General features: G+C 35.0%; 42 protein-coding genes, 2 rRNA genes and 1 pseudogene (1 of these 45 only partly in view). 14 read left to right on the forward strand and 31 right to left on the reverse strand.

Translation table 11 applies throughout. The features are described from left to right. Both bglB and A9G08_RS11245 read right to left on the reverse strand, forming a co-directional pair. On the reverse strand, window positions 1–840 hold the 5' portion of the coding sequence (bglB, locus tag A9G08_RS11240; protein ID WP_065563806.1) for a beta-galactosidase BglB. Its footprint begins 300 nt before the window's first position; the window shows 840 of its 1,140 coding nt (coding positions 1–840); its start codon is at window positions 838–840; its stop codon lies beyond the left edge, outside the window. A gap of 38 nt (window positions 841–878) precedes the next feature. Next, window positions 879–2,399: an MFS transporter gene (locus A9G08_RS11245; RefSeq protein WP_065563847.1), complete on the reverse strand. Its 1,521-nt coding sequence runs from the start codon at window positions 2,397–2,399 to the stop codon at window positions 879–881. 242 nt (window positions 2,400–2,641) lie between these two features. Between A9G08_RS11245 and A9G08_RS11250 the strand changes: the two genes are divergently transcribed. Together A9G08_RS11250 and grcA are read left to right on the forward strand one after the other, a co-directional pair. Further along, window positions 2,642–3,208, forward strand: coding sequence for a DJ-1/PfpI family protein (locus A9G08_RS11250; protein ID WP_065563807.1), 567 nt, complete (start codon window positions 2,642–2,644; stop codon window positions 3,206–3,208). Window positions 3,209–3,375: 167 nt separating this feature from the next. After that, the gene (gene grcA, locus A9G08_RS11255) at window positions 3,376–3,759 is read left to right on the forward strand and encodes an autonomous glycyl radical cofactor GrcA (RefSeq protein ID WP_065563808.1); all 384 of its coding nucleotides are present in this window, start codon (window positions 3,376–3,378) and stop codon (window positions 3,757–3,759) included. Between the two features lie 198 nt (window positions 3,760–3,957). Here grcA and dnaJ read toward each other — a convergent pair whose 3' ends face one another. Both dnaJ and dnaK read right to left on the reverse strand, forming a co-directional pair. Next, complete coding sequence (dnaJ, locus tag A9G08_RS11260; protein ID WP_065563809.1) at window positions 3,958–5,094, reverse strand: molecular chaperone DnaJ; 1,137 nt, start codon at window positions 5,092–5,094, stop codon at window positions 3,958–3,960. 126 nt (window positions 5,095–5,220) lie between these two features. Continuing rightward, complete coding sequence (dnaK, locus tag A9G08_RS11265; protein WP_065563810.1) at window positions 5,221–7,122, reverse strand: molecular chaperone DnaK; 1,902 nt, start codon at window positions 7,120–7,122, stop codon at window positions 5,221–5,223. A gap of 228 nt (window positions 7,123–7,350) precedes the next feature. Between dnaK and satP the strand changes: the two genes are divergently transcribed. After that, a complete protein-coding gene (satP, locus tag A9G08_RS11270) occupies window positions 7,351–7,923 on the forward strand; it encodes an acetate uptake transporter (RefSeq protein ID WP_065563811.1) in 573 nt (190 codons plus the stop codon). Window positions 7,924–7,995: 72 nt separating this feature from the next. Here the strand turns inward: satP and A9G08_RS11275 are convergent, their stop codons facing one another. The 12 genes from A9G08_RS11275 to polA all read right to left on the reverse strand — a co-directional run bounded on the left by A9G08_RS11275 (window position 7,996) and on the right by polA (window position 21,662). Then, window positions 7,996–8,937, reverse strand: a complete 942-nt coding sequence (locus A9G08_RS11275; protein WP_141673982.1) for a hypothetical protein — start codon at window positions 8,935–8,937, stop codon at window positions 7,996–7,998. A 126-nt stretch (window positions 8,938–9,063) separates the two neighbouring features. After that, entirely contained in the window at window positions 9,064–9,507 is a 444-nt protein-coding gene (locus tag A9G08_RS11280) for a PTS sugar transporter subunit IIA (RefSeq protein WP_065563813.1), read from the reverse strand. 16 nt (window positions 9,508–9,523) lie between these two features. After that, on the reverse strand, window positions 9,524–10,021 hold the full coding sequence (locus tag A9G08_RS11285; RefSeq protein WP_065563814.1) for a PTS system mannose/fructose/N-acetylgalactosamine-transporter subunit IIB: 498 nt from the start codon (window positions 10,019–10,021) through the stop codon (window positions 9,524–9,526). A gap of 26 nt (window positions 10,022–10,047) precedes the next feature. Then, window positions 10,048–10,908, reverse strand: coding sequence for a PTS system mannose/fructose/sorbose family transporter subunit IID (locus tag A9G08_RS11290; RefSeq protein ID WP_065563815.1), 861 nt, complete (start codon window positions 10,906–10,908; stop codon window positions 10,048–10,050). Window positions 10,909–10,946: 38 nt separating this feature from the next. Beyond that, window positions 10,947–11,765 carry a PTS sugar transporter subunit IIC gene (locus A9G08_RS11295; protein WP_081299586.1) on the reverse strand — a complete coding sequence of 273 codons (819 nt, stop codon included), beginning with the start codon at window positions 11,763–11,765 and terminating at the stop codon, window positions 10,947–10,949. 48 nt (window positions 11,766–11,813) lie between these two features. Further along, window positions 11,814–12,794 carry a D-isomer specific 2-hydroxyacid dehydrogenase family protein gene (locus A9G08_RS11300; protein WP_065563817.1) on the reverse strand — a complete coding sequence of 327 codons (981 nt, stop codon included), beginning with the start codon at window positions 12,792–12,794 and terminating at the stop codon, window positions 11,814–11,816. A gap of 321 nt (window positions 12,795–13,115) precedes the next feature. Then, complete coding sequence (gene asnB, locus A9G08_RS11305; RefSeq protein ID WP_065563818.1) at window positions 13,116–14,789, reverse strand: asparagine synthase B; 1,674 nt, start codon at window positions 14,787–14,789, stop codon at window positions 13,116–13,118. Between the two features lie 158 nt (window positions 14,790–14,947). Next, the gene (locus A9G08_RS11310) at window positions 14,948–15,292 is read right to left on the reverse strand and encodes a YdbL family protein (RefSeq protein WP_065563819.1); all 345 of its coding nucleotides are present in this window, start codon (window positions 15,290–15,292) and stop codon (window positions 14,948–14,950) included. Between the two features lie 106 nt (window positions 15,293–15,398). Then, the gene (locus A9G08_RS11315) at window positions 15,399–15,584 is read right to left on the reverse strand and encodes a YnbE family lipoprotein (protein ID WP_065563820.1); all 186 of its coding nucleotides are present in this window, start codon (window positions 15,582–15,584) and stop codon (window positions 15,399–15,401) included. An 18-nt stretch (window positions 15,585–15,602) separates the two neighbouring features. Further along, on the reverse strand, window positions 15,603–17,189 hold the full coding sequence (locus tag A9G08_RS11320) for an intermembrane phospholipid transport protein YdbH family protein (RefSeq protein ID WP_065563821.1): 1,587 nt from the start codon (window positions 17,187–17,189) through the stop codon (window positions 15,603–15,605). 44 nt (window positions 17,190–17,233) lie between these two features. Then, entirely contained in the window at window positions 17,234–18,658 is a 1,425-nt protein-coding gene (gene gltX / locus A9G08_RS11325) for a glutamate--tRNA ligase (RefSeq protein ID WP_065563822.1), read from the reverse strand. Between the two features lie 229 nt (window positions 18,659–18,887). Continuing rightward, a complete protein-coding gene (gene polA / locus A9G08_RS11330) occupies window positions 18,888–21,662 on the reverse strand; it encodes a DNA polymerase I (RefSeq protein ID WP_065563823.1) in 2,775 nt (924 codons plus the stop codon). A gap of 205 nt (window positions 21,663–21,867) precedes the next feature. On the opposite strand from polA, the gene folE reads away from it, so the two are divergent. From folE to ispH, 6 genes are all read left to right on the forward strand, one after another. Beyond that, entirely contained in the window at window positions 21,868–22,524 is a 657-nt protein-coding gene (folE, locus tag A9G08_RS11335; protein ID WP_065563824.1) for a GTP cyclohydrolase I FolE, read from the forward strand. 17 nt (window positions 22,525–22,541) lie between these two features. Next, window positions 22,542–23,039 (forward strand): hypothetical protein, encoded by a 498-nt coding sequence (locus A9G08_RS11340; RefSeq protein WP_065563825.1) that lies wholly within the window; start codon window positions 22,542–22,544, stop codon window positions 23,037–23,039. Window positions 23,040–23,226: 187 nt separating this feature from the next. After that, complete coding sequence (gene ribF, locus A9G08_RS11345) at window positions 23,227–24,165, forward strand: bifunctional riboflavin kinase/FAD synthetase (RefSeq protein ID WP_065563826.1); 939 nt, start codon at window positions 23,227–23,229, stop codon at window positions 24,163–24,165. A 38-nt stretch (window positions 24,166–24,203) separates the two neighbouring features. Further along, on the forward strand, window positions 24,204–27,011 hold the full coding sequence (gene ileS / locus A9G08_RS11350) for an isoleucine--tRNA ligase (RefSeq protein ID WP_065563827.1): 2,808 nt from the start codon (window positions 24,204–24,206) through the stop codon (window positions 27,009–27,011). 102 nt (window positions 27,012–27,113) lie between these two features. Then, the gene (gene lspA / locus A9G08_RS11355) at window positions 27,114–27,578 is read left to right on the forward strand and encodes a signal peptidase II (protein WP_065563828.1); all 465 of its coding nucleotides are present in this window, start codon (window positions 27,114–27,116) and stop codon (window positions 27,576–27,578) included. A 1-nt stretch (window position 27,579) separates the two neighbouring features. Beyond that, complete coding sequence (gene ispH, locus A9G08_RS11360) at window positions 27,580–28,530, forward strand: 4-hydroxy-3-methylbut-2-enyl diphosphate reductase (RefSeq protein WP_065563829.1); 951 nt, start codon at window positions 27,580–27,582, stop codon at window positions 28,528–28,530. Here the strand turns inward: ispH and A9G08_RS11365 are convergent. After that, complete coding sequence (locus A9G08_RS11365; protein ID WP_065563848.1) at window positions 28,527–28,781, reverse strand: YfhL family 4Fe-4S dicluster ferredoxin; 255 nt, start codon at window positions 28,779–28,781, stop codon at window positions 28,527–28,529. The genes ispH and A9G08_RS11365 overlap by 4 nt on opposite strands. Before the next feature lie 580 nt (window positions 28,782–29,361). Here A9G08_RS11365 and A9G08_RS11370 point away from each other — a divergent pair. Both A9G08_RS11370 and A9G08_RS11375 read left to right on the forward strand, forming a co-directional pair. Continuing rightward, on the forward strand, window positions 29,362–30,552 hold the full coding sequence (locus A9G08_RS11370) for an efflux RND transporter periplasmic adaptor subunit (RefSeq protein ID WP_081299584.1): 1,191 nt from the start codon (window positions 29,362–29,364) through the stop codon (window positions 30,550–30,552). Window position 30,553: 1 nt separating this feature from the next. Beyond that, the gene (locus A9G08_RS11375) at window positions 30,554–32,521 is read left to right on the forward strand and encodes a MacB family efflux pump subunit (RefSeq protein ID WP_065563830.1); all 1,968 of its coding nucleotides are present in this window, start codon (window positions 30,554–30,556) and stop codon (window positions 32,519–32,521) included. 76 nt (window positions 32,522–32,597) lie between these two features. Here the strand turns inward: A9G08_RS11375 and A9G08_RS11380 are convergent, their stop codons facing one another. Beyond that, window positions 32,598–33,341, reverse strand: a complete 744-nt coding sequence (locus A9G08_RS11380; protein ID WP_065563831.1) for a DsbA family protein — start codon at window positions 33,339–33,341, stop codon at window positions 32,598–32,600. Between the two features lie 14 nt (window positions 33,342–33,355). Then, on the reverse strand, window positions 33,356–33,625 hold the full coding sequence (locus A9G08_RS11385) for a YihD family protein (protein WP_065563832.1): 270 nt from the start codon (window positions 33,623–33,625) through the stop codon (window positions 33,356–33,358). Between the two features lie 229 nt (window positions 33,626–33,854). Here A9G08_RS11385 and mobA point away from each other — a divergent pair, with 229 nt between their 5' ends. After that, window positions 33,855–34,448: a molybdenum cofactor guanylyltransferase MobA gene (gene mobA / locus A9G08_RS11390; RefSeq protein ID WP_065563833.1), complete on the forward strand. Its 594-nt coding sequence runs from the start codon at window positions 33,855–33,857 to the stop codon at window positions 34,446–34,448. A gap of 116 nt (window positions 34,449–34,564) precedes the next feature. Here the strand turns inward: mobA and A9G08_RS11395 are convergent, their stop codons facing one another. Next, window positions 34,565–35,596 (reverse strand): threonine aldolase family protein, encoded by a 1,032-nt coding sequence (locus tag A9G08_RS11395; protein ID WP_065563834.1) that lies wholly within the window; start codon window positions 35,594–35,596, stop codon window positions 34,565–34,567. A gap of 62 nt (window positions 35,597–35,658) precedes the next feature. On the opposite strand from A9G08_RS11395, the gene mobB reads away from it, so the two are divergent. Then, entirely contained in the window at window positions 35,659–36,153 is a 495-nt protein-coding gene (mobB, locus tag A9G08_RS11400; RefSeq protein WP_065563835.1) for a molybdopterin-guanine dinucleotide biosynthesis protein B, read from the forward strand. A 45-nt stretch (window positions 36,154–36,198) separates the two neighbouring features. Then, complete coding sequence (gene mtgA / locus A9G08_RS11405) at window positions 36,199–36,891, forward strand: monofunctional biosynthetic peptidoglycan transglycosylase (RefSeq protein WP_065563836.1); 693 nt, start codon at window positions 36,199–36,201, stop codon at window positions 36,889–36,891. On the opposite strand, the gene cobB is transcribed toward mtgA, so the two are convergent. From cobB to A9G08_RS11460, 11 genes and pseudogenes are all read right to left on the reverse strand, one after another. Then, window positions 36,888–37,580: a Sir2 family NAD+-dependent deacetylase gene (cobB, locus tag A9G08_RS11410; RefSeq protein ID WP_065563837.1), complete on the reverse strand. Its 693-nt coding sequence runs from the start codon at window positions 37,578–37,580 to the stop codon at window positions 36,888–36,890. The genes mtgA and cobB overlap by 4 nt on opposite strands. 45 nt (window positions 37,581–37,625) lie before the next feature. Beyond that, window positions 37,626–38,438, reverse strand: a complete 813-nt coding sequence (locus tag A9G08_RS11415) for a hypothetical protein (protein ID WP_065563838.1) — start codon at window positions 38,436–38,438, stop codon at window positions 37,626–37,628. A gap of 238 nt (window positions 38,439–38,676) precedes the next feature. Beyond that, window positions 38,677–38,886: a helix-turn-helix domain-containing protein gene (locus A9G08_RS11420; RefSeq protein ID WP_065563839.1), complete on the reverse strand. Its 210-nt coding sequence runs from the start codon at window positions 38,884–38,886 to the stop codon at window positions 38,677–38,679. A 71-nt stretch (window positions 38,887–38,957) separates the two neighbouring features. Beyond that, window positions 38,958–39,539, reverse strand: a complete 582-nt coding sequence (locus A9G08_RS11425; RefSeq protein ID WP_065563840.1) for a DUF2975 domain-containing protein — start codon at window positions 39,537–39,539, stop codon at window positions 38,958–38,960. A gap of 167 nt (window positions 39,540–39,706) precedes the next feature. Then, window positions 39,707–40,567 carry an RNA polymerase sigma factor RpoH gene (gene rpoH, locus A9G08_RS11430; protein ID WP_065563841.1) on the reverse strand — a complete coding sequence of 287 codons (861 nt, stop codon included), beginning with the start codon at window positions 40,565–40,567 and terminating at the stop codon, window positions 39,707–39,709. A gap of 163 nt (window positions 40,568–40,730) precedes the next feature. Beyond that, the gene (ftsX, locus tag A9G08_RS11435) at window positions 40,731–41,699 is read right to left on the reverse strand and encodes a permease-like cell division protein FtsX (RefSeq protein ID WP_065563842.1); all 969 of its coding nucleotides are present in this window, start codon (window positions 41,697–41,699) and stop codon (window positions 40,731–40,733) included. Beyond that, window positions 41,699–42,358 (reverse strand): cell division ATP-binding protein FtsE, encoded by a 660-nt coding sequence (ftsE, locus tag A9G08_RS11440; RefSeq protein WP_065563843.1) that lies wholly within the window; start codon window positions 42,356–42,358, stop codon window positions 41,699–41,701. Before ftsE ends, ftsX begins: the two co-directional genes overlap by 1 nt. A 9-nt stretch (window positions 42,359–42,367) precedes the next feature. Continuing rightward, window positions 42,368–43,291 (reverse strand): annotated as a pseudogene (ftsY, locus tag A9G08_RS11445) (signal recognition particle-docking protein FtsY); the annotation flags it as partial. A 153-nt stretch (window positions 43,292–43,444) separates the two neighbouring features. Then, window positions 43,445–44,011, reverse strand: coding sequence for a pseudouridine synthase (locus A9G08_RS11450; protein ID WP_065563844.1), 567 nt, complete (start codon window positions 44,009–44,011; stop codon window positions 43,445–43,447). A 79-nt stretch (window positions 44,012–44,090) separates the two neighbouring features. After that, window positions 44,091–44,206, reverse strand: a 5S ribosomal RNA gene (gene rrf, locus A9G08_RS11455). 151 nt (window positions 44,207–44,357) lie between these two features. Further along, window positions 44,358–44,840, reverse strand: a 23S ribosomal RNA gene (locus tag A9G08_RS11460); the annotation flags it as partial.

The raw sequence follows: 44,840 nt of genomic DNA on the forward strand, positions 1-44,840 counted from the left end.
GTGCCATAACCCATTTTCATTTTGGTATTTAGCCAATGCCTGAATTTGGGCATTTAGTACTTCAATTAGTAGTTTTCGAAATGGATCATTTTGATCAAGATCAAGTAGTTCAATAAATTCCGGAATGACGATGGTTAACCAGCTGTTTCCCCTTGCCCATCTGGCTTTGGCAAAGTTATGGTTGCCGTCAAAAGTCCATCCATGAAACCAAAGCCCAGTTTGGCGATCCATTAGATATTGGATGTGAATCAGTATTTGGTAAATGGCTTCTTGTATATATTCTGGTCTATTGAGTAATTTACCGATTTTGGCGATAGGTAATACACTCATCATGAGCGTGTCATCCCAAAGTTGTTGGTGATTTTCATTGTTGTAGACAATATGTTGTAAACCGCCAAATTTCGTTCTTGGCATTTCATACATTACCCAGTCAGCCCAACGTTCTAAATATGGTAGAAAAACAGGGTTTTTGGTTTCTTCATATCGATAGGCTAACGTTAGAAATGGACAAACCGTATTCACATTTTTGGTTGGTGTTCCTTCTGATAAGCGCTGTGTAAACCAGTCGTCAATAATGTCGAGCGTCGGTTTGTCGCCTGTTTGTTGATAAAATTGATACATACCATAAAGTCCAATGCCATGAGTCCATTCCCAGCCATTCCAACCTTTAGTGTCTATTACACGTCCATCATCTAAGCGTAATAGAAATTCACCGGTTTCATCTTTGATATTAATTAGATTATTAATAATTTTATGTATCAGTTGTTTTAATTCAGAACGTGAAATTATATATTCAGGTTTACAAAGTAATTTGCTATGTTTTACAGGAAATATCTGCATTTTGTACCTCTACTAATCATTAAATTTGAATTCTTTTTTTATTTATTTTTATAACCTATATTGTTATTTCCCCAGAGCTGGGAAACCGGCATACCAGTTAACATTTCTACAACCGGTTTGCCTTCATCACTAATTCGTCTTTCAGAACTTGTTCCAATACCTTTTATGTTATTAATTTCATTGATTAAAATATTGTGAGTGGTTAGATTTAATTTGAATTTTAACGAAATGAAAAATCCTAATGAGAGAACGAATATTGTTCCAATCACTAATAAGAATAAGATAGTTAGCGAGACTTGTTCTGGTTGCTGATTTTGGCCACTCACAAAGCCCGACCATTGTAAACATACACCAATCAACATTACTGCTCCCGCTTGTGAAGCTTTTCGGGTAAATGTCATTACGCCGGCAAAAATACCTTCTCGGCGTTTGCCGGTAATAATTTCATCAACATCTGAAATATAAGTGTAGATATTCCAAGGTACGTAGTTGATACCACCTCGACCTAATCCAGCTATTGCGGAGATGGTAACAAGTAAAGTGTGAATGTGGCTTAAGTTGTAATACCAAATGATGCCATAAGAGAGGCAACTTAAGCCAAAGATAGTTACGACAGCTCGGTATGCCGGCGCTGGACCATATTTTATGCATAATGGCATCATACAAAGTACAGCAACAAATTGGGTGATAGACATGGTTCCAATTAGCATTGAAGCAACGGTTGGCTCTTGTAATAGAACGAAAATTACATAATAGGTAAAGACGGCGTTAAATACATCCTGAGCAATATATCCACCAAGATACATGCCTAAATGCTGTCTGAAGATTTTTATTTTGAAGGTGGATAATAATTCGATAACCAAATGACGGATACTTTCTTTAAATGATAATGAAGCAGCTCGTTGTTCTGCTTGTAAAGCCTCTTTCGATTTTAGTTCATTTGGTCTTTCCCATGTAAATAGGTATACCATGCAAAGGGCAAAAGAACATAGTATTGAGAAGACTAAACTTGCATAGAAGAATGATATTGCATTATCTTTACCAAAATAGTTGAGTAAAATCCCCGGTAAGAACCCGGCTAATATTGCCGATAATTGTGCCATTGAAATTCGTGCACCGGAAAATTTGGTTTTTTGTTTAAAATCATCGGTCATTTCAGGAACTAATGTTTCGTATGGAACAAGCACCATGGTGTAGACCATGTCAAAGAAGAGGTAGGTAATTAAGTAGTAGAGATAATTCATACCAGGTGCCCACATTACGCTATAGCTAAATATGAGTGGAATACCAAGTAAGATAAAAAATTTACGACGACCAAAACGTTTACCTAATCGAGTTCGGCCAAAGTTATCCGTTAAATAACCCATCAATGGGCTAATCACTGCATCAAGAACCCTTGCTGCCGCAAAAATAAATGTGGCTTCGATAGGCGTTAGTCCACAAAAATTTGTATAAAAATATAATAACCACACAGCAGTCAATGCTGTTGTTCCCGCACCTAAAAAATCACCAGCGCCATAAGCTAAGTAATTTTTTAAACCTATCACTCTCTTTTTCATATTTGCCCCACTCATTTTTCCTTATTTCAAAAAATAAATATCCTTTTCACATTCTTTAGCTAGTCTATGGTGGGTGCTTTTCTTAAACTTTAATATATATGCCAACTTTTTATAAAAATGGCAAAATTTTGAAAGTCGATGTGATTTTGTTCACATATATCTTATTTTTATAAAATAATTTTTATTTGATAAAAAAATTTATGAAACAATGATTCAAATTTCAATCATTATTATGAGTATTTATGATGAAGATCCCAAAAGTAGCCATTTTATTAGCTGAAGGTTTTGAAGAAGCTGAAGCCATTATTATCTATAACGCACTTTGCCGAGTAAAAATAGCCGTTCATCTATTAGCCTGCCAAGATGATATTGAGGTGAAAAGTTATCATGGTGTTGAAATAAGAGCTCATGCATTGCTTAAGGATAAACAAACAACGCTATACGAAGCAGTGATTTTACCGGGTGGGCCAGATGGCACAGTTAATTTAGGCAATAATCCCAATGTGATTGATTTTATTAAACGCCACGATAAGGAAAATAAGTGGATTTGCCCGATTTGCTCGGCAGCAGCAAAAGTTTTGAGTAAGAATAAGCTATTAAATGGTCGGAAATATGTCTGTTCTGGTGATTTATATAAAAATGTTCAAGATGGGAGCTTTGTTGATCAAGATGTTGTCTGTGACGGAAATCTTTTGAGTGGTAAAGGGCTGGGTATGGCATTTAAATTCGCTTTTACACTAGCAGAATCGTTAAAAATAGATAAAGATGAAGTTCACTTTCAAGCCGAACATATTTATATCAATTATTAACCTCCCAATATAATTGAAGTTTATACCTTATTAATTGCTAAAAAGCTAATCAACGGTAAAACTTATCAGATTAATAGCTTTTTTTGATTTTAATCAAATTTTGAAAGTGCTATATTAGTCTCAATAGTTTAGGACAATAACGTCCAGATCCATTAGGAGGATTTAAAATGATTACAGGTATCCAAATTACTAAAGCTGATAATAAAGCACTACTTAACTCATTCTGGTTATTAGATGATTCAACAAAAGAAGCTCGTTGTGTTGCTGCAAAATCAGTTTATAAAGAAGATCAAGTTGTCCCAACTGCTGAACTTGGTCAAATCGAATATCGTGAAATTCCATTAGATGTAGCACCAACAATTAAAGTTGAAGGTGGTCAACACTTAAATGTGAACGTTCTTCGTCGTGAGACTTTAGAAGACGCTGTTCAACATCCAGAAAAATATCCACAATTAACTATTCGTGTTTCTGGTTATGCTGTTCGTTTTAACTCGTTAACAGCTGAACAACAACGCGATGTTATTGCTCGTACTTTTACAACTAAAATCTAAGTTTCTTATTTGACAATAAGTTTCGCCCAGCTTTATGCTGGGTTTTTTTTACTTTTAATTTAGGTTTTATTCACCCAAGTTAACTACTGCGCCGGGTCAAATTTACATTTAATATTTACAGATACATTTAGTCTTGTTTGAGTGTCAAAAAAATAGCGAAGTAGGAAACCCTGCTTCGCTATTAAGTGATAATTGATTTTATCCAAAAAACTTTTTCACTTTATCAAAAAAGCTTTTTTCTTTTGGGCTGTGTTTTGAGTTTTTGTCCGCTTTGAAACTTTCACCCAATTCTTTTAGTAACTCTTTTTGTTTGCCAGTTAAGTTTACTGGGGTTTCAACCACTACGTGGCAGTATAGATCACCTACTGCGCTACCGCGTAATGATTTAATTCCTTTTCCACGCAATCTGAACATTTTACCTGTTTGAGTTTCAGCTGGTATGGTTAAGCTGACTTTACCATTTAGTGTTGGTACTTCAACTTCACCACCAAGTGATGCTAAAACAATGTTAATTGGAATTTCACAATGTAAGTTTGTACCATCACGTTCAAAGATTGCATGTGGTTTTACTTGTACCTGAACGTATAAATCTCCAGCTGGGGCGCCATTAAGTCCCGCTTCACCCTCGCCTGAAAGTCGAATACGGTTTCCGGTATCCACGCCAGCAGGGATGGTAACAGATAGTGTTTTCGTTTTCTGAATACGTCCTTCACCATGACATTTTTTACATGGATTTTTAACGATTTTTCCACGACCGTGACAGGTTGGACACTCTTGCTGTACAGCAAAGAAGCCTTGTCGCATTTGTACAACACCAGCGCCATGACATGTATCACACGTTACGACATCAGATGATTTTTCTGTTCCTTGTCCATGACATACATCACAAGTTACCCATGTTGGTACTTTTATCTCTTTACTTACGCCACTTGCTGCTTCTTCTAGCGTTAATGAGATGTTGTATTGTAAATCATCGCCTCGTGACGCGGTTTGACCTCGTCCTCGTCCACCACCGAAGAAATCACTGAAGATATCATCAAATGCAGAACCTCCACCAAAACCACCAAATCCGCCGAAGCCACCGCCTCCAGCACCACCTTGACCTTGTTCAAAAGCAGCATGTCCATACTGATCATAAGCGGCTTTCTTTTGTGGATCGGTTAAGATTTCATAAGCTTCTTTGACTTCTTTGAATTTCGCTTCAGCTTCTGCTTTATTATCCTGATTTTTATCCGGATGATATTTCATGGCTAGGCGTTTGTAGGCTTTTTTTATCTCAGCTTCAGTAGCACTTTTACTTACGCCTAATGTTTCATAATAATCTTTCTTCGCCATAATTAACCTTTAACTTTAATCATTATATAAACAACTAAACGGGCTTGAGTTACCTCGCGCCCGTTTAATGTTTTACATGTTTAAAACTCGTTGAAATAACTCATTAAAAAACATATTAGTTAATGCTTATTTTTTCTCATCATCAACTTCTTTGAAGTCCGCATCAACGACATCATCAGCAGAGTTTGCGCTATTTGCTTGGCTTGCAGATTGATCAGCTTGAGCTAACTCAAGTAATTTTTTTGAAGCTTCCATTAATGCATTAATTTTAGCTTCGATTTCTGCTTTATCTTCACCGCGTGCAGCATTTTCTAAATCACTCACGGCGCTTTCGATAGCGGTTTTGTCATCAGCTGATAATTGATCGCCAGCTTCAGTCACTTGTTTACGAGTTGAGTGAACAAGATGATCAGCTTGGTTACGAATTTGAGCTAATTCTTCAAATTTACGGTCAGCATCAGCATTTGCTTCTGCATCATTTACCATTTTTTGGATCTCTTCTTCACTTAATCCTGAAGAAGCTTTAATGGTAATGTTTTGTTCACGACCAGTATTTTTATCTTTTGCTGATACATGCAATATACCATCAGCATCGATATCAAATGTTACTTCAATTTGTGGCATACCGCGTGGTGCAGCTTGAATTCCATCAAGGTTAAATTGACCTAATGATTTGTTATCACTTGCACGTTTACGTTCACCTTGTAACACATGAATGGTTACCGCAGATTGATTATCTTCAGCAGTTGAGAACACTTGACTATGTTTAGTTGGAATAGTTGTGTTTTTCTCAATCAAGGTAGTCATTACACCACCCATTGTTTCAATACCTAATGATAATGGTGTTACGTCAAGTAATAATACATCTTTAACATCACCACCTAATACACCACCTTGTACCGCAGCACCTACTGCTACTGCTTCGTCAGGGTTAACGTCTTTACGTGGTTCTTTGCCAAAGAAGTCTGCAACGGCTTTTTGTACCATTGGCATACGTGTTTGACCACCAACTAAAATCACATCTTTAATATCAGAAACAGTAAGACCTGCATCTTTTAATGCTGTTTTAACTGGTTCCATTGAGCGTTTAACTAAATCTTCAACTAATGATTCAAGTTTAGCGCGAGTCACTTTGATATTTAAGTGTTTTGGTCCAGTTGCATCAGCAGTGATATATGGTAAGTTAATATCAGTTTGTTGTGCTGATGATAATTCAATTTTCGCTTTTTCAGCTGCTTCTTTTAAACGTTGCATTGCAAGTGGATCATTTTTAAGATCGAATCCTTGTTCACGTTTAAATTCATCAACTAAATAGTTAATTAAACGAGAGTCAAAGTCTTCACCACCTAAGTGAGTATCACCATTAGTTGCTAATACTTCGAATGTTTTTTCACCATCAACATCATCAATTTCGATAATTGAGATATCAAATGTACCACCACCAAGGTCATAAACTGCAATGGTGCGGTTACCGACATCTTTATCTAAACCATACGCTAATGCTGCTGCTGTTGGTTCGTTGATAATACGTTTAACATCTAAACCAGCAATACGACCAGCATCTTTAGTTGCTTGACGTTGTGCGTCATTAAAATAAGCAGGAACAGTAATTACTGCTTCAGTTACTGGCTCACCAAGATAATCTTCTGCTGTTTTTTTCATTTTCTTCAATACTTCAGCAGAAATTTGTGGTGGAGCAATTTTTTGGCCTTTAACATCAACCCATGCATCGCCATTGTCTGCTTTAACAATTTTATATGGCATGATGCCAACATCACGTTGTACTTCAGCGTCTTCATAACGACGACCGATTAAACGTTTAATCGCAAATAATGTATTTTGTGGATTGGTTACTGCTTGGCGTTTAGCTGGTTGACCAACTAGAATTTCGCCATCTTGTGTGTAAGCAATAATCGATGGGGTTGTGCGATCACCCTCGGCATTTTCTAATACTTTTGCTTGGCCGTTATCCATTACTGCAACACATGAATTTGTTGTACCTAAGTCGATACCAATAATTTTACCCATAATCGTTTCTCCTCAAACCTGTATTTTATTCTTTGTATATAAGTCTTAAATATTTAATTTCAAGTCCTTATTTTGACAAAGATATGTAATTGTTTTCACATAAATGGGAACAATATTTTTAATATCAAGGGGCAAAATAAATTATTTTTTCTTAAATCTTGATTATAGACCTCTCTACACTTATTATTGCCGCCTTTTTTATTATGAGAATTAATTTATAGGATCTTTATGGAACAAACTAAATTAGCCAACCCTAGTCCTCTCGGCTTAATGGGTTTTGGTATGACGACAATTTTATTAAATATTCATAACGCAGGTTTTTTTCCTGTCATGACGGCCATTGTGTCAATGGGTATTTTTTATGGAGGACTGGCACAGGTGATCGCTGGAATTTTAGAATTTTGTAAAGGTAATACTTTTGGTACTACAGCGTTTACTTCATATGGTTTCTTTTGGATCGCTCTTGTTGGTATTTGGTATTTACCGACATCACCAGCAACAGCACCAACTGATGCAACTTTTGTGGGTATCTTCCTGGCATTATGGGGAATTTTTACCGCATTTATGTTTATCGGTACTTTAAAAGGTAATCGAGTATTACAATTTGTTTTTGCAAGTTTAACTGTTTTATTTGCTTTATTAGCAATTGGTAACATTTGTGGTAACCATGACATCATTCATATTGCCGGTTTTGAGGGTATTATTTGCGGTGCCAGTGCTATTTATTTAGCGATGGCTGAAGTGCTTAATGAACAATATGGACGTACAATTTTACCAGTTGGTGCAAAATCTCAGCATTGATAAGAACATCACATCTACTAACAAAATTGGTAGATGTGATTTTTTTGAAAAGGAAAATAAAAAATCTAGCTTTTAATTTTTATTTGAATTTATCAATGACTTACATACATTTAAAAGAGACTGGGTATGTTTATTTATTGTTTCTTCAGATAAATGATTATCTTTTGAGCTAAAAGCGTTATTTATCATAATTTTACCACTGTTATCCATTGTTCCCGATGTCATCATAATGTAATTTGGAAATTGGATATCCATTGTTCCTTGTTTAAAAACAATATTTTCTAAATGAATGTTTGACTCTTCAGGTTTTAAATAAATCAATTCATCACCATTTCCAATGCTATCAATAAATATGAATTTTTTATTTTTCAATTGTTTTGCATAGCTTTCCAGCATCTTTAGGCCATATTGTCCATTATTACCATCATCATATAAAACAAAAGCAATTTTCTTCTTTTCTTTTTTATCTAATTTATTAATTAAATTGATAATTGTAATAATACTTGAAGAGTTACAAACAAAATTCTTTTGATTCGGAATGCCACTTTTGTATTTCAAAATAATAAAAAATAATAAAATAGTCGAAACAATAGATGATATGCCGGGAAGACTAAAAAAACCCTGCGACTGAATTTTTGGTATGAACACCCAGTAATTTAATACCAATGAGGTGATGAATAAGAAAATAATTGGCGAAATACTTATAAAATAGCCTAATTTACTAAAGTGAGGCGTGAATGCATATTTTTTATTAAAATTAAAATTTTTAATACCAGTATCATAATAGGTACAAATGATTAATTCAGCTTGATCTAAATTACCAATATAAGCGTTGTAATAATTTTCATACCGTCTTGTTGCTAACTTTAATTTTGCTAATTTAGCATCAACTATATAGCCCAATTGAGTAAGTTCTTTAGATATCACTCTTAAAAAAGTGATTTTTTCTTTAGACGTAAATCTTTTGCCAAAAATGACACAGTATCTTAGTACAAGGTCTTTAAATTTATCCATTTTTAATAATTATTTTAATTTAGAAAAACTGTTAGTGCGATATTAGTCACACTAACAGCGAAACAAATAGATAATATTAAAATAATGATTATCAAATAATATTATCTATAGAAGATGTTAGTTTAATCAATAATCATCTTCATTTTGAGATTGGGAGAAATTAGCCATATTGCTAATCGCTTCTTGGATATTCTCATGTCCAGTTTCAACACACTCTTTTGCCAAATTAAGTAGTGATAATGAATCTCTATTACATACAGCATTAATTACCATTGGCAAGTTCATACCGGTAATGACGCGGACATTCATACCTAATTTTTCCCATTCTGGCAAACATCGCATTGATGCGTTATAAGGCGAGGCACCCAATAAATCAACAAAAATTAAGACACCTTGCCCTGAGTCTAGAGATTTTGAACAATCAAATAAATTATCTTTTAATTGTTCAATATCTTGTCCTGGATTGAGTGATAGTGATTCAAATTTATCTTGTTCTCCAACAATCATTGATACACTATCTTTAATCCCTTCAGCCATTTTGCCATGACTAACTAATAAAACACCTATCATATTTTCGATACCTATATTATTCAAACATCTTAATCGCTTCGTTTAATGTGACTTTTTTCAACGAAGGCGTCGCTTGAAAATAGATATCCATGTTAGGGAAGCTGTTTTGTAAATCGATTAGTAAATCAAGTTGTTCTTTATTAATCGATACTTCTTTAATTATTGAAGTTGCTCCTGGTACTAGCGGTAAACCTCCAATATTAAGATTAGTTATTGGCACACCCGCTTTAATGATTTTATACATAACTTCTATATTTTTTGTTATCAAAATAACATTAAAATCATCATACTGGCGATCATTCCAATATCTTACCGCGCCATCTTCTTTTAATACTCTTATTTTGTGTCCTGTACTTGCCCCAGCACCTAATATAATATTTTTAGTAAATTCATCATTTGCTGAGTAATCATCGGCTACAAATAACGCATTTGCTCCAGCTGCTTTAGAGACATTAGTTGCAACTTGACCATGAATAAGGCGGCTATCTACACGCGCTAACACTACTTTTCCCATAATTTAACCTCTATATTTTTTTAATTTTATAAAATTCCAATGGCTGCTAATACACCAAGTATTATTGTTAATCCAACTAATGCTTGAGTTACTTTTAACCCTTTCTTAGAAAAATAGAAATATAGTCCCATCACGACCATAAGAGGCAATACACCCGGTAGGATTTTATCCAACGTATCTTGGATGACAAATTCTTTACCGGATAAATTGAATTTCAAACTTGATGATACTTTTATGTAGTTAGCAGCTAAAATACCCATCATGAATAGGCCTAGAATGGACAAGCCTTCAATGACCATTTGCATTTTATTACCAACCACTTCGGTAGCCGCATTTCTTCCCAATTTGAATCCTAACTGAGCAAAATAGTACCCAACAAAAAGTTGATAGATAACAAATGCAATGAAAGGAAATAAAGCACCAATTGCTAGGCCTTCTTGAGCCCAAGGAAGCGCAATTGCAATAAAGATATATTGCACTGTTCCAGAGTCGATTGCGTCACCTATTCCGGCTAAAGCCCCCATTAAACCAGCTTTTGTATTATAGAGAACGTCGTTATCAATGCTGATCGGTTTCTTTTGATAAACTTCATCTGCTCTTACAGCTTCTAGTGACGCCATAATTCCTGAAATTGTTCCCCCACCCCAGGTTAATTGAGTGTTAAAGAACAATAAGTGCCTTTGATAAGCGGCAGAAAGCTCACTTTTTGATTTATATAATTTTTTGAGAATTGGCATCAATCCCCACATTAAAGAAGCGGCTAGATAGCGGTCAAATGAGTGTGGGATTTCATTTGCATAATACCAACGTAACCATGCAATAGTGATATCTTTTTTAGTTATTGCTTCTGGTTTGAGATCAATACTTTCTTGTACGATTTCAGTCATTATAAATTCCTCTTTTTAATTTATTAATCAATTAAAGATTAATAATCGTCATCATCTACTTGATTATTTGAATTACTTCTAGGTTGCTCAGCCGCAGAATTAACCGCTTCATTCTTTGCAAGGACAAAGATAAACGCAACAATAGCGCCGACAATTGCGTAGGTAACCATTGTGATATTCAGTGGTTTTGCAATTACGGCCATGAAGTAAGCTAATAAGAAGAAAATGATGTAATTTTTCTTACCGATAACATAAATAGTCAGAGCAATACCTACTGCTGCAAGACCACCACCAATTACATTAAGAATATGGAAAACAAGTCCACCAGCATTAGATTTAATGATATCTGCAATTATTGGCGCACCAAAATAGAGTGCGACAAACATAAATGGTAAAAAGAGTGCGACACTACAAATGATTGGTAAGATAATAATTGATAAAGTTAATCCCGAACTGTTAGCTTCGTCAGCATATCGTTCAGTTAATTTCATAATCATTGTATTGAGGAAAAATCTTAATTGGTATAAATACGATCCTAACAAACCAACAGGTACGGCTACCGCCACCGCTGCTGCTGGTTGCATATCGCCGAGTAATGCGACAGGTACAGCGATAGCTGTTGCAATTGCGGGTTCTGATGGCATTTGTCCGCCAGGAGAAAACACACCCATATAAATTAACTGTATTGCTGCGGTTATTATCATCGCGTTTGAAATATCATTAAAGACTATTCCAACAATTAACCCCGTCATCATCGGTGAGAATCTGAGTGTTAATGTTGCTCCACCCAGCCCCCGAGACATTACCATTGCAACCCATATTGAAATAATGGTTGCTTGAAGAAACGTTACATGCATTTCTTGCATATATAAACTCCTCGATTTTTTTATAATGTTTAAAAAATTTTAAGAAACAATTGATTGTAATTCTTGCTTATTGACAAATTTCTCTACATCTTCGACACATTTCTCCCCCATACCTTGCAAACACTCAATGGCATAAGCGGATGTATGTGGAGTAACAAGAACTTTTGGGTGTTGAACTAAAGGATTATCGTTATATGAAGGCTCGACATACATTACGTCAGTTGCATGACCAGCGACAATACCTTCATTTAATGCGTGTAATAGTGCATTTTCATCAATCAATTCAGCTCGAGCAGTATTGGTGATGTAAACGCCTTTTTTCATTAAAGAAAATTGGTGATCTTTTAAGATATGATAACTAGTTTCATTTAATGAAGCATTTAGAGAAATGATATCCGCATGTTTTAGTAAATACTCTAAATCAACAATTTCAATATTATGTTGATTAGCCCATTGTTTATTTACGTTTGGATCTACAACAAGTAAGCGCGCGTTAAATCCGTGTTTAAAAATTTCTGCCACACGGCTTCCAATATTCCCACAGCCAATAACGCCAACAACTTTACCCGTAACATTAATTCCCAAAAAAGAGGCTCTTTTTTTCCAATCATTTGATTTCACTGCAGCTTGTGACTGAACTGTTTGCCTAATTAATGCAAGTAGATTAGTCACTGCATTTTCGGCTACAGCATCTCGCTCCACTAGAGGGGGGACAATGGTGACAATCGTTCCATGTTCCCTCGCAGCAGCAACATCAACATTATTAAAACCTATTCCATGACGAGAAATTAAAAACAAAGGGTCTTTTTTATTATCAAAAAAATCTCTTTTAAAAAAAGGTCTAACACTAGCAATAAAAATATTAAAACCTTCTAAAGCCTTTGCTAATTCCTTCCCTGATATATCATTATCAAAAGTAAAATGTTTTACTTCGCCAATTTTTTCTAGTCGTTTTAAATGATCTGGAAAATTTTTTCCAAAACTACTTGAGTTAATTATCGCAATTTTATAATTATCCACTCCATACTCCTAATTTATAAAAAGATAAACGTTATTACTTTTTTATAAAAATTAACGCTCATAAACCTCTTTTTAACTTAAATGTGACAGGTAACATTGATTATAATTAAAATGTTTTTTAAAAAAGTGAATATAGATCACATATTTAACAAATATTATAAAAATCAGCTTTGATAAGGAGATAATTATTTTCTATCAGAAAATATACTCATAATGCAGGAGGACTTTACGAATATAGCTTTAAGAATGTAGCATTAGCTGATTCAATACATAATAAAAAAGGGCAATCATGCCCTTTTTAAAATTTAAGAATTTAATTTGCTATTTTTTATAAGCATCATTATGTACACCAACTGCTGCACGACCTGACGGATCATTTAGATTTTTAAATGATTCATCCCATTCAATTGCTTTTGCAGTTGAACAAGCAACGGTTGGGCCACCTGGTACACAATGTGCAGCACTTTCAACAGGGAATAATTCGTCAAAAATCTCACGATACATATACGCTTCTTTTGATGTTGGCGTATTGTAAGGGAAACGGAATTTTGCATTTTCTAGCTGTTGATCCGTAATTTTGCTTTCAGCAATTTCTTTTAAGGTATCGATCCAACTGTAGCCTACACCGTCAGAGAATTGTTCTTTTTGACGCCATACCACTGATGCTGGTAAGTAAGATTCAAATGCTTCACGAACAATGTGTTTTTCCATTTTACCGTTACTACCACACATTTTATCTTTCGGATTAATACGCATTGCCACATCTAAGAATTTTTTATCCAAGAAAGGTACACGCGCTTCAACGCCCCATGCAGCCATTGCTTTATTAGCACGTGCACAGTCATACATATGTAACGCGGCTAATTTTCGGACAGTTTCTTCATGGAACTCTTTGGCATTTGGCGCTTTGTGGAAATAGAGGTAACCACCAAATACTTCATCAGCACCTTCACCTGATAAGACCATTTTGATACCCATTGCTTTAATTTTTCTTGCCATTAAATACATTGGGGTTGAGGCACGAATCGTTGTTACATCATACGTTTCGATAAAATAAATAACATCACGGATTGCATCAATACCTTCTTGAATAGTGAAGTTAATTTCGTGGTGAACAGTACCTAGATGATCAGCAACTGCTTGTGCAGCCTTAAGATCTGGGGCACCTTTTAAGCCAACCGCGAATGAGTGCAATTGTGGCCACCATGCTTCAGATTTTTCATGATCTTCAACGCGACGAGCAGAAAACTTTTTAGTAATTGCTGAAATAACAGAAGAATCAAGTCCACCAGACAATAAAACGCCATAAGGAACATCTGACATAAGATGACTTTTCACAGACTCTTCTAGTGCAACACGAAGTTCATTGATATCTGTCTTATTATCTTTGACGTTATCATATTCCATCCAATCACGTTTGTAATAGGTTTTAATTTCACCTTCTGTACTTGATAAGTAACTTCCAGGAGGAAAAGCCTCAATAGTTTTACAAACCGGAACCAATGCTTTCATTTCTGATGCAACGTAAAACGTGCCGTTTTCATCATGTCCCATGTACATCGGAATGATACCGATATGATCACGACCAATAAAATAGGTGCCTTTATTAATATCATAAAGAATAAACGCAAACATGCCTTGTAAGTCATCAAGACAGTGAATACCTTTTTCTTGATATAGAGCTAAGATCACTTCACAGTCAGATCCTGTTTGGAATTCATAACGATCTTTGTACTGATTTCGGAGTTCTTGATGATTATAAATTTCGCCATTAACCGCTAAAACTAATGTTTTATCTTTATTATAAAGCGGTTGAGATCCAGTATTAACATCTACAATTGATAGACGTTCATGAGCTAAAATCGCTTTATCAGAAGCAAAAATACCAGACCAATCAGGGCCACGATGACGTTGCAGGCTTGATAGCTCTAATGCTTTTGTTCGTAGCTGTTCCGGATCTGATTTAATATCAAGAATACCTAAAATCGAACACATTGAATTTCTCCATTTAAAATCGCTATAGCGATACTATTTACTAATAAAATTTATTTTAAATATTATTGCAAGCAAATCACAAAAATAACAGGATACACATTATTGATTAACATTTAAAGTACAATATCGTTATACTTTTCCTATAATAAAGATTGCTTTTATTTTTTTATCCACTGCCCTTGCTGTTTGATGTATTGACCAGCAGGCGTTTTTTCTTGAGCTTTACTTCCTGCTTTGTTTTGAACTTCAACTAGTGGCACGTTACTTTCAGCTGATACTTTTTGGTACTCTTGTTTACGAGCCTGATTAATTAATTGGGCAATTTCGCTTACATTACCTTCATTTTTTACAACGCCTAAATAACCATCGGTTTGTTCTCCCACTAGACCATTAGCTTTTGCTTGAGGTAGTGAATTAATCGCTTGATCTAAATTTAAAGCAAAAACAGGCAAAGCTAATAGGATTGATAATAATGCTACTGTTGCTTTTTTATAGATATTCATAACAGACTCCTTATTAAATACATCATATTAAGATGAATTAAATATGTAAAAACGGTTGAAATTTAAATGTTTTGCTATAAAAGTCGTGTTTATGCACTCATTAATATTAATATAAACCTGATTTATTAATAATATTATCTAGCGCTTTGTCCACTTTGATATTAATTTCGTGATCAATCTTAACGTTCAAATTGATATTAATTGGTTCATTTGGTGCTTGCACTTTAACCGTTGGCGTACAACCCATTAGTACAGCACTACACACTATAATTGTAATAATAGTTTTAATCATAGAATAACCTCTTATCTATCAAGATTTCCTTTTTAAATACGCTTCAATACGTTTGCGAATAGGTTCGTTAATTTGATCGGAAAGTTGTAAACTTATTAATAGTTTTGCAATATTCTCTTCAAGATTTATATTCAAATTCACCGCTTTACCATTTTCAACATCACGGTTATTACCTTGAATATTTAGTCCTAATTTAGCAATTTCATTTTGATAACTCACCATACCCGACAACTTAATATAATGAAAATTTTTGATTATATCAGTGAGAATTTTCATATTCGGGTTAGCTTGGGCATAATTTTTCAGTGCCGTATTTTCAAACTGTAAATATCCTTCATTAACCGTAACTAACTGGCCGTTTTTTATGACGACTTCATTAAAAGCTGTCCCTTTTTTACTGGACGGTAATAATGTTATTGGCAAAGTGCCATCAATTGCCCCATCTCCAGCTAAACCATCGGCAGGATATTTAGCCAAGATATCTTTCAATTGTATCTTTTTTAGCCTTAAATTAAATTGTTGGGGTAATTTAGCTAAATTCAATTGTCCCTGATCAAGAAAAACTGAGCCAGAAAAAATAGCGGCTTGCGCTTTCGTCCATTTCACTAACCCTTTACTCGGAGCATTTAGCGATGCTGAATAACTACCTGCTAATCTAATCTTCTCGAAATTAACACCAATATTAACTTGTTGAATAGTTAATGCGGGCGTTGAAATAGTAAATTGATTGTTATTAAATGAAATATCGATGTTGCCAACTGCGGATTTAAATTCACTCGCTTTAAATATGCCATCAAATTTATTAATTGTTAATGTTGATTTTGCATTAATTTGTTTCGATTCAAGCGAAATAGGTATTGTTACTTCAAAGGTCAGTTTTCCTACTAATGGTTTAACAATTAAGTCATCTGAAAATTTCGCTTTTTCAATATTAAAAAAAGCGTTGTCTGAACTCTTTAAAATAACTTTATCGCTAGTTAAAACCCCAGTAAATGGTAAAGTCAGATTACCTTTTTCTATTCCAAATTGATTCAAGGAAGTCGTCAAGACCCCCTCTTTGATTTCGAAACAAGAATTTAACTGATCAAACGAAAGGTTAGCAGTTAATGTATGTTGATTATTACTTGATAGATTAAGTTGTATTGTATTTTGCTCTTTAGTGGCCTGAACCTTCAGGTTAACTAACTCTTTTTTCTGTTGATAAAATGTTAAAGAGTCGACATTGATATTATTTGGAAGCCAATAAATGATAGTCGATACAGTGGAAGAATTAGGAGAAGATTGATTAAGCTCTTGTGTATCTGTCACCTTTGGCAAGCCTGATTTATCAGTTGAATCGGACCAGTAAATATCAATACTTTTTGCCGTAAAGGTTGACAACGATAGTTTGACATTGCTCGCTTTTAACGATAATTGTGTCTGTTGTGAAATAGTTAGCTCATCAAAAGATAATCCGCCGAGGCCGATATCAATACCTTGCCAATCTATAGAAAGATTATGTTCATCCTTGAATGATAACCAATATCGCCAACCATATAAGCTTAATATCACTATTATGAGTAATATAAGAGATGGAATCCAATAACGTTTTTTTAAGCGAGCCATAATAAACTCTCAACAAGTGGATCGCCGAATAGTATCGGCGATTATTATGCTTGTTCTCTGTTAGCAATATAAGCCAATGCCTTGTCAATTCTTGCTAATGTACGTTTTTTACCAACAGCATAAACCGTTGCATCTACAGAAGGCGATTGCCCAATTCCCGTTACTGCAACACGAAGTGGCATACCTACTTTACCCATCCCGACTTCAAGCTCGGTGGCTGTTGCCTCAATAGCATGATGAATTTTATCAATTTGCCAATCAAAATCTGAAATTGCTGCAATTTTAGCTTTGATTAGCTCTAAAGGTTCTTTTGCAACAGGTCGTAAATGTTTTTTAGCTGCATCAGCATCAAACTCATCAAAATCTTGATAGCAATAAGTACATGACTCTGCCATTTCTTTCAATGTTTTACAACGTTCACCAAATAGTTTCACTATAGTAATTAAATCAGGACCTTGTGTTAAATCATAACCTTGCTGATTCATATGCCAAACTAAATGCTGTGCAACATAATCAGCATCTAAATGATTAATATAATGATGATTTAACCAAAGTAATTTTTCAGTATTAAATGCACTGGCAGATTTACTTACTGCATCTAATGAAAAGAAATCAATCATTTCTGGTACGGAAAATATCTCTTGATCGCCATGAGACCAGCCTAGACGAACTAAATAGTTAAGCAAGGCTTCTGGCAGATAACCATCATCACGGTATTGCATCACACTCACTGCGCCATGACGTTTAGAGAGTTTTTGTCCATCGTCACCTAAAATCATTGATACATGACCATATTCAGGTAATGGTGCGCCTAGTGCTTTTAAAATATTAATTTGACGAGGCGTATTATTAATATGATCTTCACCACGAATAACATGGGTGATTTCCATATCCCAATCATCAACAACGACGCAAAAGTTATAAGTTGGAGAACCATCAGTGCGACGAATGATTAAATCATCCAGCTCTTTATTGGCAATTTCAATAGGACCACGAATTAAATCGTTAAAAATAACAACGCCATCGACCGGATTAGCAAAGCGAACAACATGTGGTTCGGTATGTGAATGCTGTTTTTGTACTTCATCACAACGACAATGACCATCATAACGCGCTTTTTCGCCTTTTGCCATTTGCTCTTCGCGCAATTTCTCTAAGCGTTCTTTTGAGCAATAGCAACGATAAGCCGTTCCATTGGCTAACATTTCGTCAATAACTTGATTATAACGATCAAAACGTTTGGTTTGGAAATATGGGCCTTCATCCCATGATAATTTTAACCAATTCATACCTTCCATAATCGCATCAATCGCCTCTGGTGTTGAACGTTCAAGGTCGGTATCTTCAATACGCAATACAAAGGCGCCATGCGCATGGCGGGTATAAAGCCACGAATAAAGCGCAGTACGTGCACCACCAACATGTAAGTAACCAGTTGGGCTTGGTGCAAAACGGGTTTTAATTTTCATGAAATAATCCTATTAATAAAGAGCCCTAAATGTCAATTTATCACTTATGCTCTTTTTATTTAACCGCTTTCCATCAATAGGAAAGGCAATTGCAATAAGTTCAATTTAGTTGCTTATTTTAACACGTCAAAAGGTTTGAGCAAGCCGTCAGTAATAGACAAAATTAGCAACTAATTTAAGTAGTTACTCAATATAAAATCGAGTATAAAAATATAAATTATCAAAGTTATTAATGAGCTTCATCCCAATTATTACCAATACCAACATCCACTTTTAATGGTACTGAGAGTTGATAACAATTTTCCATGATAGATTTAATAGATTTACTATATTCACTAACAAGCTCTTCTTTAACCTCAAATACAAGTTCATCGTGTACTTGCATTAACATTCTGATATTACCGTTAGGCTGGGCTTTAATCCATTCACTCATCTTGATCATAGCTGTTTTAATAATATCAGCTGCTGTACCTTGCATTGGTGCATTAATTGCTGCACGCTCAGCCCCACGTTTTTCATTAACTCTAGATGAAGTGATTTTTGGTAAATATAATCGTCGTCCTGATAAGGTTTCAACATAGCCCTGCTCTGATGCCTGATGACGAATTTTGTCCATATACATTTGTACGCCAGGATAACGTTCAAAATAACGATCAATATAGAATTTTGCTTCTTTACGAGGAATATTAATTTGTTTAGATAACCCAAAAGCACTCATGCCATAAATTAATCCGAAATTTACGGCTTTAGCTCTTCTTCGCTCTTCGGCGGTAACTTCTGGCTCTGGTTTACTTAGAATTTCACTCGCTGTCACTCGATGAATGTCTTTATCATGGGCAAAAGCATTTAGCAAACTTTTATCCTGCGATAAATGCGCCATAATACGTAGCTCAATTTGCGAATAATCAGCTGAAATAATTTTATAACCTTTTGGAGCGATAAATGCTTGGCGAATACGGCGACCTTCCTCGGTTCGAACAGGAATATTTTGTAAATTAGGGTCGTTTGATGATAATCGTCCAGTTACAGTACCAATTTGGTTATAATTGGTATGAATTCGGTGATCAATTGGACTAATCATCAACGGTAGTTTATCTGTATAAGTATTTTTTAATTTGGCTAATCCTCGGTAATATAAAATTTTACGAGGTAATACATATGTATTTGCTAATTCACTTAATACTTCTTCACTAGTTGAAGGATCGCCTTTAGGCGTTTTTTTGAATACGGGTAATCTGTGTTTATCAAATAAAATTGCTTGAATTTGTTTTGGTGAACCCGGATTAAATTTTTCACCCGCAAGGAATTGTAACTCTTCTTCAGTATCCTTTAATATTTTGCTAAGTTCTTTTGAATACGCTTTTAATTGTTCAGCATCAACAAGAACCCCTGTTCTTTCCATGTCAGCTAAAATAATTGCTAGCGGCATTTCAATATCTGAAAATAACTTAGTCAGTTTTTCATTTTTTTCTAGCTGTGGCCATAATTTTTGATGTAATTGAAGAGTAATATCCGCATCTTCTGCTGCATATTGGGTTGTTTTTTCAACATCAATAGTATCAATACTTGATTGCTTTCTACCAACTTTAGTTAATTCATCATAAGTAATTGTTTTATATTTCAAATAGCGTTTTGCCATACTATCCATGTCATGTCGTTGAGTGCTATTTAATACATAGGACTCTAACATGGTGTCATAAGCAATACCCTGCACTTGAATGCCATAGTTCGCCAATACACTGTAATCAAATTTGGCATTTTGGACGATTTTTTTGATTTGAGGATTCTCTAATATTGGTTTTAATTTTGCCAATACATCATTAAGCGGTAACTGCTCTGGAACACCTAGGTATTGATGAGCTAGAGGAATATAAGCAGCTTGATGTGGAGTAACACTTAGCGATATCCCAACAAGCCTAGCATGGAAATGATCGACATTATCCGTTTCCGTATCAAATGCAAAGGCTTCACAACTAGTTAATTTTGCAATCCATTCATCTAATTGTGTATTGGTTAAAATACATTGATAATCCTTTTCGTGTACTTCAGTCTCTAGCTCCTCTTGGTCAATCGAGGACAATTCCCCTTCAATTTCGACAGGAATTTGACTTTGCTGATTTAAAAAGTTACCCGTGATTAATTCTTTTTGCCAACGGTGGAAATCATAATAAGCAAACAATTCAACTAATTTAGTTGTATCGATATCACCTATAAGCAATTGTTCCGTCGTAAAATCTAATGGAACATCCGTTTTAATTGTCGCCAATAAATAACAAAGGTCAGCTTCTTTTTTATGATCAGCCAATTTACTTTTTAATGATTTAGCACCACGAATAGGCAATTTTTGAATTTCATCCAAATGGCTATAAATATCATTTAAACTTTCAAAATGCGTTAATAAATTTAGTGCCGTTTTTTCACCAATTCCCGGAACACCAGGAATATTATCAGACGTATCACCTCTTAGTGCTAAATAATCAATCATTTTTTCTGGCGGGACACCAAATTTTTTCATAACACCTTCTGGGTCAAGAATTGTGTTATTCATGGTATTTATTAGTGTGATTTTATCACTGACTAATTGTGCCATATCTTTGTCACCAGTACTGATTAGTACCTCAAGATTTTCTTTTTCCGCTTGTCTAGCCAATGTGCCTATCACATCATCAGCCTCAACTCCATCTACGCAAAGCAGTGGTAATCCCATCGCTTTTAAAATAGTATGAATTGGTTCGATTTGAGGTCGTAAATTTTCAGGCATTTCTTCACGAGTCGCTTTATATTCGCTATAAAGTTCATTACGGAAAGATCCGCCACTTGCATCAAAAACGACAGCAATATGAGTTGGATCATATTGATTTATTAGACTGCGTATCATATTGACCACCCCAAAAATAGCCCCAGTCGGTTCACCTTTGGAATTAGTTAATGGAGGGCATGCAAAAAAAGCACGATAAAGATAAGAAGAGCCATCAATCAAAATAATTGGCGTATTATTTGGCATTAATAGTTACCCAAATGTTATTTAATACAGTTGTTATTAGTATAACCTAATTAGTAACAATATTCTTGTGAGTACCGATAATATAGTGTAAAAATATTCGAGATCGAATCGATCTTTAAGTCAAATTGATTAATTAAAAATACTGTATATCCCTATATCACTATTATATAATACTGATATCTATTTTCGTCTGAGTATCAAATAAATGACAGAACTAAGTCCTGCAGCACAAGAGGTCAAAAAAGCACTAGCAGCTAAAAATCTTGAAACCCCATCATGTCGTTTACCTATGGACAATAGCGAAAGGAAAGCAAAAATAGAAGCACATTTCCGAGAAATCATGAAACTTATGGAACTCGATTTAAGTGATGATAGCCTTGTTGAAACTCCGCACCGCGTTGCAAAAATGTATGTTGATGAGATCTTTTCTGGACTTAACTATCATAACTTTCCCAAAATCACCCTGATTGAAAACAAAATGCAGGTTGATGAAATGATTACCGTCCGTGATATTACTTTAACTAGTGTTTGTGAGCACCATTTTGTGACCATTGACGGTAAAGCCACTGTTTCTTATATCCCAAAAGATAAAGTGATTGGTTTATCGAAAATCAATCGGATTGTTGAATTCTTTTCCCAGCGCCCGCAAGTGCAAGAAAGATTAACCCAACAAATTTTGGTGGCACTACAGACCCTATTAGGAACAGTTAATGTTGCTGTTTCAATTGACGCTACACACTATTGCGTTAAAGCTCGAGGTATTAAAGATTCCAATAGTTTAACGACCACGACCGCATTAGGTGGAGGATTTAAAACGAATCCAAGCACCCGACAAGAGTTTTTGCGCGCATTAAATCATTAATAATATAAGGATATTGAATGAAATATTTATCACTCATGTTTATGATACTGTTTATTACAGCATGTTCTGAACAGGAATCTAATCATAATGATAAATTTATTGGTTTTTGGGTTGAAGGTGGTCCGGATTATAAACATACGGCGTCGATCGCCAATCTTGTTGAAATAAGTAAACAAGGAGACAATTACTTTATCAATGAAAACTACGTTTATGGTAATGGTCAAACCATTGCGATGCGAAAACTCACAAAATCACAAGACTATTTCGACGGACTGGCTTATCCATCAGAAAGAAATTTTGGTTTAGAAAACAAAGTGACTATGGATGATGATACAAAAATCGGTATATTTAATACCCATTTCTTTCGAATTTCAAAAGAAGAAGCAGAGCACATTAAACGCGATGTAAAAGAGTGCGAAGAGATAGAAAAAAACCGTTTTTTTATTCCTAATGAGCAACAAGCTGAATATAAAAAACGGGCAAAAGAACTGGCTTATTGTCGGATTTTTTGGTAACGATCCAAATTCACGCCAATCTAAATTCAGTGGATTTTTGTGACAGTCGTATGGGAATTGATTATTCATCAAAATCCCAAAATCAAATACAACCGAAAATCAACTTTATATTACGTGCATCTTTAAGAAAGATTGGTATAATTCACAGCTATTTTAGTTAAAACATCACAATTAATAGCACGCTTTCATGAAGATCATTCGCGGTATTGATAATTTAAACAATCAATTTACTCAATGTGTACTTACATTGGGCAACTTTGATGGCGTGCATTTAGGACACCAACAATTAATTAACCATTTAATAAAACAAAGTAAGAAATTAAACTTACCAACAGTGGTTATGTTATTTGAGCCTCAACCTTTAGAGTTTTTTTGCAAACAAAATGCCCCGGCAAGATTAACCTCATTTAAAGAAAAGGTCGGACTAATTGAAAAATTGGGTATCGACTATATTATTGCGGTGCCATTTACCCAAACCTTTGCCAATATGTCAGCCCCAGATTTTATTCAAGATTGGTTGATAAACAAATTACAAGCTAAATATATTGTTATTGGTGATGATTTCCGATTTGGTCGTGAGCGTAAAGGTGATATTAATCTTTTACAACAATATACTCATAACAATCAATTTGTAGTTGAGAGTATGCCCACGTTTGTTTGGAATGATTTAAGGATCAGCAGTACGGCTGTTCGTGAGGCGTTATTTAATAGTGATTTTAAATTGGCTCATTGCCTTTTAGGCCGTAATTATGCCATTGAAGGGAAAGTGGTTCATGGCAATGCGTTAGCTAGACAATTAGGATTTCCGACAGCCAATATCCATTTAAATCGAAAAAAAACCGCTTTACAAGGCGTCTATTTTGTAAAAGTCAAAAACTGTTGTAGTAATCAGCATTATCATGGCATTGCCAATATCGGTATAAGACCAACCATTGAAGGCAAAAAGGCTATTTTAGAGGTTAATCTATTTGACTTTTCAGGTGATATTTATGGACAATATTTAGACGTTATATTCGTTCATAAGTTACGCGACGAGAAAAAATTTGATTCGCTAACCGATTTAAAACAACAAATTGCACAAGATGTTTGCACTGCGAAACAGATCAGTGCAAAATTAACCAATTAAAAAGTAGTTTCAACAAAAATTAACTGGAATAAATCAGCATGACAGACTATAAAAACACATTGAATTTACCGGAAACCGGATTCCCTATGCGAGGTGATCTTGCTAAACGTGAACCGGCGATGTTGCAAAATTGGTACGATAAAGAACTTTATCGCAAAATCCGTCAAGGGAAAAAAGGCAAAAAAGCTTTTATTCTGCATGATGGCCCTCCTTATGCAAACGGAAAACTTCATATTGGTCATGCCGTTAATAAAATAATTAAAGACATTATTATCAAATCAAAAGGCTTAAGTGGTTATGACTCCCCATATATTCCAGGATGGGATTGTCATGGTTTGCCGATTGAACAAAAAGTCGAGGAGCAAGTCGGTAAACCAGGTGTAAAAGTAACACCAGCTGAGTTTCGCCAAATTTGTCGCGATTATGCTGCTTCACAAGTTGAACTACAAAAAGCTGATTTTATTCGCATGGGTGTGCTTGGGGATTGGCAAAATCCATACCGTACAATGGACTATGATACTGAAGCGAATATTATTCGTGCTTTAGGTAGAGTGATTCAAAATGGGCATTTAGTCAAAGGTGCTAAACCAGTTTATTGGTGTACAGATTGTATGTCAGCTTTAGCGGAAGCTGAAGTCGAATATTATGATAAATCATCGCCCGCAATAGATGTAAAATTCAAAGCCGTAGATAACCAAGCTGTTGCAAGTAAATTTGGTGTTAATACCGACCTAACTATTTATGCCGTGATTTGGACGACAACACCTTGGACATTACCTGCCAGCCGAGGTATTGCCTTAAATGCTGAATTTGAGTATCAACTAGTACAAATAAACGATAAAGAATGCTTAATTTTAGCCGCTGATCTGGTCGAATCAGTCATGAAACGTGCCGAAATTTCAGAATGGAAAGTACTTGGCAGCTGTAAAGGTGATGCGCTTGAGCTATTACGCTTTAAACATCCTTTCCTTGAGTTTGATGAACCAATTGTACTTGGTGAACATGTGACAGTTGACGCAGGTACAGGTGCAGTGCACACGGCACCTGGTCACGGTGTTGAAGACTTTTTAGTTGGTCAAAAATATGGGCTTGAAGTTGCTAACCCAGTTGGTGGCAATGGCTGTTATTTACCTGGAACAGGTGTTGGTTTAGATGGTTTATTTGTTTTCAAAGCCAATAAAGTGGTAGTTGAACTATTAAAAGAACGCAATGCTTTACTACACTTTGAAAATATTGAACATAGCTATCCTTGTTGCTGGCGACATAAAACGCCTGTTATCTACCGTGCAACACCACAATGGTTTATCAGTATGGATAAACAAGGTTTACGTGCTCAATCACTAAAAGAGATCAAACAAGTTCGTTGGATTCCAGATTGGGGACAAGCTCGAATTGAAACTATGGTAGCGAACCGTCCTGATTGGTGTATTTCACGTCAACGCACATGGGGCGTGCCTATGACGCTATTTGTGCATAAAGAAACTGAAGAGTTACATCCAGACACACTACAACTAGTTGAGAAAGTGGCTAAATTGGTTGAACAAAACGGTATTCAAGCATGGTGGGATGCCGATATTAAAGATTTATTAGGTCCTGATGCTGATGATTATCGTAAAGTACCCGATACACTAGATGTATGGTTTGATTCAGGCTCAACATTCTACTCAGTGGTTGGCGTGCGTCCTGAATTTGCAGGGCACGAAGCCGATATGTACTTAGAAGGTTCAGATCAGCATCGTGGTTGGTTTATGTCTTCATTAATGCTATCAACGGCAATTGATAACAAAGCACCGTATAAACAAGTATTAACTCACGGTTTTGTGGTCGATGGACAAGGACGTAAGATGTCTAAATCACTCGGTAACATTGTGACACCACAAGAAGTGATGAATAAACTTGGGGCAGATATTTTACGTTTGTGGATTGCATCGACTGATTATTCAGGCGAAATGAGTTATTCAGATGAAATCATTAAACGTGCAGCCGATAGCTACCGTCGTATTCGTAATACCGCACGCTTCTTACTGGCTAACTTAAATGGTTTTGATCCAGCTAAAGATATGGTTAAACCAGAAGATATGGTAGTACTTGATCGTTGGGCTGTCAGTATAGCTAAAGAAGCTCAAGAGCAAATCATTCAAGCTTATGAAAACTACGATTTCCATAGAGTCGTACAACGTATTATGCAATTTTGCTCAATCGAAATGGGCTCATTCTATTTAGATATTATCAAAGATCGTCAATATACAGCAAAAAGCGATAGTGTTGCGCGCCATAGTTGTCAAACTGCGTTATATCATATCGCTCAAGCGATGGTTCGTTGGATTGCACCAGTTTTATCATTCACTGCTGATGAAATTTGGCAATATCTACCTGCTTCTGAAAAATCTGAATTTGTATTTGAAGATGAATGGTATACCTTGCTATTTACCTTATCAGATAGTGAAACATTAAACAGTGCTTATTGGGCTCAAATCTTAGCTATTCGAAGTGAAGTTAATAAAGTTTTAGAACAAGGCCGTAATGATAAAGTTATCGGGGGATCACTTGAAGCAGCGGTAACCCTTTATGCTAATAGCGAAATAGCAACGGCACTCGCTAAATTAGAAAACGAATTACGCTTTGTATTACTGACTTCACAAGCGACGGTGAAACCTTTAGAAAATGCACCACAACATACGGTACAAAGTGATATTCAAGGTCTTAAAATTGAACTTGCTAAAGCACAAGGCGATAAATGTCCTCGTTGCTGGCATTTTACAGTTGATAACAACCCAACCACTCACTTATGTAAACGTTGTGAACAAAACATTCATGGTAATGGTGAAGTTAGACATTTTGCCTAAGTGATATAAAAATAAATAGGGCTATAAAAATAATTTTATAGCAATTAAGAACACTTACCGCCGACGATTGTCGGCGGTATTATAATAAAGAGCATAAACTATATGAAAAAAGATAACGGACTGCACTGGTTATTATTTGCGGTTGTAGTTTTTATTATCGATATCGCAAGTAAATTCTGGATTATAAATAATTTTTACTTATTTGAATCTGTAAATCTTTTACCCTTCTTCTCTATCACCTATGTACATAATATTGGCGCAGCTTTCAGTATTTTTGAAGGTCAACGATGGATACTTGCTGCCGTAGCTTTTGCTGTTAGTGTCGTAATTGTTTATATGTTATATCGTAGTAACCATAAGCAAAAATTAGAAAATTTTTCATTAGCATTAATTTTAGGTGGTGCATTAGGAAACCTATTTGACCGTCTTTACCATGGATTTGTTGTCGACTTTCTAGATGTCAATTTTGGTGATTGGCACTACCCAACTTTTAATATTGCTGATTGTGCGATTTGTTTAGGTATTGGATTTTACATCCTAAGCAATTATACTAAAAAGACTGACTAATATGCAGATTATACTCGCTAATCCTCGTGGCTTTTGTGCTGGAGTAGATCGAGCTATTACTATCGTTGAACGCGCGCTTGAGCTATTTGGTGCTCCTGTTTATGTTCGCCATGAAGTTGTACATAATCGCTACGTAGTTAACCGTCTTAAAGAACTTGGCGCAATATTTATCGAAGATCTCAATGATGTCCCAGATGACAGTATCCTTATTTTTTCTGCCCATGGGGTATCTAAAACAGTTCGTGATGAAGCCAAACGTCGCCAGCTACGAATATTCGATGCAACATGCCCTTTAGTAACTAAAGTTCATATGGAAGTCGCCAGAGCAAGCTATCGAGGTGAAGAGGTTATTCTTATTGGTCATGCTGGCCATATTGAAGTAGATGGCACGATGGGACAATATAGTAATCCAGCAGGTGGAATCTATTTAGTCGAGTCAATTAAAGATGTACAAAACTTGCAAGTAAAAAATGACAATCATCTCTGTTTTACAACACAAACAACCTTATCGGTTGATGATACCGCAGAAATCATTGAAGCGTTAAAAAATCGATTTCCCAATATTCGTAGCCCTCGTAAAAACGATATTTGTTATGCCACCACTAACCGCCAACAAGCAGTTAAGCAGTTATCATCTCAAGCCGATATTGTCTTAGTGGTTGGATCTAAAAATTCATCAAACTCCAGTCGATTAGCAGAGCTTGCAAGACGAAACAGCAAAAATGCCTACTTAATCGACTACGCCTCAGACATCAATCTTAAATGGCTAGAAAATGCTCAAACTATTGGTGTCACCGCTGGCGCTTCTGCCCCAGAAATTTTAGTTAAACAAGTTATTGAGCATCTAAAAAGTTTAGGTTGTACATCAATGATTGAAACCGAAGGTATTTCAGAAAATATTACTTTTGAAATTCCCAAAGAGTTACGTATAGAAGTTAAAACAACTGATTAAGAAGAGTGTGTTAGTTGCTTAAATTTTTGCAATAATTCGTCTTGAGTTTCAACATGCTCTGGATCAGCAATAATCGCATTTTGAATTGGACAGACGCGTTGACAGGTAGAATGATCATAATAACCGACACACTCAGTGCATTTATTTGGATCAATTTCATAAGTATCGAACCCCATTGAAATGGCCTCATTTGGACATTCAGGTTCACACATATCACAATTAATACACTTATCAGTTATTTTTAACGCCATTGCTACAATATCTTTAACGAATAAAAAATTTGCGCCATTATAACGCAATCCTAAATAAATCCTAATACGGATCTACATTTACATTGAGTATTGACAAAACTTTTGCAAAAAATTTTGAGGAACGGGGTTTTTGAAGGTCTAAAATTGCATAAATTTGGAAATTAACGCCTAATGCATATCAAAATAAGTGTTCCTAATCAGATTATCCACCTAAATAGTTATTGGAATTTTAGAATTATTTTAGAAACTTATCAGCTTGACGCGAAAATAGTTTTATTAGTAAATTGAACAAAGGAACGGCTCAAAGCTTCACTAATTTTTATTAGTAAGTTAATTAGGAATTGCCTACTTTTTTTGTGCAATAAACAGGTATTCCTATGTATGATTATCTAATGATATTTATAATTAAATTTTTAAGTACATATTGAAAGAAAGGTGATTTTTTCTATCAATTCAGAAATATCTTTAATACAGTTAAAAATTTTCATAAAAATTACAATTTATTATCTTTAGTTATCATTGCAAATGAAATTAATACGATACAATGCTCAAAAAATAACAAAAACGAAAGGATGAAAAATTGGCAAAATTCTTTAGATTCAAATATATCGTTATCTTTATTGCCACTTTAGTTGTGCTTTATTTAGGAAAATTAATTTTTTTTCCTTCAGAGCAGGCCGTTAATTATATTACGTCGCCCGTAACGAAAGGAAATGTTGAGAAAACGGTTCTTGCTGATGGCACTATAAGCGCTTTTAAACAAGTTAGTGTTGGTGCACAAGTTTCTGGACAAATCAAAAAATTGTATGTTGAACTTGGCGATGAAGTTAAGCAGGGAGATATGATTGCTGAGATTGATGATCTTAAACAAAGTAACGATCTCAAACAATCTGAAGCAAAATTAAACAGCTTGGAAGCTCAGCGTACATCTAAGCAAGCAAAATTAGTTAACTATCAACTAACTTATGAACGCCAATTAAAACTGGTTAAAAAAGGGGTTGGTGTCCAATCAGATTTAGATTCAGCAAAAGCCGATCTTGATGCAATCAAAGCTGATATTGCAGCGCTTGATGCAGATATTGTTAGCGCTCAAGTGGCGGTTGATACTGCAAAAGTTAATTTAGGTTATACCAAAATACGCTCACCAATTGATGGTGTTATTGTTGCCATTCCAGTCGACCAAGGGCAAACGGTAAACTCGGTACAAAGTGCTCCGACTATCGTTAAAGTCGCTCAATTGGATAAAATGACCATTGAAGCACAAATTTCGGAAGCCGATGTTATTGGTGTTAAAAAAGGTATGCCCGTTTATTTCACTATATTAGGACAACCAAACAAGCGGTTTGAGGGATTAACATTAAGATCGATTGAGCCTGCACCTGACTCAATTAATAGCGAAAACTCTACGTTAAGCTCATCATCTACCTCCAAAAGCGCAATTTATTACAATGGATTATTTGATGTTGATAATCCTGATCATCTTTTACGTATTTCAATGACAGCTCAAGTATATATTGTGTTAGCTGAAGCGAAAAATGTACTGACTATTCCATCCCAAGCTGTTCAAAAAAATTTAGCAGATAATAAAGCGATTATTTATCTACTTGATCAACATAATAATGTTGAAGAACGAGAAGTCAGTCTAGGTATCAATAATAATGTCAATGTGGAAATCAAATCGGGACTTAAAGAAGGTGAAGTCGTCATTATTGGTAGTAACAATGGCGCATTATTTAATCCTAATGGACGCACGCCGAGGATAAGATTTTGATATGACAAATAATCCACTTATCAAACTTGAAAATATTGTTCGTGAATTTCCAGCCGGTGATTCAACCATACAAGTGCTTAAAAATATCAATTTAACGATTAATGCCGGTGAAATGGTTGCCATTATTGGTGCATCTGGCTCAGGCAAATCGACGTTAATGAATATTTTAGGTTGTTTAGATAAACCAAGCTCGGGAGTCTATACAATTGGAGGTCGAACCACCAATAAATTATCACCCGATGAATTAGCTGAATTACGTCGAGAACATTTTGGATTTATCTTTCAACGCTATCATTTATTAAGCGCCTTAACTGCACAAGGTAACGTTGAAATTCCCGCCATTTATGCAGGAATCACTAATGAACAACGAAAAAAACGAGCTATTGAAATATTAACGCGTTTAGGGCTTGAAGATAAAATTAATAATAAACCCAGCCAATTATCGGGAGGTCAACAACAGCGTGTCAGTATTGCTCGAGCCTTAATAAATGGCGGACAAGTTATTTTAGCAGATGAACCAACAGGCGCACTTGACCGTAAAAGCGGATTAGAAGTTATGGCTATCTTGCGAGAACTTCATAAACAAGGGCATACTGTGATTATTGTAACGCATGATAGCAATATTGCCCAAAGTGCAGAGCGAATTATTGAAATCAGTGACGGAAATATTATCTCAGATTCAATCAATCCTAACTATCAGGTAGAAGAAAAAAAAGATAATCGCCAAGTTAAACAGATCGAAACCACTAAAACCCAAGACAACTTTCAAGCTAAATACAATCGCTTTCGAGACGCCTTTAATATGGCGATATTGTCGATGCGTTCTCAACGATTACGCACTTTTCTAACCATGCTTGGTATCATCATTGGCATAGCCTCTGTCGTTTCCATGGTTGCATTAGGAGAAGGCACAAAACAAAAAATACTCTCGAATATAAACTCATTAGGAACAAGCACGCTAGAGATTTATCCCGGTAGCGGATTTGGGGATCGTAATGCAGATAAAATTACCACCCTACGCTCATCCGATGCTGACTTTTTAGCGAAACAGAATTTTGTTCATAGCACGACCCCAAATCTGGCAACATCAGTCTATTTTCGAGTCAAAAATTTGGCAATGACTGGTACAGTAAATGGTGTGGGAGAGCAATTTTTTGCCGTTCGTGGTTATAACATCACCCAAGGCATAGCTTTTGACCAAGCTAGTGTTGCATCATCAGCACAAGATGCCGTTATCGATGAAAATACCGTTAAACAGTTATTTAAGAATGAAAATCCAATTGGAAAAATTCTTATGGTGGGTCAATTGCCGGTAAGAGTAATTGGTGTTGCCACCAAACAACAACAGGGATTTGGTAATAATGAGAGTCTTAATATCTGGTTACCTTATACCACTGTCATTAATCGCATGGTTGGACAAACATCGTTAAGAAGTATTACGGTTCGGATTAATGATAATGTTGATTTATCAGTTGCTGAACAAGCGATTAATAAAATCATGATACAACGGCATGGTGTTAAAGACTTTTTTATCTTTAATTCAGATAGTATCCGTGAAACGGTTAATTCCTCGGCTTGGGTGTTAACATTATTAATCTCAACCATTGCATTTATATCACTGTTAGTCGGTGGTATTGGGGTAATGAATATCATGCTAGTATCGGTTACCGAAAGAACTCGAGAAATTGGTGTGCGCATGGCTGTTGGAGCACGCTCAAGTGATATATTGCAACAGTTTTTAATCGAAGCGGTATTAGTGTGTTTGATCGGCGGAACATTAGGTATTTTATTATCATTTGTGGTCGGTGGGATTTTTAATTATTTTGTCACATCATTTGCAATGCGTTTTTCAATCATTTCAATTATCGCTGCCTTTAGCTGTTCAAGTATAATTGGCATAATTTTTGGGTATTTTCCAGCAAAACGCGCCGCAAAACTTGATCCAATTTATGCATTAGAAAGAGAATAAAAAGCGCTATTAAAATAAAATCCCTTTGCACGATAAACTGCAAAGGGATGACAATTTGTTAATAACCGTTTAAAAATTAATTATTTTGTTCTTCACTTTCAGTTTTTTTATCAATTTCTACCTTAACATGCGGATCCAAATCCACTAAGTAGGCAGTAACTCTCGCATAATCTTTGACATAATCAGTGGTATTTTTAGTATTAAGACCACGCGAGTTCACAAAAAACTTACGATTAACCACAACAGTTGGAATTGACTCAGGTCTTAATTGGTTATAGGCCTCAGTTTGTTGTGTCATAAACGCTTTAACTAAAAAACTTTGTTTGGTTTTATCAAACTGTTCAGCATCAACACCTAAGTCTGCAAAGACAGCTTTAATATCATCAGCAGTTTTTAATTTACGCTCGGTTTGTACAGCTTTATAAAGTGCATCTGACACTTTATCTTCAATACCTAATACATTAGCCACGGCCCATGCTTCAGCTAGCTCTTTAGCTAACGGACCAAAATTGTCTAAATGATAACGTTTAAATTTAGTACCATTTGGTAAAGCTTTAGCAATCGCGTCTGTTGCATGATATTCGCTTTCAAATTTAAAACAGCTAGGGCAGTTGAATGAGAAAAACTCTACAACCTCTTTATCTGGAGAGGGTTCAAATGGTAAAACACCATATTGTTCACCTTGTTCAATCGGTTTTAACTGCTCAGCAACATTTGCTGTAGCTGGTTGAGTATCATTTTTATTATCTGCTGGCGCTTCTTGCGCAAAACAGGTTATAGAAGTTAATAATACTCCAATAGCAATAAGCGTTTTTTTCATTTAATTTATTCTCCTTATTCTTTAATAATTCCGCGAGCTTTTAATATTGCTGATTTAAAATCATCTTCATAATCTTTTTTTAATCCAGGTATCGCTTCGTTTTTATCTGAATTACGCATTTTTAAATGATAAATTAAAACTTCATCACTAAGATCTTTTAAATTACCATCAAAACCAGCTTCTTTACCCAATTTATCTAAAAGCTGTAATAAATTGAGATCTGAATCATTTTCCCAAGCTGGTTGTAATAACTCAATTAACTCATCAATACGATGACATTTCATAATAACTACCTTTTAATTATTCAACTAAGTTGATAGATGATGACATAAACCTTTATGTTAATCTTTACTTTACAATCTATATATTAATAAGCTTCTAGTATATACTCGGCTTTAAATTTAAATTGTCCATTTAAAAGATTCATAAACAAATATATTTTATGTCTAAAAAATAACTTTGCTATATAGTAATGTTATTTTGCTTTTTGGCAATGTAAAAGAGAAAGAATTTATGGAAAAACTGCCTATTACTGCTATTATTTTAGCTGGTGGTCAGAGTAACCGCATGAATGGTGTGGATAAAGGCTTGATGTTATTAGCTGGGAAACCACTTTTTCAACATGTAATTGATCGCATCAAACCTCAAGTCGATTTTATAATGATTAATTGTAATCGGCATGATGATCAGTATGGCTCGCTAAACTACCCTATTTTTGGTGATGATTTAACAGGATTTTTAGGGCCGCTTGCCGGAATCTATAGTGGCTTATTACGAAGCAATACAGATTGGAACTTATTTGTTAGTTGTGATACCCCTTTTTTACCACATGATTTGCTCGCTCGTTTAGCAAAATTTTCAGCTACTCATCAAGCTATTTTCCCTTTTGATGGTAAGGATAATCACCCAACCATTTTATTAATCAATAAATCTGTCATTACTCAACTAAAAAAATATTTGGAAAACGGTGATCGCAAACTGATGTTGTTTTTAAATAAGATTCATGCAACTGCTGTTGATTTTAGCGATACGCCTACAAGTTTTATCAATATTAATACAGTTGATATGCTAGAAAGTGCCAATTTGGTAATTGAGGCGAATAAATAAATCACAAATCGAGCTTTTTTATGCGTTAGCTTATTGATTTTTTTTGTTTAAAAACCCCGTTCCTCAACTTTTTTTATATTTTAATTATTAACAGTTTGATAGATAAAAACTTACTGTCATTTTTTAAGCAATTTTTTTAATTCTTGAGCAAAATTTTCTATTTCAACTTCTTGTGTTGACCACGAAGTGCAAAAACGTAAACAAATATGGTTTGGATCACTTTGCCCTAAATTATCCACAGCATAACGTGAAGTAATTTTTTTGGCTAATTGATTCGGTAAATTGACAAACAGCTGGTTGGTTTGTGGTTTGGCTGCAAAGGTGAATCCCTCATTTTCAAATAAGTTTGTAAGTTTTTCAGCCATCATATTGCTATGTTTGCCTAATGAAAGATAAAGGTTATTTTGCATTAACGCTTTAAATTGTACAGCTATAATCCAACTTTTAGCTAATATTGCTCCTTTTTGTTTCATATTAAAACGGAAGTCGCGATTAATAGTATGATTGTTAAATACCAACGCTTCACCAGCAAAACCACCAACTTTAGTGCCACCAATATAAAATACATCGGTATATTTGGCTAAATCAGGGAAAGTAATGTCATTATCTTTAGCGCCTAATGCCATAGCTAAACGCGCACCATCTAAATAAAGATATAAATGATTTTTTTGACAAAATTGATACAGTTTTTTTAGCTCTTGTTTGGTATATAGGGTACCTAATTCGGTAGTGTTGGAAATGTATATGAGCTTTGGTTGGACCATATGCTCATCACAATGATAATCTAAAACAGGTTGTATTGATTCTGGTGTTAATTTTCCATCTTCAGTTTTCACCGTTACAACCTTATGCCCTGTGGCTTCAATTGCACCCGTTTCATGCACATTGATGTGTCCGGTTTCCGCTGCAATCACAGCCTGATATGGTTTTAGTATATGTGAAATGGTTGTTAAATTGGTAATTGTCCCACCAGCCATAAAATGTATGTCTGCATTCGGGGATTTTAATCTTTTCCTAATCTGATCGATTGCATCATTACAACAATCATCTAAGCCATATCCAATCAACTTTTTATTATTGATATTGATAAATTCTTCTAACAATTTAGGGTGTACTGTTTGATTATAATCATTTAAAAAATCGTACATATCATTAATCTTGTATAAAATAATATTTACGTTTAAATATAGCACGTTATTGTTGAGAATCTATGAATAATAAAAAAATTATTGGTATTACTGGATATAGTGGATGTGGTAAAACCACTTTGCTAAAAAAGATTATTCAGTTAATGGTTTTGCAAAATATTAAAGTAGGTTCATTAAAACATGCCCATCATGATATTGAGTTAGATATCCCTGGCAAAGATAGTTATGAGCTACGCAAATCGGGGGCATTACAAACTATTGTTGCCTGCGATAAACGTTACGCATTGATTGAAGAAACACCCGATACCCCAGCAGATCTAAAAACGCTTATTAATCGGTTTACCGATGTTGATGTGATATTAATTGAGGGATTTAAAGATGAACAAATTCCTAAAATTATGTGTCATCTAAAACAATGTCAAAAACCATTATTTATTGATGATTTTACCATTGCTGTTGCTAGCGATGAGCCGTTAATAACATCTTTACCTGTATTAGATATTAATCAACCAGAGCAAATTGTGAATTTTATAAATAATTATTTATTTTGCCGTTAATATATCGTATTTTACTTAACTGTTTTTTTAACTAATATTATCATTATGAAATTTCGACTAAGAAAAACTATAAGCATTGCCAAGAAAGTCCTAATTGGATTAATGCTTTTCTCTGTTTTTCTTATTCTGCTTATGCGTTGGGTTAATCCTTGGGGTTCCATGTTGATGGTCGAAAGAAAGATCGCTAACTGGAATATTAATCAACAACGAATTTGGAAAGATTGGGATCAAATTTCAGATAATATTAAGATTGCCGTTATAGCTGCTGAAGATCAGCAATTTGCCAATCATTGGGGATTTGATTTTAAGGCTATAAACCGTGCGTTAAATTATAATAAAAATAATAGAAAAATCCGTGGCGCCAGTACCATCACTCAGCAAGTTGCGAAAAATATTTTTTTATGGTCATCGCGAAATTGGATCCGCAAAGGTGTTGAATCATGGTTCACAGTTTGGATTGAGCTTATTTGGTCAAAGCAACGGACACTTGAGATTTATTTAAATAGTGTTGAATGGGGTGAAGGGATTTTTGGTATTGAGGCCGCTTCACGCCACTACTTTGGTGTCAGTGCAAAGCAATTAACCAAAGAGCAAGCTAGTTTACTGGCTGCAATTTTACCTAATCCTAGAAAATGGAGTCCGGTAAACCCAAATATACTTACGCAAAAAAAAGCAAAATGGATCCTAGGCCAAATGGAAAATTTAGATACGAAAAAATATTTGAAGAAACTTAATTAATTAACGCTTAATGTTTTTACAAATTCAGGCACAATTTTACTTGCAGGGCCGTAAATTTTGGTTTGAAATAAACTTTCCCCCAAACTCGGCTCTAAATTGAGCTCAACAGTTTTTGCCCCCGATTGATTAGCAACCTCTACAAAACCCGCTGCCGGGTAAACATTGCCCGATGTACCAATCGAAATAAAATAGTCAGCTTGTGAAAGCGCATGGTAAATTTTATTCATCTCTAATGGGATTTCACCAAACCATACTATGTGTGGACGAATAAGCTTATTTTTTACATAATCCACATCTTGATGACAATCAATAATTTGCCCGGTTTGCTCATTACGAACTTTCAATAATTCGCCATGCATGTGAATAATATTTTTAGAACCCGCCCGCTCATGAAGATTATCAACATTTTGTGTCACAATTAATACATTTTCACTGCCGAGCTTATGTTCAAGCTCAGCTAAAGCAAAATGCGCTAAGTTTGGTTTTACCTCAGGGCTTTGTAATTTTTTTCGTAGCATATTATAGAAAGAATGGACCGCAATGGGATCGCGACTATAACCTTCATAGGTTGCAACATCATTAACATCATACCCTTCCCACAATCCATTTTGTGCACGGAATGTCGATAGTCCAGATTCCGCAGAAATACCCGCACCCGTTAAAATAACAATTTTCGTTTCTTTCATCATACCTTAACTTCTTATCTTTCTAATTAGGTAGGTTTAATTGATTTGCTATTGGCTATATTCGGTTGTAAACATGCTCATAGCAGGTTTTTTTAAGTTTTGATACTTACTATAAGCACTAGCTACTTTTGATCTTACATTTGCTTTGCTTTCACCATTTAACCAACTATCAATCATAGCGTGCACACTATACGCTTCCGGAGCCATATACTGCATGGTTAATATCAATGGTGAAATTCCGGTAGCTAATAACGGTTTGGAAAAATATTTTTGACTTTTACAAGCAAAAACGGCCGCATAGCGCGATTTTTGCTTTTCTTTCTCTTCTTTTGAGTTTGACGCCCAACTCGTTTCATAACCAAAGAATTTACTCCAAGACCATTCCATTAAACCATTGTGACCAATGTAAACAACTAAATTAGCTTTACCACCGCCAGCGATTATTTTTTTGTTATCTAGGGTAAATGTTGATTGTTTTTTGCCTGCTGAGTAATTAATAAAATCATCAATCGTATTATCAATATATTTACCATCATAAGCTTGCGCAATAATATAAACATCTTTGCTTTTATGTTTATAGATAATCTCTTCTAATATTTTACCCTCTTGAGGTTTATTGACTTGGACTACTTGCCATTCTTTTTGTTTACTAAAAAATGTTTTAAAGCCATAGGCGGCCCCCCAATAAAGATTATTTTTTGGATCTTGACCATTACCGATTGCTGCTGGAACGGGTACAATTCCTTGATACTTATTATCACATAATGCAACAACAACATGAATTACTTTGGGATCAGCAAAACATGAAACGGAAAAACACATAATTAGCATTAATAATAGATATTTACTGGCTTTCTTCATTTGTTATCAATTCTCCATTCACTTCGTATTTTACAATTACATTATTTTTATACGTCATTTCAGAGCAAATACATGCCGGGGCACCACCGAAATTGTTTTTGGTCATGGTGTCTCTCCAGATTTCATTATACTGGGTTGCACTGAAATTGGATTGTTAATCCAGATTGCCTGACGCCGTTTTTTGATACTGCTTTATTGCATGCCCAGAAAGCCGCCTTATTTGCAATAAGTTAATCATTTACTCTTTATCACTATATTCCAGTATATCGCCCGGTTGGCAATCTAAGTGTTTACAGATTGCCTCGAGGGTTGCCAGTCTGAATCCTTTTACTTTACCTTGCTTAAGTAATGATAAATTTTGTTCAGTAATGCCGATTGCGGCTGCTAAGTCTTTGGATTTAACTTTGCATTTAGCCAGCATTACATCTAAATTTATAATAATTGCCACATTAAGATCCTATTAAATGGGTTTCTAGGTGTCATTGTATCGTACTCAACGTTATTATTTATATGCCATATTTAGATAAACTGTCTATTTTCTTCAGCGATCTGACTGGCTTTTTTTAAGATCTGACCAACTAGCATAATACTGATTGCTAAAAGCAGTGTCATAAAATCTTCGCTAGTAAACGCTACCGTAAAATAACGCTCTGGTTGATTGTAACTTAATATTGCCGTTATTACCGGTTCTGAAAGTACGCCCATTACCGCCCAAATCACCAAAAATTTACCAAAGTTATAACAGTATTTTGTTGATTTAACGGAAAAATAGTCCGCTTGCGCAAAATTAACCAGCATTAATCGTAGTTGATTAAAAGCATAAATTAAAATAACAATTCTGCCGGTATCAATAAGTGTTGCTAAGGCAGCTTGCCAAAAGTTTAGGCCTGTAGAAATGTCGATGCTATCATCCATTGTAGTGGACATGAAAAAAGAATATCCATCCGATCCAAACCCAATATTGTTCTTATCAAAAAAGTAAAATAACAAAGGCAATATCGTTCCAATCAGCATACATAAGATAGGGATCAAAATTAATACTGACATCAATTTACAATATTGATTTAAGCGAGTCTGATTTTTAGCTATATCTGTGTTCATTTTTATTTCCTTTTGGTTAAATTTACCAAATAAAGTATAAGCTGAGGGAAATAAAAAACAACAATTTATTAAAATAAAACGATAATAATTTATTGCTATTCACTTATTTGTGATTATAAAAAAGCCTTGCTGTTTAACGGCAAGGCTTCAAAAAATTAACTAATTATTTATACTTCAATAGCAACACGTAGTTTTTTCATTGCATTTTTTTCGAGTTGGCGTATACGCTCAGCCGAAACACTATATTTATCAGCCAAAACCTGCAATGTTGATTTGCTATCATCAGCATCTAACCAACGCGCTTTAATAATATCTTGGCTACGCTCGTCTAATTGAGATAATGCATCATGTAATTTATCAGTTGCATCATTTTCCCAATTGTCATTTTCAATTGATTTAGAAAAATCAGAATTAACATCTTCTAAATAAAGCGCAGGAGCAACAATTGAATTATCATCGTCATCACTATCAATATCAAATGACATATCTTGCGCTGACATTCGTGATTCCATCTCTAGTACATCTTTACGACTTACGCCAAGCTCATCAGCAACCATATCAACTTCAGCACTATTAAACCAACCTAAACGTTGTTTGTTTTTTCTCAAATTAAAAAATAATTTTCTTTGCGCTTTAGTGGTTGCGACTTTTACAATACGCCAGTTTTTTAGTACGTATTCGTGAATTTCAGCTTTTATCCAGTGTACCGCAAAAGAGACTAAACGTACTCCCATTCCTGGATTAAAACGACGTACCGCTTTCATTAAACCAATGTTACCTTCTTGAATCAAATCAGCTTGTGGTAGACCGTAACCAGAATATCCACGCGCAATATGCGCAACAAAGCGTAAATGAGACAAAATTAATTGTCTTGCTGCATCAACATCATCATGATAATAAAGTCTTTCACCTAGAGACTTTTCTTCCTCAGCTGTTAGCATCGGATAAGTATTTATCATACGAAGATATGATTCAATATTTCCTTGTGGGATTAAAGCACCTGCTTGCATTTTTAAATCAGTACTCATTTAATTCCCCCCTTAAATTAGACTAATTTTGTTACATCTTACTTGTGTAACAAGTTAAATTCTTTCTTTTAATTTAGACCACTAAAATGTGATTTAGTTCACATTTTTATCATAATTTTTATTATGTAGGATCTGGTAAAAATGGCAAATATTTAATCCACCATTATGAAGCTATAACCATTTTATTCAAATACTTTTTAGTAGCAATAAATGCTGAAAACCAACCTATAATCATCGAGAATAAAATAATTAATAAGCTTTCATCCCATGAAAGACCATTTATATTAACTATTGTTCCAAAAACATCCGATACATGCAACATGGTTGAATCTATTTGAAGGATAAATACTTTCGATAGAACCAAAGCCAAAATAGCACTAATTAATCCAGTAAAAATACCATTATATAAAAATGGTCGTAAAATAAAGCCTTCCGTTGCCCCAATCAATTGCATAACCGTAATCGTTTGCCTGCGAGCAAATATATTTAACCGAATGCTGTTCCCAATAACCAGTGACACAGCAATGATCATAAAGATTGAAATCGTCCATACTATTGATTTGACCATATTGGTTAATGCCGTTAATCGCGTAAACCAGCTGTCATCAAGCTGTACATCATCGACACCATCTATATTTCGCAATTGTGCTTGTAGATTGTGTAATTTATTAGTTTGTTTAGCTTCTTCAACTGGAAAAATGATAGCAACTGCAGGCAATGGATTGTCAGCAAGTAAATCAAGTGCATCATCAAATCCTGACCAAGTTTTGAATTCATCGCGTGTTTCATCTCGAGAAAGATAAGTCACATTTTGAACTTCAGGAATCGTTTTAAATTGGTCAATTAAATTATTAGTTTGCTCTGGCGTTAGTGTTTTGTTTATATAAACTGTTACGTTAGGAGTTGGATACCATTGCTCTGCTGCTTGATTTGCATTTTTCAATAGTAAATAGCCTATTGTCGGTAAAGTAATTGAAATAGCAATAACAAAAATAGTCAGCAAAGAGGCAAATATATTTTGATAAAAATAGTTAAATACATTATGCCATGCATAGCCAATCTGCCTTTTCCAACGCCCTAAAAAGCTATTATTCTTTTTTTGTTTAGATGGTTTAATCTTGTCCTTTATCATCAACTTTTAACCTCTAAACGTCCTTGATTTAAATTGAGTATTCGATGGTGTTTTCGACGAATAAGCCCCATGTTATGCGTTGCCATCAGTACAGTTACACCAGTCTGGTTAAACTCTTCAAATAATTTCAATATATCTTTTGAAAGTTTATCATCTAAATTACCAGTAGGTTCATCAGCAAGTAATACGGTTGGGCGATTAACAATAGCTCGAGCTATTCCTACGCGTTGCTGCTCCCCGCCAGATAACTGTATTGGATAAAATTTCATTTTATCAATCAATCCAACTTTATCTAATGCTGCTGAAACTCGTCTTTTAATTTCTTCGGCTGGCTTTCCTAAAATGATTAATGGAAAAGCCACATTCTCATAAACAGTATGATCTAATAATAATTGGTGATCTTGAAATATCATACCTATTGTACGACGCAAAAACGGCACTTGATGTTTTTTTAAACGAGAAACATCAACACCATTAAGTAATACTTTACCATCATTCGCTTTTTCTAAACCACAAATCAAACGCATTAATGTGCTTTTACCTGCACCTGAATGGCCTGTTAAGAAAGCCATTTCCCCTTGCGATAAAGTAAATGTTATATTTTGCAAAGCTGGCTTTCCACCAGAATAAACTTTACTAACACGTTCAAATCGAATCATGATTTATCTCTATTCTTCTGCTTCATCAAACAGTGCGTTAATAAAATCATCAGCAACAAATGGTCTTAGGTCTTTTATTTTTTCACCGACACCGATATAACGGATTGGAATATTAAACTGATCAGCAATGCTGAATATAATACCACCTTTCGCAGTACCATCTAATTTAGTCAATGTCATCCCTGTTACACCAACAGCTTCATTAAATAATTTAGTTTGGCTAATAGCATTTTGGCCTGTTCCAGCATCTATTGTTAACATGATTTCGTGAGGAGCAGTTTCATCTTGTTTTTTAATTACTCGTACAATCTTTTTTAATTCATCCATCAGATGTGATTTATTTTGCAAACGTCCTGCAGTATCAGCAATTAATACATCAATATTTTTCGCTTTTGCAGCTTGAATGGCATCAAAAATTACCGATGCAGAATCAGCATTAATGTGTTGTGCAATTACTGGGATATTATTACGTTCACCCCAAACCTGTAATTGTTCAACAGCAGCAGCGCGAAAAGTATCGCCAGCTGCAAGCATAACTGATTTACCTTGTTGTTGAAATTGACGAGCTAATTTGCCAATTGTCGTCGTTTTTCCAACACCGTTTACACCAACCATCAATATAACAAAAGGTTTATGACTTTCTATATTTAGAGGTTGTTGAGCACCATCTAAAATAGATTTCATTTCATTTTTTAATAAATCATGTAATGCATCAGCATCTTTTAATTCTTTTCTTGAAGCTTGTTGTGTTAATGTGCTTATTAATTTTTGTGTGGTATCGAAACCAACATCAGCAATGATCAATTGCTCTTCTAATTCTTCAAACAGTTGATCATCAATCTTTTTTCCTTTAAATAAGCTAAGAAAACCAGATCCTATATTTTGTTTAGTTTTAAAAAGACCTTTTTTTAAACGAGAAAAAAAACCTTCTTTTTTTTGTTCAATCATAAATAACTTATCCCATGATCAATATCAATGATCATTTTATCTTATTTTATTATAAAGCCCAACGTATTCGATCAAAGAGAGTCATATTATTGATCTATTTGATCCTTGAATCTTTTAAGGATCGTGAATTAAATTTAATTATTTAATATAAAGATCGTTGAGAGTAATAGATCGCCATTCGCCTTGGGGTAGGTTGTGAGTAAATAAATTATACTTGCCAATCTGAACTCGAATTAAACGTAAGCAAGGAAATCCAACGGCGGCACACATTCTTCTAACTTGTCGATTTTTTCCTTCTGTTATAGTAATACTTATCCATGAAGTGGGAATTGTTTTGCGTTCTCGAATAGGTGGGACTCGTTGCCACAAATTAATAGGCTCTTCCAAAAAATCCACGATTGCAGGTGCGGTGTGAAATTCCTTTAATTGTACACCACTGATTAATTTATCAATCGCTTGCTTATCAATTAACCCTTCAACTTGTACCCAATAGGTTTTAGATAATTTAAATTTTGGAGAACTAATTTTAGACTGCAATTTACCATCATTGGTCAGTAATAATAATCCTTCACTGTCAGTATCTAAACGACCAGCAGGATAAAATCTAGGCATGGATATATAATCTTTTAATGTCTGATATTTTTCATGAGCAGAAAACTGTGTCACGACATTAAATGGTTTATTAAAAGCGATTAATGAACTCATTCTATCCTCAGAAGAATTAAATAACCTTAGAATGCAAAAAAGCCCAGCATTGCTGCTGGGCTCTCGCTCTAATTTAAAAGTCTGGCGGCACCCTACTCTCACATGGGTAATACCCACACTACCATCGGCACTACGGCGTTTCACTTCTGAGTTCGGCATGGGGTCAGGTGGGACCACCGCGCTATTACCGCCAGACATATTCTGTCTTCTCTTTTTCAACTGATGATGATTATCACATATCTTCACCAATCGCTCAATCCGGAACAAACTGTTTTATTAATCTTTAACCATCTTTCGATGATTTCTTAATCTCAACTTCGCGTATCCCAAAACAACTCCGAGTTGTAAGGTTAAGACTCTCGGTTCATTAGTATCAGTTAGCTCAATGTATCACTACACTTACACACCTGACCTATCTACGTCTTAGTCTCAAACGGACCTTACTGAATCTCTTCAGGGAAAACTCATCTCGAGGCTAGTTTCGTGCTTAGATGCTTTCAGCACTTATCTATTCCGCACGTAGCTACCGGGCAATGCAATTGGCATCACAACCCGAACACCAGCGGTGCGTTCACTTCGGTCCTCTCGTACTAGAAGCAAACCCTCTCAATTTTCCTACGCCCATGGCAGATAGGGACCGAACTGTCTCACGACGTTCTAAACCCAGCTCGCGTACCACTTTAAACGGCGAACAGCCGTACCCTTGGGACCTACTTCAGCCCCAGGATGTGATGAGCCGACATCGAGGTGCCAAACACCGCCGTCGATATGAACTCTTGGGCGGTATCAGCCTGTTATCCCCGGAGTACCTTTTATCCGTTGAGCGATG

Origin of the sequence: Gilliamella sp. wkB195, from assembly GCF_001690445.1 — a bacterium.
Classification (GTDB): Bacteria; Pseudomonadota; Gammaproteobacteria; order Enterobacterales; family Orbaceae; genus Gilliamella; species Gilliamella apicola_E.

Bases quoted from the DNA above. Each gene is read 5' to 3' on its own strand.
- mobA (WP_065563833.1), top strand. From the start codon at position 33,855: ATGGAAAAACTGCCTATTACTGCTATTATTTTAGCTGGTGGTCAGAGT.
- A9G08_RS11245 (WP_065563847.1), bottom strand. From the start codon at position 2,399: ATGAAAAAGAGAGTGATAGGTTTAAAAAATTACTTAGCTTATGGCGCT.
- A9G08_RS11290 (WP_065563815.1), bottom strand. From the start codon at position 10,908: ATGACTGAAATCGTACAAGAAAGTATTGATCTCAAACCAGAAGCAATA.
- A9G08_RS11280 (WP_065563813.1), bottom strand. From the start codon at position 9,507: ATGATAGGTGTTTTATTAGTTAGTCATGGCAAAATGGCTGAAGGGATT.
- A9G08_RS11380 (WP_065563831.1), bottom strand. From the start codon at position 33,341: ATGAAAAAAACGCTTATTGCTATTGGAGTATTATTAACTTCTATAACC.
- A9G08_RS11310 (WP_065563819.1), bottom strand. From the start codon at position 15,292: ATGAATATCTATAAAAAAGCAACAGTAGCATTATTATCAATCCTATTA.
- ribF (WP_065563826.1), top strand. From the start codon at position 23,227: ATGAAGATCATTCGCGGTATTGATAATTTAAACAATCAATTTACTCAA.
- cobB (WP_065563837.1), bottom strand. From the start codon at position 37,580: ATGATGAAAGAAACGAAAATTGTTATTTTAACGGGTGCGGGTATTTCT.
- rpoH (WP_065563841.1), bottom strand. From the start codon at position 40,567: ATGAGTACTGATTTAAAAATGCAAGCAGGTGCTTTAATCCCACAAGGA.
- A9G08_RS11340 (WP_065563825.1), top strand. From the start codon at position 22,542: ATGAAATATTTATCACTCATGTTTATGATACTGTTTATTACAGCATGT.
- lspA (WP_065563828.1), top strand. From the start codon at position 27,114: ATGAAAAAAGATAACGGACTGCACTGGTTATTATTTGCGGTTGTAGTT.
- A9G08_RS11395 (WP_065563834.1), bottom strand. From the start codon at position 35,596: ATGTACGATTTTTTAAATGATTATAATCAAACAGTACACCCTAAATTG.
- A9G08_RS11250 (WP_065563807.1), top strand. From the start codon at position 2,642: ATGATGAAGATCCCAAAAGTAGCCATTTTATTAGCTGAAGGTTTTGAA.
- polA (WP_065563823.1), bottom strand. From the start codon at position 21,662: ATGCCAAATAATACGCCAATTATTTTGATTGATGGCTCTTCTTATCTT.
- mobB (WP_065563835.1), top strand. From the start codon at position 35,659: ATGAATAATAAAAAAATTATTGGTATTACTGGATATAGTGGATGTGGT.
- A9G08_RS11275 (WP_141673982.1), bottom strand. From the start codon at position 8,937: ATGGATAAATTTAAAGACCTTGTACTAAGATACTGTGTCATTTTTGGC.
- asnB (WP_065563818.1), bottom strand. From the start codon at position 14,789: ATGTGTTCGATTTTAGGTATTCTTGATATTAAATCAGATCCGGAACAG.
- A9G08_RS11425 (WP_065563840.1), bottom strand. From the start codon at position 39,539: ATGAACACAGATATAGCTAAAAATCAGACTCGCTTAAATCAATATTGT.
- A9G08_RS11295 (WP_081299586.1), bottom strand. From the start codon at position 11,765: ATGCATGTAACGTTTCTTCAAGCAACCATTATTTCAATATGGGTTGCA.
- ftsE (WP_065563843.1), bottom strand. From the start codon at position 42,358: ATGATTCGATTTGAACGTGTTAGTAAAGTTTATTCTGGTGGAAAGCCA.
- ispH (WP_065563829.1), top strand. From the start codon at position 27,580: ATGCAGATTATACTCGCTAATCCTCGTGGCTTTTGTGCTGGAGTAGAT.
- mtgA (WP_065563836.1), top strand. From the start codon at position 36,199: ATGAAATTTCGACTAAGAAAAACTATAAGCATTGCCAAGAAAGTCCTA.
- A9G08_RS11450 (WP_065563844.1), bottom strand. From the start codon at position 44,011: ATGAGTTCATTAATCGCTTTTAATAAACCATTTAATGTCGTGACACAG.
- satP (WP_065563811.1), top strand. From the start codon at position 7,351: ATGGAACAAACTAAATTAGCCAACCCTAGTCCTCTCGGCTTAATGGGT.
- dnaJ (WP_065563809.1), bottom strand. From the start codon at position 5,094: ATGGCGAAGAAAGATTATTATGAAACATTAGGCGTAAGTAAAAGTGCT.
- gltX (WP_065563822.1), bottom strand. From the start codon at position 18,658: ATGAAAATTAAAACCCGTTTTGCACCAAGCCCAACTGGTTACTTACAT.
- A9G08_RS11385 (WP_065563832.1), bottom strand. From the start codon at position 33,625: ATGAAATGTCATCGTATTGATGAGTTAATTGAGTTATTACAACCAGCT.
- grcA (WP_065563808.1), top strand. From the start codon at position 3,376: ATGATTACAGGTATCCAAATTACTAAAGCTGATAATAAAGCACTACTT.
- A9G08_RS11315 (WP_065563820.1), bottom strand. From the start codon at position 15,584: ATGATTAAAACTATTATTACAATTATAGTGTGTAGTGCTGTACTAATG.
- A9G08_RS11285 (WP_065563814.1), bottom strand. From the start codon at position 10,021: ATGGGAAAAGTAGTGTTAGCGCGTGTAGATAGCCGCCTTATTCATGGT.
- A9G08_RS11320 (WP_065563821.1), bottom strand. From the start codon at position 17,189: ATGGCTCGCTTAAAAAAACGTTATTGGATTCCATCTCTTATATTACTC.
- A9G08_RS11415 (WP_065563838.1), bottom strand. From the start codon at position 38,438: ATGAAGAAAGCCAGTAAATATCTATTATTAATGCTAATTATGTGTTTT.
- ftsX (WP_065563842.1), bottom strand. From the start codon at position 41,699: ATGATAAAGGACAAGATTAAACCATCTAAACAAAAAAAGAATAATAGC.
- A9G08_RS11365 (WP_065563848.1), bottom strand. From the start codon at position 28,781: ATGGCGTTAAAAATAACTGATAAGTGTATTAATTGTGATATGTGTGAA.
- dnaK (WP_065563810.1), bottom strand. From the start codon at position 7,122: ATGGGTAAAATTATTGGTATCGACTTAGGTACAACAAATTCATGTGTT.
- folE (WP_065563824.1), top strand. From the start codon at position 21,868: ATGACAGAACTAAGTCCTGCAGCACAAGAGGTCAAAAAAGCACTAGCA.
- ileS (WP_065563827.1), top strand. From the start codon at position 24,204: ATGACAGACTATAAAAACACATTGAATTTACCGGAAACCGGATTCCCT.
- A9G08_RS11375 (WP_065563830.1), top strand. From the start codon at position 30,554: ATGACAAATAATCCACTTATCAAACTTGAAAATATTGTTCGTGAATTT.